The sequence below is a fragment of the Brevibacillus sedimenti genome, from assembly GCF_020923495.1.
GTDB classification, from domain to species: Bacteria; Bacillota; Bacilli; order Brevibacillales; family Brevibacillaceae; genus Brevibacillus; species Brevibacillus aydinogluensis.
In genome coordinates this window covers 87,501-144,359 of sequence record NZ_CP064048.1, presented here as the reverse complement: position 1 = coordinate 144,359, position 56,859 = coordinate 87,501, and the positions used below count along the sequence as shown (strand labels likewise).

Here is a 56,859-nt window from a genome sequence, read left to right as displayed (position 1 = left end):
CGTAGACTTCCGTGCAGCTTTTGAAGCGGACGCCGTACCGTTCAAACTGGCTCAGCAGCCGGTACAGATCCAGGACGGAGCGGGTCAGACGGTCCAGCCGGTACACCAGCACCACGTCGATCCGCCCCAGCCGCACGTCTGCCAGCATCCGCTGCAGCGCAGGCCGGCGCGTATCCTTGGCACTCTCGCCTTCGTCGGCGTAGATGTCCGCCAAGGTCCAGCCCTGGGAGCGAATGTAGGCGAGCAGCCGCTCCCGCTGGGCGGCCACGGAAAATCCCTCCTTGGCCTGTTCCTCCGTACTGACGCGAATGTAGACAGCCGTTCGCATCGAACCACCTTCCCTCATCGCGGATGGTAGAGTCTACAGCAGGGAAGCGGTGCATATGCCTGGACAGCCAAAAAAGCCCCGCCGACGTTCCTGGCGGGACTTTAGCGGGGCGCGGACAGCCGGTGCAGCCGACTATATCCACTTCTGGCCCCAAGCGTGAATCGATTCGATCACGGGGCGCAGATCTTTTCCTTTTTCCGTCAGATGGTATTCAATGCGGACGGGAGTTTCCGGAAACACCTTGCGTTCCAGAATGCCCAGTTCCTCCAGTTCTTTCAATCGTTCCGACAGCATTTTATCGCTCATGTGCGGCACCATTTCGCGGATGTCCTTGAAACGGACAGCCCCGAGCAGCAGCACATGGATGATCAGTCCGGTCCATCTCTTGCCGAGAATGTTCATGGCCCCTTCGTACTTCGGGCACATTTGCTCGCCAGCAAATTCTTGACCCACGTCGGTGTCACCTCTGCGAAACAGCTTATTGTGTTGTCCTTAATTGTAACATACATACTTGAGAAAGGTAAGTTGCATTCACTCCCAAGCGGCACTCGCCATTTAGTCCTCGGTTTGCCGCTATGGCGGCAGGCGGGGAACCAATGCTGATGACCCATTCGCCCACCTTCGTGTCGGCTGAACTGCCCAGCCGCAGCGGGGTCAGCTTGCAATCCGCGTCGATCTTGATAACAGCGTAGTCGCGAACGCGGTCGGTCAGCACCCGTTGTGCTTCAAACACCTTCCCGTTGTACAGTTTGACGTAGATGGTCCGCGATTTTCCTATCACGTGCTCACTGGTGAGAATGTATCCTTTGGGATGAAATATAAAACCGGAGCCGTAACTCCGCTCGGAGGGAAGTGGCGACTCGTCGGTGATCAGACTGCGGATCAGCGATTCCATTTTGTGCCCGTGGGGCGTATCCTCGGTCACAATGGAGACGACGCCTGCCTTGACGCGCTCCACAATCGGCACGAAAAAGTTGAGAGGATGTAAACTGCTGCTCACAGGGTACTTGACTTTGGTGTAATGGGACCATTTTTTACTTTTCACGGTATCTCCCCCCACAGCAGATAGGTATGTATCATCTTATGGCACAGCAGGGAGGAAGGGACGCCCAAATATTTACGAGATGGATATATCAATAATTTTAATTGATATAATAAAGAAATAGGATTGGTATAATCATAATAAAGGTCTTATAATACTTATATAGAATATTTCGAACATATAGCGCATTCGACAGTGCAGACAGCGTGTTGGAGGGATGTAGAGAGATGGATGTCAAAACAATTATTCTCGGGTTTTTGAGTTACACAGAGATGAGTGGGTACGATATCAAACAGGCGTTTTCCAACAGCATCGGCTTTTTCTATGACGCCAGCTTCGGTGCCATTTACCCGGCGCTCCGCAAGCTGGAGGACGAAGGATACGTAACCAAACGGGAAGTCATCCAGTCGGGCAAGCCGAACAAGATCCTCTACAGCATCACGGAGGCCGGTCGGGAGGCGTTTCGCAAGGAGATGCTGACTCCGATACTGCCGCCGGTGCTGCGGTCCGACATGCTGGTCAAAATCTTTTTCGGCAAGAGCCGCACGCCAGAGGAGCAAAGGGAACTGATGCAGGACTGTCTGGAGATGCAGCGGGACTTGCTCAAGCACACAAGACACTCGTACCAGGATCTGCAGCAGCACCTTGACGAGTACCAGCGATTCTGCTGGGAGTACACGATCCACCACCTGGAGACGACGATTGCGTTTTTGGAACAACACATGCCGGCTCTGCTGAAACAACAGACCGCCTGTCCCCTGTAGGGAACGGACGAGACTGTCCGGGCCGCAGCGAATTAAGAGAGCAGATAAAAAAGCGAAGGGATTTTGCGTCCCTTCGCTTTTTTGTGCGGCGATTGCATCGTTACTTCAGATTTTCCGGATTGAGGCATTCCAACTCCGGAACGACAAAGCGGCCGTCTTTGCGAATCAAGCGGTCGTCAAACCAGATTTCGCCGCCGCCCCACTCCGGACGCTGGATGCAGACCAGGTCCCAGTGGATGGACGACCTGTTGCCGTTGAACGCTTCATCGTAGGCTTGACCGGGTGTGAAGTGGAAGCTGCCGTCGATTTTTTCGTCAAACAGGATGTCTTTCATCGGGTTCTGGATGTACGGGTTGACCCCGATGGCAAATTCCCCGATGTAGCGCGCACCTTCGTCCGTATCGAACACTTCGTTGATCCGTTTGGTATCGTTGGCGGTCGCGTCGATGATTTTGCCGTCCTTGAAGGTCAGCTTGATGTTGTCAAACGTGAAGCCCTGGTACGGCGACGGCGTGTTGTAGCTGATGACGCCGTTGACGGAGTCGCGGACGGGAGCGGTGAACACTTCGCCATCCGGGATGTTGGACTGTCCGGAGCACTTGATCGCCGGAATGCCTTTGATGGAAAAGGTCAGATCGGTGCCCGGGCCGGTGATGCGCACTTTGTCCGTCTTTTCCATCAGCTCGACGAGGCTGTCCATTGCCTTGTCCATTTTGCCGTAATCCAGAGTGCAGACCTTGAAATAGAAGTCTTCGAAAGCATCGGTGCTCATGTTGGCCAACTGGGCCATGGACGCATTGGGGTAGCGCAGCACGACCCACTTGGTCTCCGGCACGCGCACGTCCAGTACGGGACGCAGCAGGAGCTTGTTGTAGAGCTGCATCTTGTCCCCCGGTACGTCGGACAGCTCGCTGATGTTGTCGCTGCCGCGAATGCCGATGTAGCAGTCCATTTGCTTCATGAAGGAAACTTCTGCATCGCGCATCACGCCCAACTGCGTCTCATTTGCGCCAAGCAGCAGTTCCCGTTGGATCGCTTGGTCGATCAACTGCACGTACGGGTTGCCGCCCGCCTCGTACACCTTGCGGATGACGGCGCGAACCAGTTCGCTTACCTCGCCGATCGCATAGATGAGAACGTTTTCATCGCGCTGGACGCGCGTCGAGTAGTTCACCAGCACATCGGCCAGTTTTTCGATACGGGGATCTTTCATTGCACAGACGTACCTCACTTTCCATTGCACTAGTATGTATTGTAAATATTGTACACAAATCGACGAGAAAAAAGCTACCCGTGGTCAGGGTAGCGTGCGTATGAAACGCGCTGTGCAGGATTCGGTGCTAATGTATATGCTATGATTGGCGCAGATGTGCGCTACCGTTTTAATTGTCGCAGGAACAACCAACGATCACCAGCAGGATGAACAGGATCAACACCAGAGTGAAATCGTCCAGGTCGCCGTTAAAGATGCTGCTCATCAAACATCCTCCTTTTGTTTGTTAAGCCTCTTGTGCTTACACCCATAACATATGGGTTTTCACACAGAGCCGTAACGGGCAAATGCCCATTTTTGGGAAGTATATTATTCTGAAAACATGGAAAAGCTAGAGGATACGTAAAGACTACGCGATATGAAAGGATGGCAGTTGTCATGCGCAGAGCTTTGCTTCACGAGGCTCCGACGATTTTGATCAGCGTCGGCGAGGATTTTAAATCGATCGTATGGAAGGCACAGTACGATATGGACTTTAACACGGAATGCCTGTTTTGCTTCTCCGAGCGAATCACCGGCTATCGCGTCGAGGACGAGCTGGGCCGTTCCGGAAAAGTGGCTGTCTGCCCGCATTGCGAGAAAGTGAACGCCATATACGCTTGATCGTCGGCAGTGTTGCCGAAGCGATGCCGCTTGGTGGCTGCGCCCGGCGGTTGATCCCTGTCCGGTCTTGTTCTTTCGTCCGGCGGGAGGTCAGCCGCCGGGCGTTTTTTTCTGCTTGGGAATGTCAATCCATCCACCAAGTACCACCTCGTTTTGGGCAGGATTGCAGAAAGAAGGCTCGAATACGTAGGGGGAGTACACAGATGCGGATAGAGGTGAACCCATGTACAAGAAATGCAGCCGCTGCGGAAGTGGCATGGAGCTCGTGCTGCGCAACGTCGTGTACCGCGGCCGCGTGAAAATCATGAACGTGCCGGTACACGTCTGCGAAAACGATGCTTGCAGCCATTCCCAGGTGGTGGACGTCATCAAAGCTGATCTGAAGAAACTGATGGAGGAATGGGGCCAACATCCGCAGCGCCAATCGATTAATTTTGAAGACGTGTCAGAACTTTCCCATTTGATGGTGCTCATCGCCAAAGAGAAAGAGGATGCGACTGTGCGAGAGGCGTTGCAGGAGCGGGTGAACGAATTGTTGGACCTGTTTTTGCTGGCCCGATCGCTGGGGACCAGAAATGGATGCACGAATTGCGACAGCGTTTGACGAAAATCATGGTCTAGGCGAACCGGGTTGTCCTCACGAAAGGACGGCTCTTTTTTCGCTGTGCCGTAAGAATTCTGCTGCATTTACGAGATATCGCCGCGCGCTGGCCTGCGGGCTGTATCGCACGGGAAACGTAGACTTCGCCGATGCGATTCCGTATACTGGTAGACGCATGCACCAGATGTGAGAGGAGCGATTCTTCGTGACGGAAGTACAACTGCACACGCTGGAGGAACTGGATCAATTCGTGTCGGGCGCGGGCAAACGGCTGCTGTTCAAGCACAGCACGATCTGCCCGATCAGCACGACCGCTTATGAAGAGTTTCAGGCGTTCCTCAGCGAACAGCAACTTCCCGCGGCGGTCATTCTCGTGCGCGAGGACCGTCCTGTCTCCAACGCGGTGGAGGAGCGCTTTGCCATCAAACACGAGTCCCCGCAGATTTTTCTGCTGGAGGACGGCCAGGTAAAATGGCACACCTCCCACTGGAAAATTACCAAGGACGCCATCCGCGAGGCTGTGCAAGGCTAGAGCGGATGCAGCGAACGGCGGGGGAGGGGCGAACGCAAGCGTCCGCCTGTCTTCGCTGTCGGCCTCGTCCCAGGGTGGCGCCGCGAATGTGAAACTGCACAAAAAAACGGGTGGGCTTGTAAGGGCCGCACCCGTTTTTTTGTGAGAGCAGACGGTTACTCCCAATACAGTTCCAGTTTGTCGCCGTTCTTTAACACCGTGTGGTACGAAGCCGGCTCCCCGTTGACGAGCGTCACCAGGCGAAAGTTGCCTTCGCCCGTCGGCTTTTCCAGCGGGACGTCGACATAGCGGAAAACGTCACTGAACAGGGGCGCGACGGGCTCGGCTGCCTTTACGGTAATCACCGCGCCGTCCCGGACGGGATCGTCCGCCTGTGCCGGTCGGCCGTCCACCGTGACGGATACGCCGCCCACAGGCAGCACGACAGGCTGACCGTTGAAGTGGACGGTGATCGTCTCCTGCCCCCACTCCTCGAGAGGAATGACGTCGCGGATGGCGGGAATCGTCAGTTCTTCCACCCGGAATGCCAGCTCATCGCCCTGCCGCACGCGATCGTCCAGTGCGGCCGGTTTGCCGTTTACCTCCACCCGGAGGTTGCGGGTTGGCAGGGTGTATGAGCGGCCGTTGACGCTGAACCGGAGGGGAGGCGGCGCTGCTTCGTCTCCGTCCGGGAGCAGCCCCGCTTCCCGCAGCACCTCTTCCACCGTGCCGGGCAGACGAATCTCCAGCTCACTGCGGTCGGCGAGAGGGGCGTCCAGCGGTTGCCGCACGCCGTTGACCAGGGCGATGGGGCCGAGTGACAGCGGCTGGCCGTTGCAGGTGAGCTCCAGCGTGTCCAGGCGGTCCAGCAGATCCAGCACCCGCGCCTCCGCTTCGCGGCCGTCCTGACCGGGCACGACGACGATCACATCGCCGTCCGCCACGGGGGCGTCCAGCCCCGACGCTTCCCCGTTTTTCTCGATGACGGGCGGGGTGCCGTGGCCGCCCGGAATGATTTTGATTCGGCCGTTTACGGTCAGCGACATCGCCATGCCGGGGCGGCCGTAGAGACGGCGGATGTCCATGCCGGCCGCAATCAGCGCGTCGCCGACCGTCATGTTGCGCAGGTCGAAGATGCGGATCGGCGCGTCGTTGACGGTGACGGTCACGTATTTGACCGGATGGCGGCGCGCCGCGACGGCGATGCCGACCGGTGTGACGAATTCCGGTCCGGTGATGTTTGGATGTTCGTCCACAAACTGCCGGATGGCATCTGCGCCCCGGACCGCGACGCGAGACGGCGGCAGCTTCAGCGCTTCCGCGACGCGTTCTGTCAGTCTAGGCGTCAGGCTGCCCCCGCCGATCAGCATCACGGCTTGCGGCGGCTTGCCGTTCAGTTCCAGGATTTTGTTTGCGATGTTGACAGCCAGGTGGCGGATGTCACTGTCGATGGCAGCTGCCACCTCGGCAGACGACAGGTTGTGCTCCATCCCGAGTATGTCGGTGAACGATACCGTTTCGCTGGAAGAGAGCGCCCGCTTCACTTCCTCTGCCATTGGGAAGTCGAGCAAAAAGGCGTTCATCAGGGCATCGGTAATCTCGTCCCCGGCTACCGGCACCATGCCGTAGGCGGTGATCGTCCCTTCCTCGGTCAGGGCCACGTCGGAAGTGCCGGCGCCAATGTCCACCAGCGCGATGTTCAACCTGCGCATGGTGACAGGGATCAGCACGTTGATCGCCGCGATCGGCTCCAGGGTCAGCGCCTGCATTTCCAGGTCACAGTGCTTCAGCGCAGCCAGCAGCGAGTCCACGACCACGCGGGGCAAAAACGTGGCGATCACCTCGACGCTGGCAGTGTCCCCGCGTTGGTGGAGCAGGTTGCCGATCAGTTCGCCGTCCAGGTAGTAGTTGACGACGCTGTATCCAACGCAGTAGTAGCGGGTGACGTCCCGTTCGTTCAGTTCATGGGCCAGTTGGGCCTGGGCTTCCTGAACGGCGGAAAACTCCAGGGCCAGCACGTCGTCGCGGGAGATGGTTGCGTGCGGGGCAATCGGCATCTCCATCCGCACCCGCCGCGTCCGCAGCGAACGGCCGGCCGCCGCCACAGCCACCCGTTTCAGTGAGCCGTGCGTTTCTTCCAACTGCTCCTTGACCTGCCGAATGACTTTGGCGACGGCGTCGACGTCGTGAATCTGTCCGTCCAGCATGGAGCGTTCGTCATGTTCACGGATGGCGCAGTCGATGATGCGGAACCGATCGCCCGAAGGCTCGACGATCAGCCCGATTACGCTGCGTGTCCCAATATCCAAAGCAAAGATCAGCTCATCCGAAGCTGTTTGCACAATGTCCGACAAAATCAGGTCACTCCTCATTCCATAGGAAAATCCGGGAAATCACTTCGGGAATGTTTTCGACTCGAAGTGCGGAGAATCCTGTCGAAACAGGCAATCTTCTCGACAAGAGGAAAAATTGCAAACGTTTTAAAACAAATTTGCAATTTACTTTCATGCTTTTTGGCGCTAAACTGCTGACAAGGGCAATTTGATTGATTATAATAACCCTAATTTATTGTGGTGAGAACAAAGAAGACGAGGAGAGTGGAGCGAAGATGGCACACGACCAAATCGAAACCATGCGCAAACAGATTGACGAGATCAACCTGCAGATTCTCGCATTGATCAACAAGCGGGCCGAACTCGTTCAGGAGCTGGGCAAAGAGAAAGTAAAGCAGGGCGTCAACCCCTTTGATCCGGAACGGGAGCGCCAAATGCTCACCCAGCTGGTGGAGAACAACAACGGTCCGTTCAGCGACAATACGATCCGCCATCTGTTCAAGCAAATTTTCCAGGCGTCGCTCGATCTGATGAAAGACGACAATAAAAAGGTTCTTTTGGTCAGCCGCAAAAAACAGCCGGAAGACACTGTGATCACGATCAAGGGCGTGGAGTTTGGCGGAGGCCGTCCGATCATGATCGCCGGCCCGTGCTCCGTGGAGAGCTACGAGCAGGTGCGCGCCGTGGCGGAGAATCACGTCAAGCGCGGTCTTCGCGTGCTGCGCGGAGGAGCGTACAAGCCGCGTACCTCGCCGTACGACTTCCAGGGCCTGGGCGTGGAAGGCCTGGAGATTCTCAAGCGGATCGGGGACGAATTCAACCTGGTGACGATCAGCGAAATCGTCAATCCCGCTGACCTGGAACTGGCCACCCGCTACATCGACGTCATTCAAATCGGGGCCCGCAACATGCAAAACTTTGAGCTGCTGAAAGCGGCCGGCCGGATCAACCACCCGATCCTGCTGAAGCGCGGGTTGTCGGCGACGATCGAAGAGTTCATCTACGCTGCGGAGTACATCCTGTCCGAGGGCAACAAGCAGGTGATGCTCTGCGAGCGCGGCATCCGCACCTACGAAAAAGCGACCCGCAACACGCTGGACATCTCTGCCGTGCCGCTGTTGAAACAGGAGACCCACCTGCCGGTATTCGTCGACGTCACTCACTCCACCGGTCGCCGCGATCTGCTCCTGCCTACGGCCAAGGCCGGTCTTGCTGTCGGCGCGGACGGCATCATGATCGAGGTGCACCCGGATCCGGACGTCGCTCTGTCCGACGCCAAGCAGCAGGTCAACATCCCGCAGTTCAACCACATCCTCGACGAACTGCTCGCATCCGGTCTGTACAAGGAAGCAACGCCAACGGTGCAGCGCTGATTCGTCCGTCTTGCATAAAATAAGTGTCCAGGGCTCTTCCGATCGGCGGGAGGGCCCTCTTCATTTGACGAAACACGTCCCAACCAGTAAGCTAAGCACAAGAGGACATGGCTGAAGGGAGCGAAAGCGGATGAGTGAACAGGAGCACTGCTGTGCGCCGGAGCGGTCCACGCCGCGGCCGGACAAGATCAAGAGCAATCTCATCTCCCGGCTGAACCGGGTGGAAGGACAAATTCGCGGCATCCGCGGCATGGTGGAAAAGGACGTGTACTGCGACGACATCCTGAATCAGATCGCGGCGGCTCAGTCGGCGCTGAATGCGGTGGGCAGAATGCTGCTGGAAGGGCACATGAAAAGCTGTGTCATCGACCGCATTCAACAGGGAGACAGCGAGGTTATTGACGAACTTTTGAAAACGATGAACAAACTGATGAGATGAGGGGCCGCTCGCCTGATAAACGATTGCAACCGGGCACGGCTTGTCGTATCATAAGTGCATACATTTATGAAAATGATCATGAAAACCATATTATGGGGAAAGTGAGGGTATGTGATGCCGGTTACTATCTATGATGTGGCACGAGAAGCGGGAGTTTCGATGGCGACGGTTTCCCGGGTTGTCAACGGAAACCCGAATGTCAAACCATTGACGCGAAAAAAAGTATTGGCTGCGATCGAACGTCTCGGATATCGGCCCAACGCAGTCGCGCGCGGATTAGCCAGCAAGAAAACAACGACGGTCGGTGTCATCATCCCGGACATCTCCAGTCTGTTTTTTTCCGAATTGGCACGCGGCATTGAAGATATCGCCACCATGTACAAGTACAACATCATCCTGTGCAACTCGGACCAGCGCATGGAAAAGGAATTGCAGTTGATCAACACACTGTTGGAAAAACAAGTGGACGGCCTTTTGTTCATGGGAGCGGAAATCAAGGAAGACCACTTGCAGGCGTTCACCAGCGCACAGGTGCCGATCGTTCTGGCGGCCACGCGTGATGCGGACAACACATTGCCGTCCGTCACCATCGACCATTTCCAGGCGGCTTACGACGCCACCAAGGCGCTGATCGAACACGGGCACAAGCGGATCGCGATGATCACCGGTCCGATCAATGACCCGCTGGGCGGTCTGATGCGCTACGAGGGCTACAAAAAGGCGCTGGCCGACGCCGGGATTTCGCATGACGAAAAATTGGTGGCCCACGGCAACTACTTCTACGAATCAGGGCTGCGTACGGCTGGGGAGTTTCTCAAGCTGTCCGACCCGCCGACCGCCATTTTTGCTGCCAGTGACGAAATGGCGATCGGGGCGATTCACGCCGTCCAGGATGCCGGCTTGAACGTACCGGGCGACATCGAAGTGATCGGGCACGACAACATCCGCCTGGTGGAAATGGTGCGGCCGCGGCTCACGTCGGTCGTCCAGCCGATGTACGACATCGGAGCAGTGGCGATGCGCCTGTTGACCAAGTACATGAACAACGAGCACGTGGAGGAGCACGTTGTGCTGCTGCCCCACCGTATTGAATACCGCGAAAGCACCCGGCCGCGAGAAATCTAAAGCGCCGAGAGGAACAAGTGTTTGACAGCAAGAGGAGCAGGAGGGAACGAAGCGATGCGCATTGGAATTATCGGCGCGATGGACGAGGAAATTGCGCTGTATCTGGAAGCGATGACCGGCACGGTCAGCACGGAGAAGGCGGGCATTGTCTACCACGAGGGAGAGATGGAGGGAACATCCGTCGTTCTCTGTAAATCGGGGGTGGGCAAGGTAAACGCCGCTGTCACCACGCAAATGCTGATCGATCAGTTCAAGGTGGACCGGATCATTTTCACCGGGGTGGCGGGAGCGGTGCACCCCGATCTGAACATCGGCGATCTTGTCGTCTCCACGGACTGCGTGCAGCACGACATTGACGTGACGGCACTGGGATTTGCCCCCGGCCAGATTCCGTATACCGAGCAATGGGTGTGGCAGGCCGACCCGGCGCTGCGGGAGCTGGCGATTGCGGCGGGCAAGGATCTGGAAGACGACGTGCAGGTCGCGAGCGGGCGAATTCTCTCCGGCGACCAGTTCGTCGCCAGCAGGGAAAAGGTCAAATGGCTCCGTGAGCAGTTTGACGCTCACTGCACAGAGATGGAAGGGGCAGCCGTCGGGCAGGTATGCGCCATGAACGGCGTGCCGTTTGTGATTGTTCGCTCCATGTCGGACAAGGCCGACGGTTCTGCACACGTCAACTTCGCGGAGTTTACCCGGTTGGCGTCGCAGCGTTCGTACGCGATCGTCAGCCGGATGCTGCGCGCGATGACGCCTGGCGTGATCGTGTACTCCACCAAAAACTGCATCGACTGCGACATGGTGAAACAGTGGCTGACCGCCAAAGGCGTCGCATTTGAAGTGCGGGACGTGATGACCAGCCGCGCCTACCAGGAAGAAGTGGAGCGCTTCGGATTCATGGGCGTGCCGGTGACGGTGGTCGGCGACAAAGCAGTCAAAGGCTTTCAGCCAGACGAGCTGGAAAAGCTGCTGAGCCGTTCATAGTGAAACACGCATGAAAAAACCGGTTTCTCGCGGGAGAGACCGGTTTTTCATATGGTGCGCCCTGCATGCCCTTCATACCGGCACGCCGGTTGTCCGCTCAGCTATCCGTTTCGATCGGCGCGTACATCAGCGCCCGTTCCAGCGTGATGCGGTTTTTCTCCGTGATCTCCGCCCGGCGGGGGATGGGCGGAAACGGATCGTCAAACAACCGGGTCGGCAGCTCCAGTTCGCTCAGCGGCTGCCAGCGGGAGCGCCACGCTTCCGGCAGCGGGCCGTCCGCGAGCGGCTGATCGGTCATCTCGCTCCAGAGCAATGTCCAGGCGCGGGGCACCACCCGCCAAATGTCATAGCCTCCGCCGCCCACGGCAATCCAGCGGCCTTGGCACCACTCGTGCGCCAGCCGATGAGCCAGCCGGGGAATTTCCTGATAGATGCGCATCGAACAGGAGAGGTGGGTAAGCGGATCGTAGGTGTGGGCGTCGCAGCCGTTTTGCGTCACGATCACATCCGGCTTGAAGCCGCGCGCCAATTTGGGAATCAACTCGTGGTAAATGTCCAAAAACGACTGATCTTCTGTAAACGCTTCCAGCGGGATGTTGACCGAATAGCCGTAGCCGCTGCCTTCTCCCCGTTCCGTCAGGCTGCCGGTGCCGGGAAAGAGGTATTTGCCGGTCTCGTGCAGGGAGACGGTGAGGACGTTGGGATCGTCATAAAAGGCCCACTGCACACCGTCCCCGTGATGGGCGTCGGTGTCGATATAGAGAATCCTGGCGTCCCAGTGCTGGCGCAAATAGGCGATGGCGACGGAGCAGTCGTTGTAGATGCAAAAACCGGATGCCCTCCCGCGAAAGGCGTGGTGCAGTCCGCCCGCTGGGTTGAAGGCATGCTCCGCCTGTCCGTTCATCACCGCGTCCACCGCCTGCAAGGTGCCGCCGACGATCAGCGCGGCGGCCTCGTGCATCTGCGGGAAGAAGGGGACGTCTTCGGTGCCAATCCCGTACCCGGCCGCCAGCGGCAGCTCGGTGTCACTTTCCCCCTGCTGCCGGACAAACTGGATGTAGCGCGGATCGTGGATCAGCGCCAGTTCCTCGTCGGTCGCCAGCCGCGGCGGCAGGATGTCGGCGTCGTTTATCAAACCGTAGGCGCTCATCAGATCGTAGGTCAGCAGCAACCGGCGCTGGTTGAACGGATGTTCGTCGTGAAAGTAGTAGCGGGTGTAATCGGCAGAGTAGATCAGACGAGCGTTCCGGCTCAACGCCCCTCCCCCCCTTCCCCGGGAGCGACGACCGCAAAGCCCTTGCTGCGCAGCAGTTCCATGACGGGGCGCGGGTCGATCGTCTGGACGCGGAAGACCAGATTCTTCCTGCCCGGCTGGTCCCCGGGGAAGACGACCACGCTGCAGACATTCACCTGGGCTTCGCGCATCACCTGGCTGACTTCCGCCAGCATGCCCACGCGGTCGTCTACCTCCACCTCAATGTGGGAGCTGGGTTTGTTCACGCCAAACAGTTCGATCAGGCTGTTGAACAGGTCTGATTCGGTGATGATGCCGACCAGCCGGTTTCCTTCCACGACCGGGAGCGATCCTACCTTGTGTTCGTAAATTTGCACTGCTGCGTCTTCGATAAAATCGAGCGGATGGGCGGTGATCACCTGGCGCTGCATGATGTCCGCCACCGGTTTTTGCAGGACAGTGTGATCGTCGTCGTGCGCAAGCAGCGTGGACGGGAGGGCATCGCGCAGGTCGCGGTCGGAGATGATTCCCACGAGACGCTCCTGGTCCACGACGGGCAGATGTCGAATGCGGTTGCCCCGCAGCAGTTTCAGTGCATCGCCGATACTGGTGGTGGGATGGACAGTGACGACCCGTCGGCGCATGATCTTCTCGATTCGCATGGGCAAAACTCCCCCTTTTTCCTGGCGCTCCAAATACTCCTAATAGAAATAGCGGTGTTGAAAGCGCATGGCGTCAAAAGCAGCAATGCTCTCCGGCGGGACCCGACTGCCGATTCGGGCCATCAGGCAGTTGGCCGGATGGGAGCAGATTTCCGGATCGTCCGTCGCCATCCAGACCATGCCGACGCTGCCCATTACCTTTTCCATCACTTTTCGGTACTGCCACACATCCAGCCCTGTTCCTTTCAGGTCCCAATGCCAGTAATATTCCGTCGTGATGACAATATAGTCTTCCATCGCGTCGTCCATAAAGGCCACCTGCAGCATCGTCTTGGCGACACTGCCGCCCCGGACGGCCTGGCTTACTTCGATTGCCCCCAGCTCGAGCAGGTCGGGGAGTTGGGCCTGCGACCAGCGCTCAAGCGGGTCGGGATAGAGAAACGTGACGTAGCCCAGCACCAGGTCCGCTTCCCGGGCTACGATGATCCGTCCCTCCGGCAGGGCGGCAATTTCCACAAGGGCCTTGTGCTGCTCTTCGGGGATGCGAAACGCCTTGAGCCCTTCGTCCAAGCGGAAGGAGGCGAGACGTTCCGGTTCGACGGGCCCCTCCACCAGCAGCCGCTTTCCGCCGGCGACGAGCTGCTGTGAATGATAGCGCTTGACGTGCTTCATTGACGCACCTCCTGGTTTAGAAAACAAGAGATGGCAGCAAAACCATCTCTTGTTCACCTCTCTATCCCTATCATACGTCGTTTAGTGGGCGGCAACGCTGTTCGATTGCGGCGATTCTCCGAAACTGTTGACGGCAGTGATGTAATACGTGCCGCTGTTGTCTTCGCTCATGTGCACATAGCTGGTGCCGGTCACCGACTCCAGGAGCAGGTATCCGGTTGCCGGGTCCGGGCTGAAGTAGACGTTGTACGCGATGACCTGTTCGTTTGTGCTGTTGCGCTTCCACTGCAGTTTCCAGCCGCCCTGAACTTTTGTCAGCGTCAAAGACTTGGGCGCGCTGGGCGGCATGGCGATTGGGTCTCCGCCGTTTCCGATGCCGGGGTCGTTTGGCTCCGGGAGCGGCGATTCCGTTTGGCCGGGGGCGGTTGGGACCTCCCACGTGCCTGTGGAATTTCCGGCAGAGACTGCCGCTGACGGCGCCGACTCCTGGCCTGTGATGTCCACGGCAGTGACGTAGTATCGTCCGCCGTTTGCCGACGCATCCGTATAGCTGAGCACGGCCGGGTCTTTCACCGTGGCGACGCGGACGAAGCCGTTTGACCCGTTGGCGCGGTAAATCCGGTAGCCGATCAGGTCCGCTTCGCCGCCCGACTTCCACGAAAGTGTCACTTGCTTGCCGGACTGGACGGCGGTGACGTTGGTCGGAGCGGCGGGAGCGCCGGCCACCTCGGTCCTGGGATCTTCCTTTTCGGGGAGGCGCTGCTCCCAATCAAGCGGCTTGACGTTGGCCTTTTTGTCTTTGGCGAGCTGCTCGCTGTCGGGCAGCGGGTCCGGTGAGCGGAAGAAGATGCCCTCTGACACAAAGTCGTCCGGCGTTCCTTCCTTGGCCAGGTAGCGCTCGCCGTTGTAGAGGATGACGCGTGCTTTCTGATGCGAGTCATCCGTTTTCGTCGGCAGGTACTTCTGGTTGAACAGATCCGTGATCAAATGGCCCGCTTGTTTGGACAGTTCGCTCGGCAAAAGTCCGGACTTGCTGTCTACGGTGGCGGTGACGATGCCGGCCGGTTTGGCAAAGGTCTTGTCGGGCGGCGACAAGTCGGGGTGTTTGTCGATAATCTGCTTCATGATCTTGCCCCACACGGCCATCGGCACGTTCTTGTCCCGGTCAGGAATGGGATGTGGCTCATCGAACCCAATCCAGACGCCCATGGAAAGTTCGGGAGTGTAACCGACGAACCACAAGTCGTTGTTGTTGTTGGTCGTCCCCGTCTTGCCGGCGATGTCCACCTTGCGCGGAACGTACTGACGGATGTGGGTCCCGGTGCCGGCGTTGACCACCGATCGGAGCACGTCGGTGATCAGGTAGGCGGTCTGCTCGCTGTACACCTGTACCGGCTTTGCTTCGTGCCGATAGATGACCCTGCCCTGGCTGTCCTCGATCCGCTCGATCAGGTAGGCGTCCACAAATGACCCGCGATTGGCAAAGGTGGCGTAGGCGTTGGTGATTTCCTCCACCGTCAATCCGTACGCCAGCCCGCCGATCACCCCTGTGGCGGCGTAATTGTCGCTGTCGACCAAGGTGGTGACGCCCATTTTTTTCACGTAATCCAGCGCTTTCGGGATGCCCACCTTCAGGTACGTCTTGATCGCCGGGATGTTCCAGGACATCCGCAGCGCTTCGCGGGCGCTCATGATACCGTGAAACTTGTTGTTCCAGTTCATCGGCAGGTGGGAGCCGGTTTTCCCGTCTGCCAGCAGCACGGGCGAATCGTCGATCGGCGAACCGGGCTGCAGCAGTCCCAGTTCAAACGCGGGCGCATAGGCAGCCAGCGGCTTCATGGCCGAACCCGGCTGACGGGGAACGGTGGCGTGGTTGGTCTGTTCCACGTTGAAATCCCGTCCGCCGATCATGCCGAGGATGGCGCCGGTTTTGTTGTGAATCAGCATGGCCCCGACTTCTTCCAGGGCGTTCTCGATTTTTTCCGTCTTGCCGTTGGCGCGGCGAATCGTGTACGTCGCGGTTTTTCCGAAGTTTTTCGGGTCCTGGGCCACGGCCTGCATGATCGTGTTGACGTCCTTGTTGATCGTGGTGTACACCTTGTAGCCGTTGCGCAGGATGTCGCGGCGCTTCTCTTCGATCAGTTGGCGGTACTCGTTGCGCTCGACGCTGGACTTGTCCCGCCCTTTTTCCTTTAATTCGGCGTCGACGAGCGCGCGGGCGGCCCGCTCCTCGATTTCCATCATCAGGAACGGCACTTCCCGGTACGCCTGCTTCGCCGGTTTGGCCAGCCGCGACTTCAGATCGGACGCCAGTGCTTCATCGTACTGAGCCTGGGTGATGTACCCGTTTTCCATCATCCGGTCCAGCACCATCTTCTGGCGATCCTTTCCGCGTTTGTATCCTTCGTTGTTAAACGGCGAGTACGCCCCAGGGTTTTGAATCATCCCCGCCAGATAGGAGGCCTCCGCCAGGTCGAGGTCTTTCACGTCCTTGTTGAAAATGCCCTTGGCCGCTGCTTGGACGCCGTAGACATTGGAGCCGTTGGCATTTTTCCCGAGGTAGATCTCGTTCATGTAGGCTTCGAGAATCTGGTCCTTGGAAAACATCCGCTCGATACGCATCGCGTTGAAGATTTCCCGCGCCTTGCGCATGTGGCTCACTTCATGCGAGAGGATGGTATTTTTCACCAGTTGCTGGGTCAGCGTGCTGCCGCCGGTGACGACAGGCTGGTTGGTCAAGTCCTGCAAGGCGCCGCGCAGCGTCGACTGGATCACGATACCCTTGTGCTGAAAGAAGTATTTGTCTTCGGTGGCGATGATGGCGTTGATCAGATACGGAGAGACTTCCGATTTTCTCACCAGGCGCCGGTCCCCTTCAGACGCGCGGAGCTGTCCGATTAGCGAACCGTCGTTGTAATAGGCGAAGCCGGTGAGGTAATTGGTGAAGATTTTCTGCTGCAGTTCTTCCCGGCTGCGCACAGGCTCGTCCTTGACGAGCGCAGCAACGTAGCCTAACACAACACCTCCGGCCAGAATGACGCCCAACAGCCCCATCAATAGCAGACCCTTGACCAGCAGCAGGATCGTCCGCCTGCGGCCGCGGCGGCGCTTGCGCTTGGCTGGTTCAGAGGAAGAAGAGTGCTTGTTCGACATAGTTCTACGACCCCCTAGTGTTATCCTGATTATACCATAGGCGGGATCGGGAGGATAGAAGCGCGCCGTTGACATGAAATAGCCGCTGTGCAACAATAGCAGTATACGTGTTTACAGAAGACCGTGGCGTCGAACGGTGACAGTAGCGAGTGACAAGCGGAGTTGTCAGAGAGCTGGTGGTCGGTGCAAACCAGCCCCTTCCACATCGCGAAGTACACACCGGGAGCCTTCCGGACAATCCGGACGGAGCAGACCGTTATCCTGTGCGATGAGCGGAAAGGATGCCGTGCGCATCTTTTCAACTAGGGTGGTACCGCGGGTGCAGACTCGTCCCTAAATTGGGGCGGGTTTTTTTATTTTATGCAAGTATGGATCAAAGAAAAGGAGCTGTACTGGGATGAGTGTCGAACAGACAAATGAGACATACGCGCTGACAGAAGCGCAGAAGCAGGAAGTGGAACGCCAGCTGTCGGTGATTCGCCGAGGTGCTGTGGAGATTATTCCAGAGGAGGAGCTGCGCCGCAAGCTGGAGCGTTTCGTCGCGACCGGCCGTCCGCTGAAAGTGAAGCTGGGACTGGACCCGTCCGCTCCCGACATTCACGTCGGCCATACGGTCGTGCTGCAAAAGCTGCGTCAGTTCCAGGAACTGGGCCACACCGTGCAGTTGGTCATCGGCGACTTCACCGGCCGCATCGGCGACCCGACGGGCAAGTCGGAGACGCGCAAGCAGTTGACCGAGGAACAGGTGAAGGAGAATGCGAAAAGCTACGTGGAGCAGTTTGGCAAGGTGCTGGACGCCAGCCGCGTGGAAGTGCACTACAACTCCAGTTGGCTGGCGCCGCTGACGTTTGCCGACGTGGTGCAGCTGGCGGCCCGGACCACGGTGGCCCGGATGATGGAACGGGACGATTTCGAGAAGCGCTTCAACAGCGGCCAGGCCATCTCGCTGCATGAATTCTTCTACCCGTTGATGCAGGGCTACGATTCGGTGGCGCTGCAAAGCGACGTGGAACTGGGCGGCACCGATCAGAAGTTCAATCTGCTGATGGGGCGCCACCTGCAGAGAGAGTACGGCCAGGAGCAGCAGGTGATCCTCACCATGCCGCTCTTGGAAGGGCTGGACGGCGTGCAGAAGATGTCCAAGAGTCTGGGCAACTACATCGGGGTCAACGAAGCGCCGAACGAAATATACGGCAAGGCGATGTCCGTGCCGGACGAGCTGATGCTCCGCTACTACGAACTGGCGACCGACATTTCCAGCGAGGAACTGGAAGCGTTGAAGAACGGCCTTGCCGACGGCAGCGTGCACCCGCGTGATGCCAAGATGCGGCTGGCGAAAACCTTTGTGCGCATGTTCCACGGCGAGGAGGCGGCTGAAGAGGCGGAGACCTACTTCAAAACCGTCTTCCAGCAGCGCGCCCTGCCGACCGATCTGCCGGAAGTGGAGCTGAATCTGGCAGCGTACGAAAACGGCGAGGCCAACATTGTCAACCTCGTGTTTGACCTGAAGCTGGTCGACTCCAAGGGGGAGGGCCGCCGCATGGTGCAGCAGGGAGCGGTCAAGGTAAACGAGGAGAAAGTGGCCGACATTAATCAAAGCGTGCCGCTTGCGGACGGCATGGTCGTCCAGGTGGGCAAGCGGAAGTTTGCAAAGGTGAAACTGGTGTAGACAAGGCAAAAAGCGGTCCGTGCGGAATTTTTCCGAGCGGACTGCTTTTTATTATGGGAGGCAAGGCATCTTGTCCTGTTGACGGGGATCGTGCTGTTGGCGTCTGCGTCGGCTGCAGGCAAGAGATCGGGTTTGTTTTGTAAATATTTCGTCCTTTCTTTACAATGAGTGTAACGCTTGTTCATGGAGGGAGTGGAAGGATGAAAGAACTGATACACGAATACGCACAGGGATACGAACTGCTGCGGGCGTCCATCGACGGCTTGAGCGAGGAGCAGATGCGCTTTCGGCCGGCACCTGGCAAATGGAGCATCCACGAAATCATCGTGCATGTGACTGACTCAGAGATTGTCGGGCTTCATCGGTTTAAAACGGTTCTGGCTGAGGATCGGCCGCTGCTGACCGCCTTTGACCAGGACAAATGGGCTGCCCAATTACGCTACCATGAACTGGACGCCGGGCAATACCTGCTGCTGTTCAAGTTTCTGCGGGAAAGCTTTTTGCCTGTCCTGTCCAGACTGACGGAAGACGACTGGCAGCGGGTGGGCATTCACTCGGAAGCCGGCCCCATGACATTTGCCCAGCTGCTGCAAAAGTACGTCGACCACATCCGCGATCACCTCAGGCAGATCGAGCGGGTCAAAGCGGCGATGAGCTGACGGACCCGATGAGCAAGCCGGATGGGAGCAGGTACTTGCTTTTGGCAAAAAAAAGAAGTCGGGATAACCCGACTTCTTTTTCTCTATCAAAGATTAACGGCTGTAGAACTCGACGATCAGTTTTTCGTTGATTTCCGCCGGCATTTCTTCGCGGTCCGGCAGACGGTTGAACGTACCTTCCATTGCGTTGTCGTTGAACGTGATGTAGTTCGGCAGGAAGTTGCGCGCTTCCAGCGAATCTTTAATGATTTGCAGGTTGCGGGACTTCTCGCGAACGCTGATCACGTCGCCCGGTTGTACGCGGTAGGAAGGAATGTTCACTTTTTTGCCGTTTACCAGGAAGTGACCGTGGTTAACCAGTTGGCGCGCAGCCGGACGAGTCGGCGCGAAGCCCATGCGGTATACCACGTTGTCCAGACGGGACTCCAGCAGTTTCATGAAGTTTTCGCCAACAACGCCGTGCATTTTGGTAGCTTGCTCGAACGTGCGGCGGAATTGCTTTTCGCTCACGCCGAACATGTGGCGCAGTTTTTGTTTTTCTTGCAGCTGGATGCCGTACTCGCTCAGTTTGCGGCGGCTGTGGCCGTGTTGGCCAGGCGGGTAATTCCGTTTGATGTCTTTGCCAGTGCCATCCAGGGAGATGCCCAGACGACGAGCCAGTTTGTGACGTGGACCAGTGTAACGTGCCATGTTTTCATTCTCCTTTAAAATGGGATTCACAGGTGTTTACTTCCGGAAGGCTAGTTCCATCTTTACCTACACGAACTTCGGACGGTAGCGTTTCCGCATCGTGCTCCTCACAGGTAGTTCAGCCGCAGCCTGTAAAGGGATGAAACTAAGAGAGGGTGACACTTCCGTTTTTACCTGCAATCAATGCTACCCTGTACACATACATCCAATATTATAGTCTTGGAGCGCGCAAAGTCAAGGAAAATGTAACGGGGCGGCCTCATGGGGTCCGCCCCGGCTGCGTTTTTGGCTGCTGGTGCAGCTGCCAGTTAAGCCGGTTAAAACGTGCGGTTCTCTTCCAGCTCGCTGCGTTTTTCCAGGAAACGGGCAAACGCGACGGCAGCATCAGCCCGGGAGACGCTGCCCTTCGGCTGGAACTCCCCTTTGGCGGGCGTCATAATGCCCAGCGTCGACACGATCACGATGGCGCCGCGGTGGGTGGATTGGTCGATGTCGGTCAGCTTCGTCGCGAACATCTCAGCGTGTTCCGACAGTTTGCGGTATCCCAGGGCGCGGACGATCATGTCCGCCAGTTCTTCCCGTGTGATCGTCTCATCCGGCTTCAGCGACGGGGAGTTTTTGTCCAGCAGGCCGCGATCGACTGCGGCTTCGACAGCGGCGAAGTATTTGGACGTGCTGGCGACGTCGCTGAAACTCGCTTTTCGTCCGGCGGCCACGGGCAGTACCCGTCCTTGATTGAGGCTGAGCATCAGCATCTGGATCATTTCCCCGCGGGTAATGCTGCGCTCCGGCATGATGTTGCCGTCGATCAGGGAGAGCGCCTCGTACTCGTACATCAGCATCAGCGCTTTCTCGGCTGGGTGCCCCTTCAGGTCGGCAGGGGCGGGACGATGCAGCTGGATCGGCTTGCCCGTCGACAGGCTGCGCCAGTCGCCGCTGACAGCGTCATAGACGTACGGCTGATCCAGCGGCGTCACTGCGGCCCGATACACCAGCTTTGCCTTGCGTTCCGGCAGCGTAACGGCTTTTTCAGCGCGGAAAGCGACCGCGTCATCCGGCAAGGGCTCGAGCATGTAGACCGCTTCCACTTCCGTTTCCTTCTCCCAGGCTGCCAATGCTTCCGCGGCGGAGCGGTGCTTCGGTACCTGGGACGGATAGGTCTCGGACCCAAAATGCGTGTTGTAGGTGAGCACTTCGCCGGTGGCAGCATCAAATGAGACGCTGGCTGAGCCGGTGGCAGCGGGAATGCCGTTGACCAGCCGCTGGAACCGCACCTCGTACCGCTCGGCGTCCGGTTTCAGTTCTGTTGTTTCCGTCACATAGAGCCGGTCGGCCCAGGTCGGCGTCCAGGAGCGGATCACTTCCGCTGCTTTTTTCTTCAAGCTGTTTGCGTCTGCTTTTTTGGCCGCGTCCTTTTTAGGCTCCGGCAGCTGGTTGTTCTTGCTGAAGTGGTACACGTCTCCGTTGAGCGCGTCCATGGCGATATAGACATAGCTTTGGCCGTTGGCGTTCTTTGTTTGGTATTCCAGGTTCCAGACCGGCCGGCTGCCGTTGGAGTCCTTTTCGTTGTAGGAGGCAGCACGCAGTTTGTATCCGGAGAGATCAAACGTCCGTTCTGCCAACTGCACGGCAGCTTCCTGGGTGAGCGCACTGCCCGTATGGCGCGGGGACAGGCGCTTGCTGCTTGCGGGTGATGTCTCCGCCTCAGGTTTGAGCGGCTCGAGCGAGTCCGTCAAAGGCGTACCGTTTTTTGCGTCCAGGTAAAAGGTGAACGGGTTCTCATATGCCAGAATCGGCTTGTTTCGCTCCTCCCCCGCGCATCCCAGGGAAGCACGTAGGAGAGCTTTGCCTTGGCATGCTGCTTGAACAGCGCGGCAGCTTCTTCGGGCGACAGCATCCGTTGCGGTTTTTCAAAGCGGACGCCGTCACTCCAACTCAGCGTGTAACCGGTGACTGTACCGGCAGCGTTGACGGTGATCTCCACGCTGTTGTCGGGGAACGGCACGTCATCCACCAGGCGGACAAACCGGAATGTGTAGGAGGTATTGGAATCAAGCGGCGTTTTGGGCACTGGCAGATCCCGCGTATACAGACGGGTCGCTTTCGCTTTAGCCGGGTTGTGACGGGCGAGGAACTGCTCCGCCGCCTCCTGTGCCTCGGCATACGACACGCGGTCTGCATAGGCGGGTTTGGACGGATGTTGCTGGTAGTGGGAATAGCCGGTCAGCTCCCCGCTGTCGGCGTGAATGCTGACAGTATAGGAGTACGCAATCTCGTTCTGGTCTTTTTTCACCCAGATAAACGTCCATTCCGGAAACGTACGCCAGATGTCGGCAGAACGGAACGACACGTTTTCCAGCTCCAGTCCCTGCGGAACCAGTTTTTTGGCGATATTCAGCGCTGCCTCCTTGGAGAGTTTGGCTTTGCTGGCGGCATCGGTCAGCTGATTGCCTGCCGGGGCGCTGATCGGTGTGGCCTGGACGGGAGCTTCGGCCGGCAGCAGCTGCGCGGCGTAAGCCTGGGCGGCAGGCGCCAACAGGACAGCGCTCAGCACGACGGATCCCGATCGGATGATCCATGGTTTCATGTACAATTCCTCCTCGGTGTCAAAATCACGCGTACACCTTCTCTGACGAGAGAATTGGCGCGCTCGTTTCACGCGGGGGGAGAAAATGGAGGCGGGAGGAAAAATGGGAATTTTGTCCCAAATGTGTCGTAATCTATATGGAATTGCAAACATTCATCTTATATAATGAAAAAAGACCAGCACCAGAATCACGGGAGGAGTAATCAACTTGGATACAATCGTCTACTTGATTCGCCACGGTGAAACGGATTGGAACCTTGCGCGCCGCATTCAGGGCCACAGTGACGTGGCGCTGAACGAAGCAGGATTGCGCCAGGCTCGGCAGGTGGCTGCCCGGTTTCGCGGCAAGACCATCCGTGCCGTCTACTCCAGCGATCTCAGCCGGGCGATGCAGACAGCCCGCCAGATTGCGGAGAACGCCGGTGTTTCCGTTTCCGCCTTGGATGCGCTCAGGGAGCGGTGCTACGGTCAGTGGGAAGGATTGACGTACGAAGAAATCAGGGAACGATTTGCCCACCAAGATGAAGCGGCATGCGGAATTGAGACCTTCGAGGGAATGCAACAGCGAGCTGTGACGACGTTGACCGGATTGGCGGCAGACCATCCGGGCGAAGAGATTGTTGTCGTATCCCACGGAGGCTTTATTAATTGCTTTTTGCACTACGTGACCAATGGCGAGCAGGGGACGGGTGTAACGCGGATCGACAATACGGCAGTCAACGTGTTCCGCTACACCGGACAGAGTTGGGAAGTGCTGCAGGTCAATGATACTGACCATTTGGAAAAATGAGAATACGCTGAGAGAGGGAATATCTCGTGTCAAGCAAAAAGTTGGGGAAGTTGGAGACGGTCTTTTCCTACATGGCCCACTTTATTCTGCAATCCTGGCCGGAAAAGCGTCCAGGCATTCTTTACTTGACAGATTCCGTCGGCTGTTTGCTCAAAGTTATCAGGATGCAAGGCGGCCAAACCTGGAATCCCAACGGACTTGACCTGCGAAAGGGCAGCTCGCTTTGCGGTGATGCCCGTTCTCCCGTATCCCGCGCCCTGCGTACGGGAGAGATCACGGTATGTGTGGCGGACAGCGGTCCCCTGGTCTGGGGCGCGTTTCCGCTGTGCGAACGCGACGGGCGTGCCCGTGCCGTTATCGGCATGCTGGCCCCCCACAACGAGGTAGACTTCGATTTTTGTTCCTTCATGCGTGGGCTGGAACCGTTGCTCCGGATGGGATACGATGCCTACATTCAGCACGCCACCAGCGAAATCGTGATGAACCTGGCCAGACATGACAATACACAGGACCTGCTGGCCAGCTTGGTGCGGCAGATCGCGGACATCGTGGAGAAAGGGTACTGCTCTGCCGTCAAGCTGACGGAAGCCGGAACGCTGAACAGCCGGGAGCTGGCCACCAGCGAGCCGGCGGGCGAGGGGGACTGCCACATCAGACAGGTGGCGGCCCGACTGGGCGATCGGGTTATCACGCCGTCCGTGTGGGACGAGCAGCGCACCGTCGTCTTTCCCATCTCCTGCGAAAACAGGCCGCTGTACGCGCTGTTTCTGCACCTTGCGCCTGATGAGCCGGATTGCGTGTACGATGAGCGGGATGTCGCCTTCCTGCAGGAAGTGGGGGAAAAGGCGAGCTACGCCTTGTGGCGGACCATGGTCGCCGATGCGCTGCGCCGTGAGGCCACGCAAAAGGATCTCTTGTATCAGTTGATGACCAGGATTCAGGCCTCGATCGACGTGGAAGACGTGCTGAACGAGATCGTGACCAGCATCCGAAAGCTCTTTCCGACGGCCTTTGTCGAACTGTTCTTGACCGTGGAAACCAACGCCACCACACCCGTCAAACCCCTCTCCTTTCAGGACGATGACGCGTCCACCAGCACGCAGGCGTACCTGGAGGGAAGGCTGGTCGTCGATTACGAAGAGCACGACGGCATCCCGATGGCCGTGATCGCCGCCCCGCTGTTGGGCAAACAGGGCATTTACGGGGTGCTGCAGCTGACGGCAGAACGGCAGGCAGCGCCGGGACGGCAGGAGACGGAGTACATCTCCATCCTGGCGGAGACAGCGGGGAAAGCCTTTGAAAACGCCCAGCTCTACCAGCAGTCGCGCAACTTGATCCGCGAGCTGCGTCTGATCAACGAAATGGCCCGGCAGCTGAACCGCAGCCTGAATCTGAAGGAAATCCTCGACTTTGTGACAAAGAAGCTCCTGGAGACCTTCTCGGCTGAATTTGTCGCCATCCTGCGCAAACGGCCGGACGACGACCGCTTTGAAGTCATCTCGTCATCGCTGCCCGCGTGTCACGGACAGCTGGTGTCGGCCTCGGAAAAACCGTTGGCGGATGCCGTGGCCGGCAAACAGGTGCTCATGCTCGCACAGCCCGGTGCCAAACCGCTGCCCTTTTCCCTGATGCCCTGCGCATCGCTGATGGGAGTGCCGCTGGTGGTGGAAGGAGAGCTGGGAGGCGTGCTGCTCGTTGCGGATTCCCGCCATCATTTTTTTGGTTTTGACGATTATAAACTGCTGGAGATCTTCGGGCAGCACGTGAGCCTGGCCATGACCAACGCCATGCTGCACAACGAAGTGGAGCGGATGGTGATCACCGACAACTTGACCGGACTTTACACCCGGCGCCACCTGAACGACTGCGTGCGGACTTCATTGGAGAAAGACAGCCACGGTTCGCTCCTCTTGATAGATATCGATTATTTTAAAACGGTAAACGACACGTACGGGCATCAGGTGGGCGATGAAGTCCTGCTGCAGGTGTCCGACCTGATTCGACGAAACATTCGTGAATCGGATATCGCGGCCCGCTGGGGCGGCGAGGAACTGGCGATCTACCTGCCGCGTGTGGACAAGGCGACCGCCCATGGCATCGCCGAGCGCATCCGCTCCCTTGTGCAGGCGGAAACGATTCCGCAGGTCACCATCTCCTGCGGCCTGGCCGCATGGTGCCGGGATCAGCAGCCGCAGTACAGCGTGGAAGAGCTGTTCCACCAGGCAGACGTCGCCTTGTACGAGGCGAAACACAAAGGCAGAAACCAGGTGATTCTCGCGTAGGAGCCAAACGAGGCTCTTTGCTTTTTCTGCCGATAAAATTGGCTTCGCCGACAGGAACGCACCAGCTTTTCCAGGATTCACAAACACAGACAGGACGGGGGAATGGCGAATGAGCACTGACAAGCACAAGCGAATGGCTGAACAAGTGGCGAATGGGGTGTACCGGATTATGATTCCCACTCCCTTTTCCGTCGGCGCGGTCAACGTCTATCTGGTGGAGGGCGAACGGCTGACGCTGGTGGATGCCGGACCGCTGACCGAAGAGGCCTGGCAGGCGCTGACGGACGGACTGGATGAGCTCGGTTACCCGGTGGATGCGATCGAACAGGTGATTTTGACCCACCATCACGTCGACCACTGCGGGTTGTTGGAACGTGTCCGTGAGTCGTCGGGAGCGCGCATCTACGCCCATCCGCTCGCCGTCCCGTACGTGGAGTGGCACGAACCGTTTCTCGATTTTCACGATCGGTTTTTCCACGAGCTCTATCGGGAGAGCGGCGTGCCCGAGGAGAAACTCTCCCTCATCCGCAAGTTTCACCAGCTGATGATGACATTTTCCCAAAAAAGCCGCATCGACGGCTTGCTAAAGCACGAACAGACGGCGCCCCATCTGTCCGGGTGGCAGGTTCTCTACACCCCGGGCCACTCGCAGAGCCATCTTTCCCTGTACCGGGCGGCTGATCGCGTCATGATCGCCGGGGATCACATCATCAAACACATCTCTTCCAATGCCTTTGTCGAGCCGCCCCGCGATCAGTCGCGGGCCAGACCGCTGACTCTGGTGCAGTACCGGACGGCGCTTCAGATGTGCGCCGACATGGAGATCGACCTGGTGCTGCCCGGGCACGGTGAGCCGGTCACCAATCACCGCGAGCTGATTCTGGCGCGATTGCAGAAAAACTGGGAGCGGACGGACATGCTCCGCCGGTTCCTGGCTGACGGCGAAAAGACGGCCTACGAGCTGAATGCGCTCTTGTTTCCAACGCTGTATGAAAAAGAACTGCCGCTCACTCTCTCGGAGACACTGGGCCACATCGACCTGTTGGCGATTCTGCACCAGGTGGAGATCAGGGAGAAAGACGGCGTGCTCTACTATTCCCTTTGACCCGCCAGCAGAATAAGCCTTTTCTTCCTCGGATACCCTAATGGCGACGAGGAGGAGGGACGAACATGCGCAAAGCGTTGCACTTCGTTTTCTTGCCCCTGCTGTGCGCTGTGCTGGCAGGCTGCAATACGATGGGAGACAGGCCAAACGCGCAAGCCGCCTATGACCAGGTTCGCGACCGTTTTGCCGAGCAGGAGTCATTTGCGTTTTACGGACAGACCAAGCTGTTGACCGGGGACACCGCCAACGCAAACGTCGTCAGTTTCTCCGGACGGAAGCATAAGGAAGGCATCTTGATGAACGTAAAGCTGTCACAGCCCGAACAAAAGCGGGTCCAAACCCTGTCGCTTTTGTCCAGGCAAGAGCGGCTGTTCGTCAAGCAGGAGAGCGACCGGGAATGGAAGAGCGCGGGACTCGACGGGTCGTTTCGCCAGGAGCTGAACAACTGGGACCCGGTCTTTGCCTTTCGCCAGATGGACGAGATGAAAAAGAGCGTGCTGCCGTTGACCGACCGCAATACGGCAGATGACATCGAAGCGGTGCGGGTGCTGCTGGACTCGACGAAGCTGAAAAATTGGCTGGCAGAACAAATGAAGCAGCAGGCCGGCCTGCATGTCCAGTCTGCCCATCAGCCGCGGCTCAAGCTGGCGATGACGCTGTCCGACGGTGCGTGGCGAGCACTCCGGCAGGGAGTGTCCATCCAGGCGGCGGAGACAAACGTCGACGAGATGATTGACCAGATGGAGCTGGAGGCGGAGTACACCGTGTATTACAACAAGACCACCATGCTGCCCACCAGCCTGGTGATGTCCATTCGCTCCGAGTACGACGCCAACAACCAACGGGTACTGGAACACACCCGGGTGGAGACATTTCTGCAGAACTACGGACAAGTGCAGCCGCTGCCGAACCCGACGAGCGCGGAGAAAACATCAAAGTAAAAATGAAAGCAGGCGTTCGCGTGCCGCAGGTGCGGTGTGTGAGCGCCTTTTTGCGCGGGGCGTCACAGCAGCCGCCGACCTTGCGCTGTCGAGACGTTTTCGCGTAATTGCCCAGAATTGGCAGGAGGAACTCTGGAAAACTTTGTCGAACTATCTACAGGACTGTCTATTTGTTGGCGAATGGTCTGCACAAAAGGCATGTGCCTGAGCAGCCTTGCTGCCCGGTTCGGATTTTCAATGGCCGGAACTGGAGAGGGGAATGGCGAATGGATCAGACCAAGCTGCGCATTCTGTCGGCAGCGGCCAAGCTGTTTGACATACACGGCTACCACGGCACGTCCGTGCGTCAGATCGCGGAAGAAGCGCGGGTGAACGTCGCGCTCATTTCCTACCACTTCCGGGGAAAGCAGGGCGTGCTGGAGACGCTGATCGCCTCGTATTTTGAAACGCTGTTTCGCCAGCTGGATATACGGGAAAAAGAAGACAGCGGACTTCCTGCCATGGAACGGCTGGAGCGGGTGATTCGCCTCTACCTGTCGTTTCAGCGGGAGCACGCGCCGATCACTCGGCTGATTCAGCGTGAATTGAGCGTGGAGTCGATGCTGGCGCGGGAAGTGATGACGCTGTACCTGAGCCGCTGGAAGCACGGCATCGCCAACGTGATCGAAGAAGGAATTGCTGCGGGAGAGTTTCGCGTCGTGCCGGTGGATCGCATCGCACTGGCCACGGCCAGCCAGCTCATTTACCCGTTTTTGCAGCCGCAATCGGTGCGGGAAGTCTACTATCTGGAGCCGGCTTCGGAGGAGTTTGCGGATTGGCTGCTCGTCTCCGTCATGCGCTATCTGGAAGCGTGGCTGCTACCGGCCCGCGGATAAGCCGGCTCGTGATTCTTGAGAATTTTTACATTAAGGGGTTGTCATGACCGTGAAAAGAAATTGGGTCCTGCTCTGTCTGGCAGGCATGCTCTTATATGCGAATCCGGCAATGGCTGTGCCGTTTCCGGACAAAACGGACGAAGTGATTCAAGACGCCGACGGTTATCTGAAAAAGAACGAACGGGAGAGCGCTGCCGAAGCAATCAAGCAGCTCGGCGGCAATTACAAGGTGGTGGTGGTCGAAAGCACCCAACCGGAAGCGCAAACGCCCGACGAATACGCGAAAAAGCTGTACGACAACTACAACCTGCCCGAGGACACCCTGATGGTCGTGCTTGACATCAACACCCAGGAGCTTGGGGTACATGCAGGACCGGCCCTGGCGGCAAAAGGGGCCACTCCTGAGCTGCTGCACGAAAAAGCGGAGGCCTACTATGAACCGTTCCGCGTGGACAAACAATACCTGCAGGGAATCCAGGCGTTTTTGTCGGAAGTCAAGGGAGAATTGGAAGGATTGAAGAACAAGCCGGGCGCGGCCGCAGGTTCTCCAGACGCTGCCCAGCAGCAGAAACAATCGGACTCGGGTCTGCCTTGGTGGCTGTACGGGATTGGCGCAGTCTTTGCCGCTCTCTCCGCTGCGCTGGTGTACGCGATGATCCGCCGCCGCGCCATTTTTGCCCAGGTGGATGCGGTGGAGGAGTGGAAGGACCAACTGGTGGAAAAAATCAACGTCATTGAGGTGGACAAGCAGATGCGCCGTTCCCGCGGCAAGACGGAGGAGCGGTTCATGCACCTGGCCGACCGGAAGGAAAACCTGCTGCGCATCCGCATCCCCGATGTGGAGATGATGATTCTGGACGCGGAGGAGGCGTGCGACCGCTTCCGCTTCCAAATGGCGCTCGGCCTGCTGGAGGAAGCGCGGGAGATGCTCGGTTCCATCGAGCAGGAATTGGACGCATTGAAGACGGACACCACCCAGGTGATCGCCACGAAAAAGGAAAGCAAGCTGGCCATTCCGGAAATCGGCAAGCAGATGGAGCAGGTGGAACGGCGACTGTCCGACCTGCGTCTGGAGTACGGGCTGTCCTTTCACGAATTGAAGACGGCGCTGGATGACGTGGAAATGATGCGCGCCAAGATCAAGGAAGCGCGCACGGACGGCGACGACGTGCTGGCCTATGACATCACGCTGAAGGCGCAACAGCTGCTGGGCAAGCTGACCAGCGACCTGGAGCGGATACCGGCGTTGGTCGGACGCGTGTTGAAGGAGATGCCGGAAGAGTTCAGGCAGTTGGAGGAAGGCATCATCCAGGCGACGGGTGACGGGTACGATCTGAACCGCGACCCGCTGGAAGGCTCCCTGATGCAGGCCAAGCAGCTGATCAACGCGGCGAAGTCGGCATTGGAAGAGGGAAGCCTGGACATGGTGGAGACCCATGTAAAAGCGTTTGACGTGCTGATTGACACCACGTACCAGAACATCGAGAACATGGTCCTGAGCCAACGGGAGGCAGCAGCATCCCTCTCCGCAGCAGAACCCAGGGCAGGGGAGCAGGCTGGCGGAGAGTCAAATGGAATCATCGGAGAAAACGCTGCTGACGAGATGCCGATCAAGCCGGCGGCGGCAGATCGAGCGGCTGCACCTGCAGCTGCGCTTGCCGATGCGGCAGCGGGAGCTGTTGCTGCGGCGGCTGTTTCCGCATCAGGGGCCGCTGAAACTGCATCAGAAACCGGTAAAACCGCACCAGCAGCCGCTGCAACCCCACCAGCAGCAGCGGCCTTGTCGGGAGCAGCCACAGCGGAAGCCGCCGCACAGGGGGCTGCCGGCCATGTCTTGACAGGAGAAAATGAGGAACGGACTGCTGCAGCGTCGGAGCGTTTGGAAACCGGACCGGAAGACGGCGCTGTCGCCCCCGCGGCGGCGTCACAAGAGGCGCTGACCCAGGCGGAGCGGGAATGGCTGTTTGACGCGCCGGCTGCCCGTCCCGGTAAAAAACCGCCGGTCCACGCCGAAGAACGCATGGCTGTCAGCCACGTGGAAGAGGTGTCGGACCAGGAGGACGCAGAATATGAACTGGTGATCCCCAAAGGCCACGAAGCGCAGGCAGAGGCGAAACAGGAGCAACATCCGGAACCGGAGCGGCTGGTCATCGAGACGGAGGACGACGCCCTCGACGAGTTGGAGCGAATCTCCAGCACGCTGGTGCGGCTTCGTCAGGAGATCAAGCGGAGCTACCTGCCGGGCATTCCGTCCCGGTTGAAATTCCTGTTTGAAGACGTGGTGCAGATCCTCACGCGGATCAAGGCAATGATGGAGCAGTACCGCTACGACCTGGACGAAGTGTCCATTTTGATCAATGAAGCCAACGAACTGCTGCTGGAGACGGAGCATCTGGCGGAGCTGACGATCGCCACCTGCCAAAAGGCAGAAGGAGCGATCCAGTACGCCAACCGCTACCGCCGTCAAAACCGGCAGGTGGATGACATGCTGACCAAAGCGGAACAAGCGTTTCGCCATCTGGCGTTTGACGAGGCGTACCAACTTGCAGAGGCGGCCCGCCTGATCGTGGAAGGGGCATCCGAGGAGCCGGAAAAAGGCTGGCTCTTGCGGCGCAAGAAAAAGGGGTGAAGCGCAGATGATGCTGCCCCTGTTTCTCTTCGCTGTCGGCCTGCTGCTGATGTGGCAGCCCCGCACCAAACGCTGGCGTGCCCGCCTGCTCGCCCACTTCAACGGCGACGAGCAGCGTGTCAGGCAGCGGGCCAATACCTTTTTTCTCCTGGGATTCGCCTTCATCTTGACAGCGCTGGCCTACCTGTACCGGCTGACCATGTAGGGAGTGCCGTTGGCAGACAATGGCGGACGCGGGGATATAAGACTGGAAGGCAAAAAAAGGGAGCGCCGCCTGTTTCATCGACGCCCCGTGTAGGAAGATAAAGGGAGTAGAGGTGTGAGAACCCCGAAACTAGGGGGAGTAGGGGTTCAGCTGACTCTTTTCCAACGAAAAGAGTACCTGTTTCATAGTGTTCCCATTTTTTCTCAAACCAAACCTCTTCGTACAAATACGAAGAGGTTTTTTTCGGTGCGCCCGGCATGGGCGGTAGCTATAGGGTGAAAGTCCCGAACGGGGGTTGGCTGTACCAACCGTTAGCTTAAGGCAAGGGTGTCCGCCGTGAGGCGGAATCTGAAGGAAGCCGGCGGCAAAGTCCTGACCTGAGGTACACGAACCCAATTTGAGGCTGTTGTACTCGGGCGAGCCTGCCGAACAAGGTGAAGCCCCATACAGCCAAGGAGTGCAGCAGTAAATTGGGCAGGTACATGGGACGAAAGTTACCGCCCTTACCCGGGGAGGTCTGCATGATACGCCTACTACCGTTGGCAACCGTCTGCGCGAGGGGGCGCTGAACATGCAGAAGTCAGCAGAGGCCATAGTACTCCGATAGAGGACGCTCGAAGGAGGAAGGGCCGAACATCAAGTCAACACATGTTCTAATCCCTTTCGATACGGTGCGTCGAAGCAGAATTCCGAAATGGAACTTCCTCTGAATAGTAGGGGTGAAGCCCGAGGGTACAGAGAAGGGCTGAGCATCGTACGGCAAGCTTAGCAACATGTGTGCGAAGAGAGGAGTATCGTCAGGGGCATGCTGGAGAAAGTGCTGTCACGGGACAACCTCATGGCCGCTCTCAAACGAGTGGAGGCCAACAGAGGTGCTGCGGGAATCGACGGTGTTTCAACCGAACAACTGCGCGACTACCTTCGTCAGCACTGGGCGACCATCCGGTCGCAAATCGAGAAGGGAACCTACAAGCCGTCTCCTGTCCGCAGGGTCGAAATCCCGAAACCTGACGGGGGAATACGATTGCTAGGCATCCCTACCGTGGTAGATCGCTTCATCCAGCAGGCCATCCTGCAGGTATTGACTCCCATATTCGACCCAGAGTTCTCCGACTCCAGCTTCGGGTTCCGTCCAGGCCGCCGTGCTCACAGTGCTGTGCGGAAAGCACAACAGTACATCAACGAAGGATTCCGGTATGTGGTCGACATCGACTTGGAGAAGTTCTTCGACCGGGTCAACCATGATATCCTAATGAGCCGGGTTGCCCGCAAGGTGAAGGACAAGCGCCTTCTTAAACTAATTCGCGCTTATCTGCAATCCGGAGTCATGGTCAACGGAGTGTGTGTCACGACGGAAGAGGGCACGCCGCAAGGTGGCCCCTTAAGTCCGCTGTTGGCCAACATTCTGCTAGACGACCTGGACAAGGAGTTGGAGAAAAGGGGACACCGTTTCTGCCGCTATGCGGACGACTGCAACATCTACGTCCGCTCCAAACGTGCGGGTGAACGTGTAAAGGCAAGTGTGGAGCGATACTTGACCAGGGTTCTCAAACTCAAGGTAAATCAACAGAAAAGTGCGGTGGACCGCCCGTGCAACCGGAAGTTCCTCGGCTTTAGCTTTATTCCGGGAAAGGAAGCGCGGATACGTCTGCATCCCAAATCGATCACCCGGTTAAAAGGACGAATTCGCCAATTAACCAACCCACATCGAAGCATGGCCATGCAGGAGAGGATTCAAAAACTCAACCAATACCTCATGGGATGGATCGGGTATTTTGCGCTGGCCGAGGCGAAAACCCATCTTCTGCGAATAGAGGAATGGATTCGCCGAAGGCTCCGGCTCTGTCTATGGACGCAGTGGAAACGAGTTCGTACGAGGTACCGCGAACTTCGTTCGCTTGGATTTTCTCACAACAGAGCACTGGAAATCGCAAACACCCGAAAGGGGGCGTGGCGGACAACAAAATCCCCGCACATGCACAAAGCCCTTGGTATTGCCTACTGGCAACAACAAGGGCTGATGAGTTTGATACAGCGATATTTCACACTTCGTCAAGCTTGGTGAACCGCCGTATACCGGTCGGTACGTACGGTGGTGTGAGAGGACGGGGGTTAACCACCCCCTCCTACTCGATTTATGTCAGTCCCAACGCCATCCGTGCGCTGTGGGTGCCGGCCACGAAGCCGGAGGAGAAGGCGATGGTGATGTTGTATCCGCCGGTGTGGGCGTGCACGTCCATCACTTCGCCGGCAAAAAACAGTCCGGCCATTCGCTTTGACTGCATGGTGCGGGGATCAATCTCCTTGACGCTGACCCCGCCTCCCGTAATGAACGCCTCTTCGAGCGACAGGGTGCCGGTCACGGTCAGAGGCACCCCCTTGATCAGCCGGGCCAAGTCCAGCGACTGCTGTTTGCTCACATGGTGTCCGGTGCGATCCTCCGGGATGGAGGCCATTGCCAGCAGCAGGGGAATCATCCGTTCAGGCAAATAGCCCTTCAGCACGTTTTTTACCGCTTTTTTCGGCTGGTTCTCCAGGAAACGCCAGATGTCCGCAGCTACCTCGTCAAGGTGCTTCGCCGGCATCAGGTCGATGGTGAGCAGCAGCGGCGTGTCGCCCTGCTTCCGTTTCGTCACCGAGACGTAGTGGCCCATGCGCAGGGCAGCCGGCCCCGATATGCCAAAGTGGGTGAAAATCATGTCGCCCACCTGGGTCGTTACCTTTTTGCCTTTGGCGTCGTAAAGGGTCAATGCCACATCGCGCAGCGACAGCCCCTGAAGCGATTTGTCCCGGATGTACGGATCACTGGCCACCAGCGGCACTTCCGTTGGGTACAGTTCGGTGACCGTATGCCCCGCTTCCCGCGCCCAGGCATATCCGTCTCCAGTGGAACCGGTTTGCGGAACAGAGCATCCCCCGACGGCGATCACCACACAAGGGGCGTGCAGCCGCTCACCGCTTCGGAGCTGTACCCCTATCGTGCGACCGTCCGCGTACAGGACCCGCTCCACCGGACTGTTCAGGCGAATCTCCACCCCCTGCCGCTTCATTCGCTCGATCAGCGCATGCGCCACGGTAATCGCCTTGTCCGTGACGGGAAACATCCGGCCATGGTCTTCTTCCTTCAGGGCGACGCCCATCTCTTCAAAGAAGCGGATGATCTCCCGATTGCCAAACTGGGCAAACGCGCTGTACATGAATCGGCCATTGCCCGGCATCTGCTTGATCAGCTCGTCCATGTCCTTGGCGTTGGTCACGTTGCAGCGTCCGCCGCCGGAGATGATCAGCTTGCGTCCCAGCTTTTCGCCTTTTTCCACCAGGCAGACCCGCGCTCCTTCGCCGGAAGCGGCGATCGCAGCCATCAGCCCGGCCGGTCCGCCGCCGATGACGATCACATCGTATTCGCTTGCCTTCATGTCTTCTCGTCCTTTTTCGTTGTAATACATGCATCCCCCATTGTACCACAGCAAGAGGACGAGCGCTTTCGTCCGTTCAGCTCCGCAGAATGTCCTCCACCGGCCGCTTCTCCAGGACGTAGCGGACGATCGACTGATCCCGCAGAAGATCGGTCACCACATAGCCCTGCTCAAAGTAATGGGTAAACAGTGCGCGGGTCGCTTCCCGCCAGGCTGCAGCCGCGCCCATGTCTGCCTGTTTGACCGCCTGAAAATGAGCGGGGACTGACAGCAGCAGCCGCTCGTCGGAACGGTTCAGCCGGATGTCCCGCGGGCGGGGCAGCTCGCTGCTCAGGTCGCAGCACAGCACCTCCGGAACGGCGGCCGTGTCGGAGCGTTCAGGCTTACCTGTGCGGTGACGCTCCACCCGATCGCTGGCGATAAACCACTCAACCAAAAAGCGGTCAGTCGGCAGTCCCCGGTTCAGGTCGTCGTTCAGTTCGCCGTAACAGTTGGGGAGATAACGGCGGACGATGCCGCCCAGCTTGGCGATGTTCAGATAGCCGTTCACCGTCTCCAGCGGGTCGTACGTCCAGGTGATCTTGGGGTATCCGGCCTGAAGGGCTTCTTCCCGCTGCATCCATTTCATCCGGACGCCCAACCCCTGCTGGCGGTACTCGGGCAAAAATCCCAGCATGTGCGAGCACAGGTGCAGTTCACCGTCCGTATAACCGGGAAAGCTGTACAAAAAGCCGATCATCCGGTCACCGTCGTAGGCGCCGAGAAAGAGGCCGCCAAACTTGGCGACGGTCAGCGTCATGTGCAGCGGAATCACGGATGAACCGCTCCAGATGGTGCCTTCCAACGCTTCCAGTGCATGCAGCTCCTCTTTATCCGTCAATTTGCGAATCGTTATTGTCATGGCGTATGTCCTCCATCCGTGTGTTTGTAAATCCATTCGGGGCGGATGCTCGTATTCCTGCCCGGAGCGGCGGTTGCATCCCGCTCCCCCCTTGGCTGATAATAATAGGGACGCGGTTTTGCCGCGTACAGGAGGAGGTTTTGGCCGGAATGAATCAGTTTCAGCTTGAGCTGTGGAAGAGATTGACCGAAGCGCCGGGAGTTTCCGGTTTTGAAGCGCCCGTGCGAACCGTTATGCGGGAGTACATATCGAGGTATACGCAGGAAATCGTCTGCGATAATCTGGGGAGCTTGTTCGGCGTGATGCGCGGGGATGAAAACGGGCCCCGCATCATGGCGGCGGGTCACTTGGACGAAGTGGGCTTCATGGTGACGCGGATATCGGACAAGGGATTCCTCTCGTTTCAAACCGTTGGCGGCTGGTGGGGACAGGTCCTGCTGGCGCAGCGGGTGCAGGTCCTGACTCCTGCCGGTGCGATCGACGGGGTGATCAGCTCCATCCCGCCGCACGTGCTGAGCGATGATCAGCGCAATCGGCCGATGGACGTTCGCAACATGTACATCGACATCGGCGTGGATTCACGCCAGGAGGCGGAGCAGCTGGGCGTCCGGCCGGGGCAGCCGGTGGTGCCGGTCTGTCCGTTTACCGTAATGGCAAATCCGAAGCGGCTGATGGCCAAAGCGTGGGACAACCGCTACGGCTGCAGCCTTGCGGTAGAGCTGGCCAAGGAGCTGCACGACTGCCCCAGCCACCCCAACGTGGTCTACGTGGGGGCCACGGTACAGGAAGAATTGGCGGGCGCCCGCGGAGCCAAGACGGCGGCGGCCGTAATCGAACCGGATCTGTTCCTGGCATTGGATGCGAGTCCGGCCGGCGACATCCCCGGCGTCAGGGAAGAGGGCGGAAAATTGGGCGGCGGCGTGCTGATGCGGCTGTACGACCCGGTCTTTATCCTGCAGCCGGGGCTGCGCGACTTTTTGATTGCGATTTGCGAAGAGGAGAACATCCCCTACCAGTTCTATGTCGCCAAAGGGGGCACGGACGCCGGACCGGTTCAGTACCACGGCCAGGGAGTGCCTTCCGCTGTGATCGGCATCCCGGCCCGCTATATTCACAGCCATGCGGCCATCATCGACCGGGACGACTACGAAGCGGCCAAGCGCCTGCTGTTTGCTGCCGTGCGCAAGCTGGACCGGGCGGCGCTGGACGCAATCAAGCCGCGCTAGGGGGAATGTGGCGTGAACGCTGTGACGTTTTACACCCGGCGTCAGGGCGAAGAGACGTCGTTTGAGTACAACTTCTACGACAACGGCTTTTCGCCGAGCAATCTGGCCGTCCGCAAAGTGCTGATGGCGATGCTGGAGAGCGTCCACCATCGCTTGACCCACCTGGAAGTGGAGTACAACGACGGCATGCTGGCCGACAAGGTGGGAGCGCGCCGGGCGGGTGAACTGCTCCGGTTTTTGGGGGCGTCCAAAACGAACATGAAAGAAACCTACAGCGGGAATGTGGTGGTCAGCCGCGTGTTTCGCGCCCCGCTGACGCCTGAGCGCTATGACTACTTTCACACCCTCCAGGATGTATCCCAGTTGTCCCACTACCGGCTGCAGGAGCAGGAGAAGGATCGGATTGTCTTTTACTTCACCCGTTATCTGCAGTTGATCGCGCCGCAACAGGAAGCGGAACGCTTTGCCGAGCGTCTGGATGCGTACGGCCTGCCGTACAGATGGGTGCCCATCGACAGGGGAGAGTGAAAAACAAACAGCCATGTTGCTCCAAGTGGAAAAGCAGCATGGCTGTTTTATAGCGGAATGCCCGATTTCCGATGGTAAGACGGCTGGGCCAGGGCGATTTCACGGTCGTCAAATCGGTCGAGCAAAAGCTGGTTGGCCCGTGAGATGTGATGGGCGTGATAGAACGTCTCTTCCGTCACGCTTTGAAAAAAGGCGTCCACCACTTGGGGACAAAACTGCGTGCCCGTGTTGCGGATGATTTCGTCGCACGCTTTGGAAAAGGAGAGCCCTTTCCGATAGGCGCGAGACGAGGTCATCGCGTCGAACGCGTCGGCGACAGCGGAGATCCGGGCGACGAGCGGAATGTCATGTCCCTTCAATCCATCGGGGTACCCTTTCCCGTCAAAGCGCTCGTGATGGTGACGGGTGATGACGAGAATCGTCTCGATCTGCTCTGAATCCTGCGTCCCGGCCTGGACAAACAGTTTGCGCAGCAGCGCTTCCCCGCGCACCGGATGGGCTTTGATGATCTCGTATTCTTCGTCCGTGAGCCGCCCCGGTTTCAGCAGTATGCTGTCCTCGATACCGATTTTGCCGATGTCGTGCAGCAGTCCGCCGGTGTACACCGTATCCAGCATCGCTTCGTCCATGCCCATCTGCTTGCCGATGACGCGCATGTAATAGGCGACCCGCTGGGAGTGGCCCGAGGTGTAGGCATCCCGCTCCTCCAGGGCGACTGCCAGCGACTTCAGGATGCTCTGGTTGGCTTCGGCCAGCTGTTCGCCGCGCCGCTTGGAGTTCAGCAGCAGCTTTTCCTGCCGCTGGGTCAGGTAGATCAGGATTGCCGTGATCAGGTAGTTGCCGGCCACCAGCATAATCAGCATCGCTTTGAAGATGGAAAATTGCTGATAAAATCGCTCTTCCGACGTCACAATGCCGACGTACCAGTCCCACTGCGGAAAGTAGCGGACGACGGAAATTCTGCTCTCGGGAGAAGCGCCGTCCGGGGGCTGCCACTGAAACGAGAGGTGGTGCTTACCTTCGTTCAGCACTTCCCGGATGAGATGATGCCCTTCCGGAGTGGGAAGCGTGTTCAGGTTTTGCCCTTCCCAATCGGCATGAATCGTCAGAATTCCTTGGGAGTTGAATGCAAACAGGCTTACTCCCTCACCCATCGTCAAGCGGGCAGCGCTGCTGTCGCGCGTGCCGTCAGGACGTTTGGGGCCGGCGAAGAATTCCTTCATTCGCTCTTCAGCTTCCGTGATGGTAAGGGAGCCTTCCTCGACCCGAGCGTTCACCAAGGAAAGGATCTGGAAAACAGTATCCAACTGCCTGTCCATCGCTTGCACTCCGTTTGTGTAGTACTGCAGTCGTGCTTGTGAGTACCCGAGGTACACGACGCAGGTAAACAGAATGGGCAGGAGCATGAGGAACCAGGGGTAAAGGCGCGTTTGGGTTGCAAATTTTAGAGGCAAGGCGCGACGTCCTTTCCGCATTTTGGTATTCTTCTCCCTCATAATAGGGCAAATCGACATAACCTTCAATAAATTCCCCGAATGTTGTCGAAAAATAGTGAAGGAGTGGTCGAACCACTCCTTCCGCTATGTCGAGGGGCGATTAGGCCCTTCCAGCTTCTTGTCCCCGTAGCCGGGGTTGTCGTTTTGCGTGGATGCAGGTTGGACGTTGCGCTCGGACCGTACGTCCTGATTGTTGGAAACGCGTTTTTCCGGCAGCTTCACGTCTTGCTTCCCTCCTTTCTGCCCGTTATGTGCAGCTCTCCCTGTGCGTCTGGCACTCTGCCCCGCTTGTGGCGCGGCATGGCGTACAGGGCAAACAGGCCGAGAATGGCCGCCAGCAGCACCGTTGTCAGCGCGTAGGCGATCCAGGGGTACGGACTGGCTACTCCGCCCAGCCGTTCCACCAGGGTGCCGCCGATGCTGGTGCCGAGTGCCGTCCCGATCCCGGAGACGAAGTTGGCCACACCGAAATAGGCGTTCAGCCAGTTCTCCTTGGCAAAATAACCGACCAGGCTGTCCAGGACGGGCAAAAACATCATTTCCCCAAGAATAAACAGCACGGCAGACGCGCTGAGTGTGGCGAATTGCCGGGCAAAGCCGATCCCGAACAACCCGGCGCCCAACAGCGCAATCCCCGCCACGAGCGCCAGATATGGATTGATCCGCGCCAGCACGAAGCGGGAGATAACACCTTGCAGCAGCACGACGCTGACGGAGTTGATGGTCCAGATCAGGCCAATCAGGGTCGAAGTGGAAAGCACGTGTTCGCCGCGCAGAGGGAGCACCAGGGCAAACTGGGCATAAAACGCCCAGATGAGCAGCGAGATGCCGGAGAACATCAGGAAACTGCGATGGCGCAGGATCTGCAGATATTCCGGCAGCGGCGTCCGGCGGCAGTCCGGACCGACGCATCGGTCGTTGGGCAGCGTCAGCCGCGTGATGACGGCCAGTGTGGCAAACACCAGCGAGGAGAGCAAAAAGGGCGTTCGTCCAAGGGCGGTCAACCAGGTGATGGTCAGCCCGGCGACAATAATCCCCAGATGGGCAAAAATGCCCCGCCAGGAAAAGGCGACAGTCCGCTCCTCCTCTGACACGGCGTCAGCAATCGTGGCCTTGATCGCCGGAGCGAGCAGCCCGACGCCCAGACCGTTTACGCCCGAAAACACGAGAAACTGCCAAAACGCCTGGCCAACGTGATAGCCGAGCATCGCCAGCCCCTGCAGCAGCGCGCCCGCTATCATGATGGAACGTCTGCCAAAGCGATCGGACAGAGGTCCCCCGAGAAGACTGGCCGCCTGATAGGCAATGCTTCCCGCCCCGAGAACCAGTCCGACCTGTGTAAGGGACAAGGTTCGCACGTTTTGCAGGAAGACGGGAAACACGGGGATGATCAGATAGGCGGCCACGTGCATGAAAAAAACCAGCGCCAAGAGCAGCGTGTAGGTTTTGTTTCGCCGGAGCGATTCCGTTCCCAAAATCATGGCGCCGCCTCCTTGTGACACAGTCTCTCCGATAGTATGGATGAACGCTGGCAAGAACTATGCACCTCTTTCAGCCGTTGGGCGAAAGCGGAAAATCGCAGTCAACAGGCGGCCGTCCAATCCATCCGGCTTTTTGCGACATATACCTAATACTGTATACGGCCATGGGCCGAACGTACGGCACACGGGTACAGGCTGGAGCAACGAGGAGGGACAGAATGAGAACATTATTCAAACACGAAGGATTTGAAGTCATCATCTGGATCCTGGTGATTATCTTTCTTCTCTCCATTTTCTTTGACGAAGGGATAGAGTAGGATGAGCGCATATCGCCCAATCAGCCGATTAAACCGTTACTACAAAACCAACAAGGGCTTCAGGGCTTGGGTACAGGCCAATGAACGGTGGTTCAAGGAAAATCCGGAAGTGTTCCAGCAGCTTCTGCACAATCCGAACATGGTTCACCTGTTCATGAACCTGATGGTCATGCAGGCGCCGCGCATCCAACGCAGGCTGGGCCGGATGAGACGAAAAAAAAGATGAAACGCACGGCATGTCAGCGACGGCATGCCGTGTGTTTTTGGGCAGGGACGAGCCGTGCCTGTGCGTTTGTCCCGGGAAATGGCGAGCCCTCCGGCAGTTTGGCATGTCCCCGTACTAGCCCCGGTGTTTTCTTCATATTTGCCTGACAAGCGGCGTAGGGATAAGCATACGCTGCCTTGTCGGGAGGAATGAAGGCATGTCTCAGGTGATACTTACCTTTTTTATCGCGTACGGGATCGTCGTTGGCGGGTCCCTTTCCGGCGGATTGGGCTATTTTCTGGCGGCAGAAAAACCGCCGCTCTGGTCGATGAAGGAACTGGCGGACCAGTTGAAGATCTGGGGGCTGGTGGGCGCTCTGGGCGGCACGTTTGACTCCTTTTTACAGATTGAAAAAATCCTCGTGGGCCACTTTCACCCCGTGGTAAAACAGTTGGTGATGATCGTGGTGGCGTTTCTCGGCGCCCATATGGGCACGATCACCGTCCAATGGCTGTGGCAGGTGCGTTCATGAGTGCAAGTCTGTGGAAGCGGTACGTCGCCCTGCTGGTGTTGGGCGCCATGTTGGGGGGGACGGGGGTGCTGCTGGTATACGGTCGGGAAATGGAACAGATGCTGGTCCTGAACCAGAGTTTGCAAATGTTGACGGAAAAATTGCGGGAAGAGAACGAGGCGCTGAGGCAGACCCAGCGGGTGTCCCGCAAAAAGCAGGACGTGGTGATCGAGGAGATCCGCGTGGTCGTGCTGGAGCCGAAGCCGCACCCGACGATCGAGGTACAGGTGGCGCGCCATTTGGAAAAAGACCTCGCCTCCCTGAAGGGCAAAAAAGTAGAGCAGGTGGCCGGCGTGCACGAGGTGCTGCATGAAATGCTCAGGAGAAGGGAGTACGTGGTGGACGACGAGGGCACGATAGCCGAGGTGCGGGTGAAAACGGTGGCAATCAGCCGCGATCTGTTTCTGTTTGTTACAGTGGAAACGAAGCGGGAGGGGACCTGACGGCAAACAGACGAAATTGTCAAAAAAATACAGTCTCCGCATGAAACTTTCTGCTGCACGACCCGTATAACCAAACTGAAACTCCGGCGGACGCGAACCGCAGCGGAGCAAACGGAACCAAAGGAGAGAATGAAGCGATGTCGATGTTCAAAAAGCTGCTGGCCAGCGTTGGGATCGGCTCCGCGCAGGTTGACGCCCGGCTGGAGCAGGATTCCCTCATGCCTGGCGACATGGTGAGAGGGGAAATCCACATAGCGGGCGGTGACGTGGCCCAGGAGATCGACGACATCTACATGTACGTCGTCACCCACTACGAACGGGAAGTAAACGACAGCAAGGTAAAAGAGGAGTGCATCCTGGTCAAGCACAGACTGTCCGAGCGCTTTACACTGCTGCCCAAAGAGCGAAGAGTGCTGCCGTTTGCCTTCCAACTGCCGTATGAGACGCCGCTGACGATTGGACGGCAGCCGGTCTATCTGCGGACCGGGCTGGACATCAAGAACGCCATTGACCCGGCTGATTCCGACTTCATCGAGGTTCGTCCGCATCCCTTGATGGCAAAGGTGTTGGACGCCATTCAACGGATCGGGTTCCAACTGTACAAAGTGGACTGCGAGTACAATCGCTACCTGGGTCGCCGCTATCCGTTCGTGCAGGAATTTGAATTCCGTCCGATCGGCCCGTACCGCAGCCGTCTGGAAGAATTGGAAGCCGTCTTTCACCTTCGCGATGGAGAGCTGGAAGTGCTGCTGGAACTGGATAAACGGGCGCGCGGTCTGCTGGGCGCTCTTGAGGAAGCGTTCAACCTGGATGAGCGCTATGCCCGCTTCCGCCTGACTGAGGCCGATCTGAACCGGCCGACTGATATGATCGCCGATCAGATAGAGGAAATCATTCGCCGCAACATACGCTAAGCACGGAAAAAACTGTCTGGCAAATTCTGCTCAGGCAGTATTTTTTTGCCCTGCGCCTGTTCTTTTATTGTCTATTTTTTGATTTGCACGTATGAGCCGGGATTTTTCAGACAATACTGAGACCACAGAGAACCGCAAGGAGGAAAAAAAGGAATGAATTTACTGGAGAAAACGAGAAAGATTAATGTGATGCTGCAAAAAACGATGGGAGGCAGCGGAGTCGGCTACCACGACCTGGCCCGACTTTTGTCCGACGTCATCGACGCCAACGTCTACATCATCACTGCCGACGGCTCCATCATCGGCAGCGGACTGCAGCAGGATTTTGCCGTCGGTGAGCAGACGAAAGACTTGCTTCCTGCCGGCTATCATCAGCGGCTGCTGGAGGTAAGCCAATCACTGGCCAACGAACCGGTGCAAAGCCCCTACAGCATGGTGACACCCGACTTGGTGTCGCTTTTCCCGCAGATGATGACCACCATCGTGCCGATCAACGCCGGAGGCAGCCGCCTCGGCACACTCGTCCTGCTGCGGGCGTACGGCCAATTTGAGACGGAGGATCTGATCCTGGCGGAAATCGGCGCCACCGTCATCGGCATGAAAATTGTCCGCCAGCGCACGGAGCAGATCGAAAGCGAGGTGCGCGACAAAACCTTTGCCAAAATTGCGCTCTCGTCCCTGTCGTACAGCGAGCAGATCGCTATCGAGAAAATCATGGAACAGCTCGATGCCAAGGAAGGGCTGCTCGTCGCCAGCCAACTGGCTGATCAGGCCGGCCTGACCCGCTCCGTCATCGTCAACGCGCTCAGAAAACTGGCCAGCGCGGGCGTGCTGGAGTCCCGCTCGCTCGGCATGAAAGGCACCTATATTAAAGTGTTGAACGACAAGTTTCCGGACGAACTGGCGAAATGGAAGACGTCGTAACACGCGGCGGCGCCTGCTTTCCGCAGGGAAGGGCGCGCATGACTGACTGCTTCGCCTTCAAAAAGGAAAACACACCCGCAGGCGTTACAGCGCTGCGGGTGTTTGTTCGTTGCGGCTGCCGTCGCCAGGTTGGTGCGGCTGCGGCGAGTCGGTCGTTTCCGCCGCCGTCCGGCCGGACCAGAGCGGATGCTCCTCCATTTGGCGAAACGACCGGAACAAAAGCAGGCTGAGGCCGACCGTCCCGAGTGACAGACCGCCGATCAAAAGCAGTGTGTCCGGAGCGGCCCACCTGCGCTCCAGGAGAACAGAGCAAAGCGCGTAGCTGACCGGGCCCAGACCGACCGACATCAGTGTAAGCAGCGACATCACCCTGCCCAACTTGGCGTCGGGAACGATCGTCTGTATGTAGGTGATCAGCGGAATGTTGGTCATGCTCATCGCCATGCCGACGGCGAACAGCATCGCCAGCCCAAACGCCAATTGATGCATGAACGAGACGGCGGCGATGCCTGCCCCCATCAGACCGACTATCAGGGGCAGGAACTTGTAGCGCCCGCGGAATCCGCCGCACAAGGCAGTGATGACGCCGCCGGCGATGGTGCCCACGCCGAGAGCCGAACTGAGCGAGCTGTAGGCGCTGCCGTCCCAGCCGAGATGCTTGACCAAAAGGGGCAGCCCCATGTTGACCGGACCGGAAAACATCATGTTGAGCACCAGGGACGTCCCGAAGATGATCGTCAGGATCGGGATGGAAAAGGTGAAGCGGATGCCTTCCCAGACGTCGCGGAAGTAGGAAGGCCGAGATGCACGCTGGTGATCCGGTTCTGCCGAAGGCGCCGTTTGGACGGGCTGGAGCCGGAGCGTGAAGAGAATCAGCGTACCGGCGAAAAAGGCGGCAGCCATGATCAAAAACATCGGCGGGTACGGTACGGTGTATAGCAGCATGGCGGCGACCAGCGGACCGCATACCATGCTGAGCTGCTGCGAGATTTCCATCAGGCTGTTTGCTCCGGCCAACTGGTCGCGGCCGACCACAAACGGCAGAATGGAATTGCGCGCGGGCCAGAAAAAAGCGTCCACCGTGCCGAACAGGGCGGCCATCGCGTAGGCGGAGTAGGGAAGCAGTTGGTCATCGTCGTACATGAGCAGCAGGCCGAAGCCGGAGAGCACCATCCCCCGAGCCAGTATGGAACCGACCATGATCCGCTTGCGGCTGATCCTGTCGGCAGCCACTCCGCCCGCCAGCATAAACACAAGACGGGGAATGGACATGCAGATCAAGGTGGTGCCGAGCACCGTCTCCGAGCCGGTCACGTCCACGATAAACCAGGAAAGGGAGACGAAGAACGCACTGTCGGCCAGCGCCGAAATCAGGTTGCCGAACCAGAGTCGGACAAACTGGCTGTTTTTCCACAGTGCGCGTTTAGTTGTCTGGGTCATATTCCGTTTTCCTCCTGCCCATTTTCCTTACCGTTACATCGTCTGCATGCACGAATCCCTCGGGCAGCGATTCATCGTCAGCCACATAGATCTGCTCGTTGGTCATGAAGCCGACGCCGACGAAGTAAAACACTTCTCCCGTATCTTCCGCCTCCCCGGCCCTGATCCGCTGCAGGTGGCGTTCCTCCATCTCGTTCAATTCCTCCAGCAAGGCGTGATACTTTTTGATCCATGCCTTGATCTCGTCCCGCGGCGCCTTAACTTCCCCGTTGAAGGCGTAGAGCGGCGGCCGTTTTTCCTCTTCGGCAAAGAGCAGAAACGATTCGTCCGGCGCGTTGTACAGCCGCGTGATGCTGGTACGCAGGTGGTTGAGCATTACTTCTTGCTGTAAAAGGGTGTCCTCGCGCAGGGACGGCAGCAGGTCTTCGCTCACCTTGAAATCGAAGGCGACGGAACGGTAGAACTTCTGCACAATTCCGTTTTTCTCCTCGGTGCGGACCACGCGGACAAAGCCGTGTTGCTCCAACTCCTTTAGATGGTAATGAACCTTGGAAGGAGAGAGAGAAAGCATCCCGGCCAACTGTTTTCCCGTGTACGCATCTTTGGTCAGCAGCGTGATCATTTCCAGGCGCAGCGCGTCACTAATGGCGCGGAGTTGTTCCAGACTTTCGATGACCATATAACGTTTCAAGAAATAATCACCCTCTTAAAATCATTTGAACATTACGGTATTATCGAAACGTTCAAATTTGTTTGAACGAATTTTATCAAATAAACCTGCAAGTTTTCAAGCATGTATTTCGAATAGTGATGGAGTTCCTATTAATAAATATAATAATTGAAAAAGTTTAGAAAAATGGCTACAATAATGCTCAAATCGGAAAGAAAAGGAAGATTGGCGTGAAGGAACTGTGGAGGCAATCGTCGTTTCGCTGGTACTGGGTGGGACTGTTTTTGTCCGGCCTGGGCAATCAGTTTGGATGGATGGCCTTGACCTGGTTTGTGATGAACAAGACCGGTTCGTCTGCCGCCATGGGGGGTGTCGTCCTGGCATACAACATCCCCGCAGTGCTTGCCGGGCTGGTCGCCGGGGTTCTGCTGGATCGCTTTGACCGGCGGCAGCTGATCATGCTGGACAACGTGCTGCGCGGCCTGATCTTTTTCACGCTGGTGCTGCTGCTGCAGATGGAGGGGACGCCGCTGTGGCTGGTATACGTACTGATCGTCATCGCCGGGATGCTCTCACCCCTCAGCAGCGCGGGTGCCCAGACCCTGCTGCCCCGGCTGGTGACGGACAAATCCCTGCTGGTCAAGGCGAACGGTCTGATGGAAAGCCAGTGGCAGATTAACTATCTGTTCGGGCCCGCTGCGGCCGGGGTATTGATCGCCTGGATCGGGGCGGCCAACGTGCTGATTGTGGACGCCATCGGCTTTTTCCTCTGTGCCTTTTGTTTTTCCCGCCTGAAGCCGGCCGCGGGAGTGGACAGTTTCTCTGTCGAGCGGATGGACGAAAAAGAGGCAGAGGAGATCCAAGGGAAGGCGGCGGAAAGCAGCGGGAGTGTGGTCGCATTCGGTCCGTTCCCGCGTTCGCTGATCGCCGACATCCGCACCGGTTACTGTTACCTGCTGGGGCGCCGCCGCCTGTTGTGGCTTGTGCTGTTCACCTTTTTCTTCAACATGGCGTACGGCCCGGTGGAGGTGGGGCTGCCGCTGTACGCCAATAACGATCTGGAAGGCGGAGCAGTCTCGCTCGGACTGCTTTGGTCCGCCTTGGCGGCGGGGGCGCTGCTCGGGTCGATCCTGTTTTCCGCTGTTACCTGGAAACTCCCGACCGGCGTGACGCTGGCGGCCATCATCGGCGTGTGGGGGATCACGACGCTGCCGCTTGCCCTGTTTACCCGCGTCGAGGTGGCGATGCTGGCGATGGCGCTGGCCGGACTCAGTTTTTCACCCTACAACATCTTGTACCGCAGTCATCTGCAAAAACACGTGCCCGAAGAACTGCTGGGGCGGGTGCTGACCAGCGTCCGCACGATTACGGGGACGGGCATGCCTGCCGGGGCGGCTGCTGCCGGCTGGCTCATCCCCGTATGCGGAGTGCAGGGAATGTTCGGCGCTGCCTCCGTCGTCTGCGTGGTGACCGGTCTGCTCGCGTATGTGGCGCTGCGGCGGCTGGATGAGCCGGAGCTACTTCCGGTTCAGCAGGGGGGCGAGGAGGCGCTTCACGCCATGGGGCAGCATCGTGTAGAGCAGTGACAGGAGATGCAGCCGGAGGGGCATGGCCACTTCCGGCTGCTTTGCTTCCACAGCCCGGATGATTCGAGCCGCTGTCTGCTCCGGCGTCAGGAGATAGCGGCGGACTTTTTCCCGGTACGCGCCTGTCTGGTCCGCCCGCTGCAAAAACGGCGTGTCGATCGGTCCGGGCATGGCGCAGGTGACGTGGATGCCGCTGTCTGCCAACTCATGGCGCAGTCCCTCACTCAGCCGGATCACAGCTGCTTTGCTGGCAGCGTACACGGCCGCTTTTGCCGTCGCCACCTGGCCGGCGAGCGATGCGATGTTTACGATGTGGCCGGAGCGGGCCGCAAGCATCATCGGCAAAAACGCGCGGATCACATACAGCGGACCGGCGATGTTGGTAGCCAGAATGGTTTCCAGCTGGTCTTGGCGCATCTCGGCCAGCGGAACGAATACGGCAGTGCCCGCGTTGTTGTAGAGAAGGTCGCAGCGGCCAAAGCGAAGCTGTACCCAGTCGGCAAAATGCTGCACGGCTTCGTTGGCGGTGACGTCGAGCTGATGGAGAAACAGGCGGTCGGACGCACCCAGACGTTCGTGCATCGCTGCCAGACTGTCCATGGATCGGCCGGTCGCGACCACGGTATCTCCTTTTGTCAGGTGAAGTCTCGTCAGTTCCTGCCCGAGACCGCCTGCTGCGCCGGTAATGACGACGATGCGCGGGTTGCTCATGAAACAGGTCTCCTTTCGCGAAACATGCCAGGAAGGCGGCAGTCATGGTTTTGCCGAACGGCGTGATGTCAAGGAAGCCTTAATTTGCGGGGGTATAAGCTGTATGTGCGTGGTAAAGGATAGCCTCTAGGAGGTGAGACACATGCCCATCGTAAAATGCAGCGTTTCCAACTGCGAATACTGGAGCGAAGGCAACAACTGTTCCGCCGAGATGATCATGGTGGAAATTGACAGTCACGCCCACGCAAATTTTAAGGAAGAGTTTGCCGGTGAGTACGGACACGACAGCCAGCACAAGGATCAGGTGAACGACTCCTCCCAAACCTGTTGTCACACGTTCAAACCGAAGAAAGACGAGAAAAAGTAAGGAAAAAAGACGTATCCCGTGCCGGGGATGCGTCTTTTTTCCATGTGCTGCAGGCCGCACTCTGTCCCATCGCCGCGGTCTCAGCGGGAACGGCACTCTCACCGTAGAGCGGGTGGCCGCTTTACGCGTTGGCCTTTTCCAGCGCCAGCTGCTCCACCAGGGTGTCCACCTGCTCCCAGGAGGTGACCCGTTGCACCAGACGGGGGAGCGTGCCCTGGTTGTACGGAGTGTCGAACAAAAAGACCGGGATGGAGAGGGCCTCAGCCAGCTGCAGCGCGTTTTCCAACCGGTCTTCCAAAAACAGGTCCACCTGCCACTTTCGGGCGGCGGCCAGCTTGTCGTGCGAACCGATCAAATCCATATGGTGGTACGGAATCTGATAGCGGGAGAACCACTTTGTGGTGACCTCCAGATGACGGGCTTCCCGGGCGCTGATGTACACCAGTTTGTGCCGCTTGTACCACTGGCGCAGCACCCGGTCGGCCGCGCCGTGGACAGGGGCGACGTCGTACAGGCGCTCGCCGTGCTTGTCCAGCCAGTCTGCAAAGACTTCGTCGCTGATCCCGTAGACCGTGGCCAGATTGTAATCAATACAGTCTTCGTATCGCAATTGTTTGCCAAAGCTTTCATTCATCAGAGGGACAATGCTGCTCGGCTCCGTGACAGTGCCGTCAATGTCGATGCCAATCGTTAGGGGGTTCTCTGGTTTCATCCTCTCGCCTCCAGTTTAAATTGTACACCCTCGGCAGAGAATAAGGCTACTTCCTTCATCACAATCCTTTTGAAAAAAGGGGCTGAGCATGGCATGGCGTACGATCGAGACGAGCGTGTGAATGCCGAGCAGAAGGAAGGAGAAAACGGCCTGACGGAGATGTTCGATCAGCGGGATACCGAGTTCGCCGACTCCTGGATGGGGGCTGTGTTGGATGAAAATGCCGCCCGTTCCCGAGGGAACATCCAGTATGATCCCTACTCCCAGACGGAACGTTACCTGGGAGAACAAAACGTGGACACGGCAGGAGCCGATCTGACACAGCAGGCAGACCGGGAAGGGGAGAAACGGGGGGACAACCGCCAGGATGACTCCACCCTGAACGGGAACGACGTGGAAACGGCCGCGGAAATTGCCGAACCCGTCCGGAACACGCCCACCACTGACACGCGTACCACTGACGACGTCGACACGCAGGCAGACGGCGGAGCCAGCGGGATTGGTTGGACAGGATTGGGCTTGTCCATTCTGTCGCTGTTTCTGCTCCCGTATATCGTCGCTCCGATTGGCGTGGTGCTGGGATACCTGGCGTACCGGCGAAACGCTCGTACACTCGGGGTCTGGGCGATGATCGTAGGGGCGATTGCCATTATTGGCGCGCTGATCATCTATCCGTATTACATCGCCCGATGACGGTGGCGCCTCGTCGAAAAAACCTCTCCGGTGACGGAGAGGTTTTTTCCTGTCTGATCGGTTCGGTCGTCCGGGGACTTATCGGTACAAAGCGGAGACGAACGGGGTGACGGCGGCGGTGACGGCGTCGCGAAACACCTCGGAGCGCCGGATTCGTCCCTTCCGTCAACAATCCGTAAGCGCCGCCGCGCTGATTGGTTCCCGTGGTGCCGCTCCACTCGTCGATGATCGTCCGAAGCTCGATGCCTTCCTGTTTGATCCGTTCCACCGCCAAGTTTGGGATGGGAAAAAACAGTCCCTTGCCCAGGCAAAGCCGCCTGCCGTCCCAAGCGGCGCAGACGGAGAGCAGATACCATTGATTCGTGTACCGATCGTCAAACGTCAAGCCCCCTTCCAGCCCCAAGCCGATGTCGGCGTTCGGGACCCGGTTCAACACCGCTTTGGCCCGGTTGATCGCCCCTGTGATCGTCTCTTCCTCGGAAAGCGGCTGGGCGGAGACGCCGGACGGCACCGCCAGACAGATCGGTTCCGTTCCTGTCGCCAACACGACTGCTGTCCGTTTCGCCTGATTGACTGTGCCCAGTGCGAAGCGCAGCGCGGACATATCCATGCCGCACACCTCCTGCTGCAGATTGGCTAGGGGTAGTATACCACTTCCCCACGTCCAGGGCTTCTGTGGTAAGATAAAGCGAGAAATACAATTTCGGAGCAAAAATGAGGGGCGAACCATGAAATTTACCAAAATGCACGGACTGGGCAACGACTACGTATACGTGGACTGTTTTTCCGAACCGCTGACGGGCGTGGATCTGCCGGAACTGGCACGGCGGGTCAGCGACCGCAACTTTGGCATCGGCAGTGACGGTTTGATTCTGATCATGCCCTCGGAGCAGGCTGACTTTCGCATGCGGGTCTTCAACAACGACGGCAGCGAAGCGAAAAACTGCGGCAACGGCCTGCGCTGCGTGAGCAAATACGTGTACGACCACGGATTGACGGACAAGACGTCGTTTTCCGTAGAAACGCTGGGCGGCATCGTCACTCCGTCCGTAACGGTGGGCGTCGACGGCAAGGTGGAGCTGGTGACCATTGACATGGGGGAACCGCAATTTGTCCGGTCGGCCATTCCCATGACCGGAGAGCCGGGGGAACGAGTGATCGGCCAGCCGCTCACCATCGACGGCCGCACGTTTACGATGACTGCCGTCTCGATGGGCAATCCTCACGCCGTGCTGATTGTCGATGAGCTGAACGAAGCGGACGTGGTGAAGTACGGACCGGTCATCGAGCGGCACGAGTGGTTCCCCGAGCGCACCAATGTGGAGTTCATTCAGGTGCTGAACCGGCAGGAAGTGCTGTTCCGCGTCTGGGAACGCGGTTCGGGAGTGACGCTCGCCTGCGGCACGGGAGCGTGTGCAGCGGCGGTGGCTGCCAGCCTCAGCGGCTTGACCGACCGGACTGTAACTGTACATCTGGCGGGCGGGGATTTGGTGGTCGAATGGCGGGAGAGCGACAACCGCGTGTACATGACCGGCCCTGCAACAGAGGTATATTCCGGCGTTTATCACGGTTCGCTTCCGTATACAGGCTGACTTAAAAAGCATAAATCGTTGGCCGAGGCCGTCCCTTTATTACATAGGGGACGGCTTTTTTGGCAAAGGAACAGCCGCACATGCGCATACTACGGAATAAAAGCTAAAGCGAGGTACTCTGATGGCGGCAAAGTTTGCATATGTAATCGCGACGATCGTCGGGTTGCTGATACTGATCGGGTACGCATACTGGCGGAGCGTGAGGCGGTAAGGGGAAATCATTGACCGGGGCGAAGGCGTAAAAAAGCGTGGAAGTCGGCACAAACAGTCGTGCTTCTTCCACGCTGGCAGGTAAGGCTAAGGCAAAGGCAAAGGTTCACCCGTTGTACACCTCGTTCAGGTAGACCGTCACCGTTTCATCAGACTGCTTGCTGCCCAGCTTCGCCAATTCGGCACGCAGCCTTCTCAGTTCTGCCTCCATTTTGCGGATTTTCTCTTCCATCTCCATTGTCCGTGTTGTCATGGTGCTTCTCTCCTTCGCTTCTCGTTCTCTAAATTTATTGACTATTCTAACGAATGGACATTGCTGTGTAAAGAGCCCGCCTGCCAATGTAAGCGCTTGTGTTTGTGAACAATTTGTGAAGGTTTTTGCCGCTTTTTTCTCCCCGGCGTTGTTCCCCGCCGAAAAGTGGGAGAAAATAAGGGGAAGTATGCTCCCGGCTATATGTTGATCGGAACTGTCGTGTTATGATGAAAAGTAGACTTTGGGCGAACAGCCCTCAGGAAGGTGTGGACTGGTGATTTATTTGGACAACAGCGCCACGACTCGTCCTCATCCGCAGGTGGTTGAGGTGGTCAAACGGGCGATGGAGACCTACTATGGGAATCCGTCCTCGCTGCATCAAAAAGGGCTCGAAGCAGAGAACATCCTGAAGCAGGCACGCGCGGTAGCCGCCCGTTTCCTCGGGTGCAAACCGTCGGAAATCATCTTTACGTCCGGCGGCACCGAGAGCAACAACGCTGCGATCAAAGGTGTGGCCATGCAGTTTCAGAGCCGGGGAAGACATATCATTACGACGAGCGTGGAGCACCCTGCCGTCTATGATGTATGCAAGCAGTTGGAAGAGTTCGGTTTTTCCGTTACGTATTTGCCGGTTGACAGCGCGGGTCGTGTCTCTGTGGAAGACCTGAAACGGGCGATCCGGTCGGATACCATTCTCGTTTCCGTCATGCACGTAAACAACGAGTTGGGGACGGTGCAGCCCATCGCCGAGATCGGCGCCCTGCTGAAGCAGCACCCGAAAATTCTGTTCCACGTCGACGCCGTGCAAAGCGTCGGCAAACTGCCGATTCGCCTGAAGGAGTGGGGCATCGACCTGCTCAGCGTATCGGCCCATAAATTTTACGGACCGCGTGGCGTCGGCATCCTGTACAAACGGGAGGGATTGATTCTCCAGCCGCTGTTGATGGGCGGGGGGCAGGAGGGTGGTTTCCGCTCCGGAACGGAGAATCTGCCAGCCATCGCCGGCATGGCCAAAGCAATCCGATTGCTGGAAGAGATGGGGCCGGAAGAACCCGCCCGGCTGGCGTCCATCACCCAGGTGCTGCGGCAGGGATTGGCCGAGATTCCCGGATGCGTCGTCAACACGCCAAGCGAGGGAGCGGCCCCTCACATCGTCAACGTCTCGTTTCCCGGGATGAAGGCGGAAGTGCTGCTGCACGCGCTGGAGGAACGAGGCTACCTCGTTTCCACCAAATCAGCCTGCTCCTCCAAGGCAAACGAGCCCAGCCGGGTATTGATGGCCGCTCTGCAGGACAGGGAGCGGGCACTGTCGGCCATTCGCATCAGCGTGGGACGGGAGAACACCATTGAGGAGGCGCGGGCATTTGTTGCTGCCGCTTCTGAGTGTGTCGCCAGCATCCGTCCCCATATGAAAGCAAAAGCGTAACATGTAAAGGAGCAAACCATGAAGTACGATGTCATTTTGATTCGTTACGGCGAACTGGCGTTGAAAGGCCGGAATCGCGATTTGTTTGAAGCAGCCTTGGTACAGAGCGTCAAAAGCGTGCTGCGCCCGTTTGCCAACATCAAGGTGCGCCGAAACTACGGCCGCATGTACGTGGAACTGCACGGAGAGGACGCCCATGCGGTGGTGGAGCGGCTGCGCCGTGTATTCGGCATCTCCTCCATCAGCCCCACCGTTCAGGTGGAGCCGGATGAACAGGCGATCAAGGCGAAGGCGTTGGAGCTGATCCGCCATCTGCAGCCGCAGCCGAAAACGTTTCGGGTGGAGACCCGCCGCGCGGACAAGCGTTTCCCGAAACAGTCGATGGAAGTAAGCCGCATGGTGGGAACGCATATTTTGCGCAACATCCCGGAAATCAAGGTGGATGTTCACCAACCGGAAGCAGTCGTGAACATTGAGATTCGCGCCGAGGGCACGTATATCAGTTGTGAGACGATTCCCGGTCCCGGCGGTCTGCCGGTCGGCTCCGGCGGCAAGGTGCTGCTCTTGCTCTCCGGCGGGATTGACAGCCCGGTTGCCGGCTGGAAGATGATGAAGCGGGGTGTCACCCTGGAAGCGATTCACTTCCACAGCTATCCGTTTACCAGCGAACGGGCCCTGCAAAAAGTCCGCGATCTGGCCCAAAAGCTGGCCCTCTGGGGCGGGACCGTGCGGCTGCACGTCGTTCCGTTTACGGAGATTCAGACGGCCATTCGCGAGAAGTGTCCGGAAGACTACCTGATCACCATCATGCGCCGATTCATGATGCGGATTGCCGAGCAGGTTGCCGCCAGAACCGGTGCCTTGGCGCTGGCGACCGGTGAAAGCCTGGGCCAGGTAGCGTCCCAGACGCTGGAGAGCATGAACACGATCAACAAGGTCGTCTCGATTCCGATTTTGCGTCCGCTGATCGGGATGGACAAGACAGAGATCACCGACATTGCCCGGCGGATTGATACGTACGAGCTGTCCATTTTGCCGTACGAAGACTGCTGCACCATTTTTACGCCGAAAAATCCGGTGACCCGGCCCAAACCGCATGTAGCAGAGCGGTTCGAGGAAAAACTGGACGTGGCGGCGTTGGTGGAGGACGCCGTAAACCGCACCGTAATCGAGGAAATTACGGCGGAGCCGCGGGAAGCGGCAACCGACCTGTTCTAAAGCTAAAGCGGCAAAAGACAGATATGAGCGACGGAATCAATCCAGGGAGGGGAAGCCCATGATCATCCGCTATGAACGAAACGGCAAGGTCAAGCATGGCTGGATGGTGGAATCGGAAAACAAGGTGCGGGTGATTGAAGGAGACATCTACAAAGTGAAAGCGGCCAAGCCCATCATGACGGGTCTGGAACTGCCGCTTGACGAGATCGTGCTGAAAACGCCCTGCACCCCGAGCAAAGTGGTCAGCATCGGTCTCAACTACCGGGACCGCGCGGAAGAGATGGGGATTCAACCTGCGGCGGAACCGGCGATTGCTGTGAAGCCTTCCGTTCAGCTGGCTGGACCGGACGAGTCGCTTGTGTTCCCAGGACGGCCTTACTCCCTTCAATTTGGAGGGGGACTGGCTGTCGTTATCAAAAAAGAGGCGCGTCACATCACTGCGGAAGAAGCCGACGAGTACATTCTCGGGTTTACCTGTGCGATTGACGTTGCCGGTGTGCAGCAGCACGGCGGGCAGCAGACGAAAACAGGGGAAACGGACTCGATTTGTGCATTGGGACCGGCGATCGCCGCCAAGCTGGATTACGCCGATTTGCGCATCGTGACCCGCGTCAATGGGGAGGTGCGGCAGGATTCCAGCACCAAGCAGATGATCTTCTCCATCCCTCGGTTGCTGGAGGCGGTATCCTCCGTCGTGACGCTGCTTCCGGGTGATGTAATGTTGACTGGTACGCCTGCGGGAGCGGGTGAACTGCACCCGGGAGACGAGATTTCCGTGACAGTGGAAGGTATCGGCACGCTGACGACACGCGTGTCAGTCGGCATGGATTAGGATTTGTATCAACACACCAAACAAGACCCCTTCACAGATGGTCAAGACCCCATTTTGTAGACACTTAAAAAACCCCCGGCCGTTAGGCCGCATGCTGACGCCTGTACTCGACTGGCGTCAGCTTATTTAATTTGATTTGCAAACGCTCCTCATTGTAAAAACGAATGTACTCCTCAATTCGTCTTTGCGCCTCATCCAAACTTCGAATATCATAAGGATAGAGAGCTTCTGCCTTTAAGTGCGAGAAGAAACTCTCCATAGGGGAATTGTCTAAACAATTGCCCCTTCGGGACATGCTGATTCGGGCGCCAACCTTTTGCAGCATGTCGTGGTATGCATGGGACGTGTACTGGAAGCCTTGATCGCTGTGTACGATCAGTCCAGTCACGTCCTTATGCTTTTCAAATGCTTTCCGAAACGTCTCTAGGACAAGGACATTGTCATTGTGTAAGCTCACATGGTGCGCCACGATTTCGTTGTGAAACAAGTCTTTAATCGTAGATAAGAAGATACGTTGATCTCCTACACGAAACTGGGTAACATCGGTGACCCACTTCTGGTTCGGTTTCTCGGCTGTGAAGTCACGCTTCAACAAATTTTCGGCAACACGACCATCTGATTCAGCCGCTCGATACGTGCTCCGATACGCTCGTTTGCCACGAATAATGGCTTTCAGCCCAAGAATTTGCATGAGCCGTAACACCTTCTTATGATTCACAACCTTGCCGTATTGACGAAGGAGTTCCGCTTGAATTCTTCGATACCCATATATTCCTTTTCGTTCATCATAGATGGTTTGAATCTGCTGTTTCAGTTCTCCGTCTCTATCCCACTCCTTCTGTGCAAGATATCGATAATACCCACTCCTCGATACACCAAGAAGTTTGGAGAGTTCGGTAATCGGGTACAATGCTGCCACATTCTCCATCACACGATACTTTTTTCTTACACCTCCCGCATCCAGATTTCCAAACACTTTTTTAGAATTTCGTTCTCCCGTTTCAATTTTTTCACATGTCGATCTTGATCGATGTACTCTGGACGTCGTCCACGCTGATCCAAAAGACCGAACTCCCCAAGTTGTTTGTATTTCCGCATCCATTTTTTTACTCGATCCTTATCCTGGATTCCTAAATGCTCAGTGATACGTCTGTATGTCCACTTCTCCTCTACATGCAATCGTATTGCCTCCATTTTCAAC

Annotated in this window: 57 protein-coding genes, 1 pseudogene and 1 other annotated feature (2 of these 59 running past the window's edge); of the genes and pseudogenes, 32 read left to right on the top strand and 26 right to left on the bottom strand. The window is 57.9% G+C overall.

All coding sequences use genetic code 11. The features are described 5' to 3' along the window. From IRT44_RS00820 to IRT44_RS00810, 3 genes are all read right to left on the bottom strand, one after another. Window positions 1-328: the beginning of a recombinase family protein gene (locus IRT44_RS00820; protein WP_171567338.1), read on the bottom strand. 1,127 nt of this gene lie to the left of the window's left edge; 328 of the gene's 1,455 nt are visible here — the first part of the coding sequence; it begins with the start codon at window positions 326-328; the stop codon falls past the left edge of the window. A gap of 132 nt (window positions 329-460) precedes the next feature. Next, window positions 461-781, bottom strand: coding sequence for a winged helix-turn-helix transcriptional regulator (locus IRT44_RS00815; RefSeq protein ID WP_304415198.1), 321 nt, complete (start codon window positions 779-781; stop codon window positions 461-463). Window positions 782-806: 25 nt separating this feature from the next. Then, complete coding sequence (locus tag IRT44_RS00810) at window positions 807-1,373, bottom strand: S1C family serine protease (protein ID WP_212133101.1); 567 nt, start codon at window positions 1,371-1,373, stop codon at window positions 807-809. A 224-nt stretch (window positions 1,374-1,597) separates the two neighbouring features. Between IRT44_RS00810 and IRT44_RS00805 the strand changes: the two genes are divergently transcribed. Continuing rightward, window positions 1,598-2,134: a PadR family transcriptional regulator gene (locus tag IRT44_RS00805; protein WP_171567336.1), complete on the top strand. Its 537-nt coding sequence runs from the start codon at window positions 1,598-1,600 to the stop codon at window positions 2,132-2,134. Between the two features lie 100 nt (window positions 2,135-2,234). Here IRT44_RS00805 and IRT44_RS00800 read toward each other — a convergent pair whose 3' ends face one another. Both IRT44_RS00800 and IRT44_RS00795 read right to left on the bottom strand, forming a co-directional pair. Then, entirely contained in the window at window positions 2,235-3,347 is a 1,113-nt protein-coding gene (locus IRT44_RS00800) for an aminopeptidase (RefSeq protein ID WP_171567335.1), read from the bottom strand. A 169-nt stretch (window positions 3,348-3,516) separates the two neighbouring features. After that, window positions 3,517-3,612: a YjcZ family sporulation protein gene (locus IRT44_RS00795; protein WP_029098693.1), complete on the bottom strand. Its 96-nt coding sequence runs from the start codon at window positions 3,610-3,612 to the stop codon at window positions 3,517-3,519. A gap of 173 nt (window positions 3,613-3,785) precedes the next feature. Between IRT44_RS00795 and IRT44_RS00790 the strand changes: the two genes are divergently transcribed. The 3 genes from IRT44_RS00790 (at window position 3,786) to ytxJ (ending at window position 5,143) form a co-directional block, all read left to right on the top strand. After that, on the top strand, window positions 3,786-4,010 hold the full coding sequence (locus IRT44_RS00790; protein WP_171567334.1) for a hypothetical protein: 225 nt from the start codon (window positions 3,786-3,788) through the stop codon (window positions 4,008-4,010). Window positions 4,011-4,233: 223 nt separating this feature from the next. Next, window positions 4,234-4,614, top strand: a complete 381-nt coding sequence (locus IRT44_RS00785) for a hypothetical protein (protein ID WP_230077272.1) — start codon at window positions 4,234-4,236, stop codon at window positions 4,612-4,614. Window positions 4,615-4,816: 202 nt separating this feature from the next. Continuing rightward, window positions 4,817-5,143, top strand: a complete 327-nt coding sequence (ytxJ, locus tag IRT44_RS00780) for a bacillithiol system redox-active protein YtxJ (RefSeq protein ID WP_212133100.1) — start codon at window positions 4,817-4,819, stop codon at window positions 5,141-5,143. Between the two features lie 155 nt (window positions 5,144-5,298). Here the strand turns inward: ytxJ and IRT44_RS00775 are convergent, their stop codons facing one another. Continuing rightward, window positions 5,299-7,476, bottom strand: coding sequence for a cell division protein FtsA (locus tag IRT44_RS00775; RefSeq protein ID WP_230077271.1), 2,178 nt, complete (start codon window positions 7,474-7,476; stop codon window positions 5,299-5,301). Between the two features lie 254 nt (window positions 7,477-7,730). On the opposite strand from IRT44_RS00775, the gene IRT44_RS00770 reads away from it, so the two are divergent. The 4 genes from IRT44_RS00770 (at window position 7,731) to IRT44_RS00755 (ending at window position 11,373) form a co-directional block, all read left to right on the top strand. Continuing rightward, window positions 7,731-8,828: a bifunctional 3-deoxy-7-phosphoheptulonate synthase/chorismate mutase gene (locus tag IRT44_RS00770; RefSeq protein ID WP_171567330.1), complete on the top strand. Its 1,098-nt coding sequence runs from the start codon at window positions 7,731-7,733 to the stop codon at window positions 8,826-8,828. A 130-nt stretch (window positions 8,829-8,958) separates the two neighbouring features. Next, entirely contained in the window at window positions 8,959-9,267 is a 309-nt protein-coding gene (locus IRT44_RS00765) for a metal-sensitive transcriptional regulator (protein ID WP_171567329.1), read from the top strand. A 114-nt stretch (window positions 9,268-9,381) separates the two neighbouring features. Next, window positions 9,382-10,392, top strand: coding sequence for a catabolite control protein A (gene ccpA, locus IRT44_RS00760; RefSeq protein WP_171567328.1), 1,011 nt, complete (start codon window positions 9,382-9,384; stop codon window positions 10,390-10,392). A gap of 54 nt (window positions 10,393-10,446) precedes the next feature. Next, window positions 10,447-11,373 carry a 5'-methylthioadenosine/adenosylhomocysteine nucleosidase gene (locus tag IRT44_RS00755; protein ID WP_230077270.1) on the top strand — a complete coding sequence of 309 codons (927 nt, stop codon included), beginning with the start codon at window positions 10,447-10,449 and terminating at the stop codon, window positions 11,371-11,373. 97 nt (window positions 11,374-11,470) lie between these two features. Here the strand turns inward: IRT44_RS00755 and IRT44_RS00750 are convergent, their stop codons facing one another. From IRT44_RS00750 to IRT44_RS00735, 4 genes are all read right to left on the bottom strand, one after another. Beyond that, on the bottom strand, window positions 11,471-12,628 hold the full coding sequence (locus IRT44_RS00750; RefSeq protein ID WP_212133097.1) for an acetoin utilization protein AcuC: 1,158 nt from the start codon (window positions 12,626-12,628) through the stop codon (window positions 11,471-11,473). Continuing rightward, the gene (locus tag IRT44_RS00745) at window positions 12,625-13,269 is read right to left on the bottom strand and encodes a CBS and ACT domain-containing protein (RefSeq protein ID WP_171567325.1); all 645 of its coding nucleotides are present in this window, start codon (window positions 13,267-13,269) and stop codon (window positions 12,625-12,627) included. Before IRT44_RS00745 ends, IRT44_RS00750 begins: the two co-directional genes overlap by 4 nt. Window positions 13,270-13,308: 39 nt before the next feature. Continuing rightward, entirely contained in the window at window positions 13,309-13,941 is a 633-nt protein-coding gene (locus IRT44_RS00740; protein WP_230077269.1) for an N-acetyltransferase, read from the bottom strand. Window positions 13,942-14,022: 81 nt separating this feature from the next. Continuing rightward, the gene (locus IRT44_RS00735; RefSeq protein ID WP_230077268.1) at window positions 14,023-17,094 is read right to left on the bottom strand and encodes a transglycosylase domain-containing protein; all 3,072 of its coding nucleotides are present in this window, start codon (window positions 17,092-17,094) and stop codon (window positions 14,023-14,025) included. 120 nt (window positions 17,095-17,214) lie between these two features. Further along, window positions 17,215-17,432 (top strand) — a binding site (T-box leader). A gap of 59 nt (window positions 17,433-17,491) precedes the next feature. On the opposite strand from IRT44_RS00735, the gene tyrS reads away from it, so the two are divergent. Next, a complete protein-coding gene (gene tyrS, locus IRT44_RS00730) occupies window positions 17,492-18,763 on the top strand; it encodes a tyrosine--tRNA ligase (protein WP_171567322.1) in 1,272 nt (423 codons plus the stop codon). Between the two features lie 200 nt (window positions 18,764-18,963). Further along, a complete protein-coding gene (locus IRT44_RS00725; protein WP_171567321.1) occupies window positions 18,964-19,422 on the top strand; it encodes a DinB family protein in 459 nt (152 codons plus the stop codon). Between the two features lie 93 nt (window positions 19,423-19,515). Here the strand turns inward: IRT44_RS00725 and rpsD are convergent, their stop codons facing one another. The 3 genes from rpsD to IRT44_RS00710 all read right to left on the bottom strand — a co-directional run bounded on the left by rpsD (window position 19,516) and on the right by IRT44_RS00710 (window position 22,699). Continuing rightward, window positions 19,516-20,112, bottom strand: a complete 597-nt coding sequence (rpsD, locus tag IRT44_RS00720) for a 30S ribosomal protein S4 (protein WP_171567320.1) — start codon at window positions 20,110-20,112, stop codon at window positions 19,516-19,518. A gap of 317 nt (window positions 20,113-20,429) precedes the next feature. Then, a complete protein-coding gene (locus IRT44_RS00715; RefSeq protein WP_230077267.1) occupies window positions 20,430-21,848 on the bottom strand; it encodes an S-layer homology domain-containing protein in 1,419 nt (472 codons plus the stop codon). Further along, entirely contained in the window at window positions 21,845-22,699 is an 855-nt protein-coding gene (locus IRT44_RS00710; RefSeq protein WP_230077266.1) for a YcdB/YcdC domain-containing protein, read from the bottom strand. The genes IRT44_RS00715 and IRT44_RS00710 overlap by 4 nt, the downstream gene beginning before the upstream one ends. Before the next feature lie 208 nt (window positions 22,700-22,907). Here IRT44_RS00710 and IRT44_RS00705 point away from each other — a divergent pair, with 208 nt between their 5' ends. The 8 genes from IRT44_RS00705 (at window position 22,908) to ltrA (ending at window position 33,591) form a co-directional block, all read left to right on the top strand. Then, on the top strand, window positions 22,908-23,489 hold the full coding sequence (locus IRT44_RS00705) for a histidine phosphatase family protein (protein WP_171567318.1): 582 nt from the start codon (window positions 22,908-22,910) through the stop codon (window positions 23,487-23,489). A gap of 26 nt (window positions 23,490-23,515) precedes the next feature. Continuing rightward, window positions 23,516-25,771 (top strand): GGDEF domain-containing protein, encoded by a 2,256-nt coding sequence (locus IRT44_RS00700; RefSeq protein ID WP_230077265.1) that lies wholly within the window; start codon window positions 23,516-23,518, stop codon window positions 25,769-25,771. 109 nt (window positions 25,772-25,880) lie between these two features. Then, complete coding sequence (locus IRT44_RS00695; RefSeq protein WP_212133092.1) at window positions 25,881-26,876, top strand: MBL fold metallo-hydrolase; 996 nt, start codon at window positions 25,881-25,883, stop codon at window positions 26,874-26,876. A gap of 65 nt (window positions 26,877-26,941) precedes the next feature. After that, window positions 26,942-27,817, top strand: coding sequence for a hypothetical protein (locus tag IRT44_RS00690; RefSeq protein WP_171567316.1), 876 nt, complete (start codon window positions 26,942-26,944; stop codon window positions 27,815-27,817). A gap of 266 nt (window positions 27,818-28,083) precedes the next feature. After that, a complete protein-coding gene (refZ, locus tag IRT44_RS00685) occupies window positions 28,084-28,692 on the top strand; it encodes a forespore capture DNA-binding protein RefZ (RefSeq protein ID WP_171567315.1) in 609 nt (202 codons plus the stop codon). Between the two features lie 49 nt (window positions 28,693-28,741). Then, window positions 28,742-31,321, top strand: a complete 2,580-nt coding sequence (locus tag IRT44_RS00680) for a septation ring formation regulator EzrA (protein ID WP_230077264.1) — start codon at window positions 28,742-28,744, stop codon at window positions 31,319-31,321. A gap of 7 nt (window positions 31,322-31,328) precedes the next feature. Beyond that, window positions 31,329-31,526, top strand: a complete 198-nt coding sequence (locus IRT44_RS00675; protein ID WP_171567313.1) for a hypothetical protein — start codon at window positions 31,329-31,331, stop codon at window positions 31,524-31,526. An 805-nt stretch (window positions 31,527-32,331) separates the two neighbouring features. Continuing rightward, a complete protein-coding gene (gene ltrA, locus IRT44_RS00670; protein ID WP_230077222.1) occupies window positions 32,332-33,591 on the top strand; it encodes a group II intron reverse transcriptase/maturase in 1,260 nt (419 codons plus the stop codon). Between the two features lie 70 nt (window positions 33,592-33,661). Here ltrA and IRT44_RS00665 read toward each other — a convergent pair whose 3' ends face one another. Beyond that, window positions 33,662-34,942, bottom strand: a complete 1,281-nt coding sequence (locus IRT44_RS00665; protein WP_171567519.1) for a BaiN/RdsA family NAD(P)/FAD-dependent oxidoreductase — start codon at window positions 34,940-34,942, stop codon at window positions 33,662-33,664. Between the two features lie 76 nt (window positions 34,943-35,018). After that, window positions 35,019-35,843 carry a GNAT family N-acetyltransferase gene (locus tag IRT44_RS00660; protein WP_171567520.1) on the bottom strand — a complete coding sequence of 275 codons (825 nt, stop codon included), beginning with the start codon at window positions 35,841-35,843 and terminating at the stop codon, window positions 35,019-35,021. A gap of 149 nt (window positions 35,844-35,992) precedes the next feature. On the opposite strand from IRT44_RS00660, the gene IRT44_RS00655 reads away from it, so the two are divergent. After that, window positions 35,993-37,069: a M42 family metallopeptidase gene (locus tag IRT44_RS00655; protein WP_171567521.1), complete on the top strand. Its 1,077-nt coding sequence runs from the start codon at window positions 35,993-35,995 to the stop codon at window positions 37,067-37,069. Window positions 37,070-37,081: 12 nt separating this feature from the next. Beyond that, entirely contained in the window at window positions 37,082-37,597 is a 516-nt protein-coding gene (locus tag IRT44_RS00650; protein WP_171567522.1) for a hypothetical protein, read from the top strand. Between the two features lie 47 nt (window positions 37,598-37,644). Here IRT44_RS00650 and IRT44_RS00645 read toward each other — a convergent pair whose 3' ends face one another. From IRT44_RS00645 to IRT44_RS00635, 3 genes are all read right to left on the bottom strand, one after another. Continuing rightward, the gene (locus IRT44_RS00645; protein ID WP_171567523.1) at window positions 37,645-38,916 is read right to left on the bottom strand and encodes an HD domain-containing phosphohydrolase; all 1,272 of its coding nucleotides are present in this window, start codon (window positions 38,914-38,916) and stop codon (window positions 37,645-37,647) included. A gap of 261 nt (window positions 38,917-39,177) precedes the next feature. Continuing rightward, window positions 39,178-39,315 carry a hypothetical protein gene (locus IRT44_RS00640; protein ID WP_171567524.1) on the bottom strand — a complete coding sequence of 46 codons (138 nt, stop codon included), beginning with the start codon at window positions 39,313-39,315 and terminating at the stop codon, window positions 39,178-39,180. Then, entirely contained in the window at window positions 39,312-40,574 is a 1,263-nt protein-coding gene (locus tag IRT44_RS00635; protein WP_171567525.1) for an MFS transporter, read from the bottom strand. Before IRT44_RS00635 ends, IRT44_RS00640 begins: the two co-directional genes overlap by 4 nt. 318 nt (window positions 40,575-40,892) lie before the next feature. Between IRT44_RS00635 and IRT44_RS00630 the strand changes: the two genes are divergently transcribed. The 5 genes from IRT44_RS00630 (at window position 40,893) to codY (ending at window position 43,948) form a co-directional block, all read left to right on the top strand. After that, entirely contained in the window at window positions 40,893-41,117 is a 225-nt protein-coding gene (locus tag IRT44_RS00630; protein ID WP_171567526.1) for a hypothetical protein, read from the top strand. Between the two features lie 196 nt (window positions 41,118-41,313). Beyond that, complete coding sequence (locus IRT44_RS00625; protein WP_029098722.1) at window positions 41,314-41,628, top strand: YtrH family sporulation protein; 315 nt, start codon at window positions 41,314-41,316, stop codon at window positions 41,626-41,628. Beyond that, window positions 41,625-42,110, top strand: coding sequence for a sporulation membrane protein YtrI (locus IRT44_RS00620; RefSeq protein ID WP_171567527.1), 486 nt, complete (start codon window positions 41,625-41,627; stop codon window positions 42,108-42,110). The genes IRT44_RS00625 and IRT44_RS00620 overlap by 4 nt, the downstream gene beginning before the upstream one ends. 137 nt (window positions 42,111-42,247) lie before the next feature. Then, a complete protein-coding gene (locus tag IRT44_RS00615) occupies window positions 42,248-43,024 on the top strand; it encodes a sporulation protein (protein WP_171567528.1) in 777 nt (258 codons plus the stop codon). A 153-nt stretch (window positions 43,025-43,177) separates the two neighbouring features. Next, complete coding sequence (codY, locus tag IRT44_RS00610; RefSeq protein ID WP_171567529.1) at window positions 43,178-43,948, top strand: GTP-sensing pleiotropic transcriptional regulator CodY; 771 nt, start codon at window positions 43,178-43,180, stop codon at window positions 43,946-43,948. 84 nt (window positions 43,949-44,032) lie between these two features. Here the strand turns inward: codY and IRT44_RS00605 are convergent, their stop codons facing one another. Both IRT44_RS00605 and IRT44_RS00600 read right to left on the bottom strand, forming a co-directional pair. Next, entirely contained in the window at window positions 44,033-45,388 is a 1,356-nt protein-coding gene (locus tag IRT44_RS00605; RefSeq protein ID WP_230077263.1) for an MFS transporter, read from the bottom strand. Beyond that, window positions 45,372-46,079 carry an ArsR/SmtB family transcription factor gene (locus tag IRT44_RS00600; RefSeq protein WP_230077262.1) on the bottom strand — a complete coding sequence of 236 codons (708 nt, stop codon included), beginning with the start codon at window positions 46,077-46,079 and terminating at the stop codon, window positions 45,372-45,374. Before IRT44_RS00600 ends, IRT44_RS00605 begins: the two co-directional genes overlap by 17 nt. A 209-nt stretch (window positions 46,080-46,288) precedes the next feature. On the opposite strand from IRT44_RS00600, the gene IRT44_RS00595 reads away from it, so the two are divergent. Then, on the top strand, window positions 46,289-47,644 hold the full coding sequence (locus IRT44_RS00595; RefSeq protein WP_171567532.1) for an MFS transporter: 1,356 nt from the start codon (window positions 46,289-46,291) through the stop codon (window positions 47,642-47,644). Here the strand turns inward: IRT44_RS00595 and IRT44_RS00590 are convergent. Then, window positions 47,576-48,355, bottom strand: coding sequence for an SDR family NAD(P)-dependent oxidoreductase (locus IRT44_RS00590; protein ID WP_230077261.1), 780 nt, complete (start codon window positions 48,353-48,355; stop codon window positions 47,576-47,578). The two genes, IRT44_RS00595 and IRT44_RS00590, sit on opposite strands and share 69 nt — an antisense overlap. A 142-nt stretch (window positions 48,356-48,497) precedes the next feature. Here IRT44_RS00590 and IRT44_RS00585 point away from each other — a divergent pair, with 142 nt between their 5' ends. Then, a complete protein-coding gene (locus tag IRT44_RS00585; RefSeq protein ID WP_171567534.1) occupies window positions 48,498-48,722 on the top strand; it encodes a DUF1540 domain-containing protein in 225 nt (74 codons plus the stop codon). A 121-nt stretch (window positions 48,723-48,843) separates the two neighbouring features. Here the strand turns inward: IRT44_RS00585 and IRT44_RS00580 are convergent, their stop codons facing one another. Next, window positions 48,844-49,434, bottom strand: coding sequence for a 5' nucleotidase, NT5C type (locus IRT44_RS00580; protein WP_230077260.1), 591 nt, complete (start codon window positions 49,432-49,434; stop codon window positions 48,844-48,846). Window positions 49,435-49,527: 93 nt separating this feature from the next. Here IRT44_RS00580 and IRT44_RS00575 point away from each other — a divergent pair, with 93 nt between their 5' ends. Beyond that, window positions 49,528-50,127: a DUF456 domain-containing protein gene (locus IRT44_RS00575; RefSeq protein WP_230077259.1), complete on the top strand. Its 600-nt coding sequence runs from the start codon at window positions 49,528-49,530 to the stop codon at window positions 50,125-50,127. A gap of 78 nt (window positions 50,128-50,205) precedes the next feature. Here the strand turns inward: IRT44_RS00575 and IRT44_RS00570 are convergent. Further along, a pseudogene (locus tag IRT44_RS00570) lies at window positions 50,206-50,737 on the bottom strand (DUF84 family protein). Between the two features lie 118 nt (window positions 50,738-50,855). Between IRT44_RS00570 and dapF the strand changes: the two are divergent. Continuing rightward, entirely contained in the window at window positions 50,856-51,719 is an 864-nt protein-coding gene (gene dapF, locus IRT44_RS00565) for a diaminopimelate epimerase (protein ID WP_212133082.1), read from the top strand. 316 nt (window positions 51,720-52,035) lie between these two features. On the opposite strand, the gene IRT44_RS00560 is transcribed toward dapF, so the two are convergent. Then, the gene (locus IRT44_RS00560; RefSeq protein WP_171567539.1) at window positions 52,036-52,182 is read right to left on the bottom strand and encodes a hypothetical protein; all 147 of its coding nucleotides are present in this window, start codon (window positions 52,180-52,182) and stop codon (window positions 52,036-52,038) included. 274 nt (window positions 52,183-52,456) lie between these two features. Here IRT44_RS00560 and IRT44_RS00555 point away from each other — a divergent pair, with 274 nt between their 5' ends. The 3 genes from IRT44_RS00555 to IRT44_RS00545 are packed head-to-tail and all read left to right on the top strand — an operon-like array spanning window position 52,457 to window position 55,658. Beyond that, window positions 52,457-53,608 (top strand): cysteine desulfurase family protein, encoded by a 1,152-nt coding sequence (locus IRT44_RS00555; protein ID WP_212133081.1) that lies wholly within the window; start codon window positions 52,457-52,459, stop codon window positions 53,606-53,608. Between the two features lie 18 nt (window positions 53,609-53,626). After that, on the top strand, window positions 53,627-54,826 hold the full coding sequence (gene thiI / locus IRT44_RS00550; protein WP_171567541.1) for a tRNA uracil 4-sulfurtransferase ThiI: 1,200 nt from the start codon (window positions 53,627-53,629) through the stop codon (window positions 54,824-54,826). A 58-nt stretch (window positions 54,827-54,884) separates the two neighbouring features. After that, window positions 54,885-55,658, top strand: a complete 774-nt coding sequence (locus IRT44_RS00545) for a fumarylacetoacetate hydrolase family protein (RefSeq protein ID WP_171567542.1) — start codon at window positions 54,885-54,887, stop codon at window positions 55,656-55,658. 82 nt (window positions 55,659-55,740) lie between these two features. Here IRT44_RS00545 and IRT44_RS00540 read toward each other — a convergent pair whose 3' ends face one another. Both IRT44_RS00540 and IRT44_RS00535 read right to left on the bottom strand, forming a co-directional pair. Next, window positions 55,741-56,586 carry an IS3 family transposase gene (locus IRT44_RS00540; protein WP_230077258.1) on the bottom strand — a complete coding sequence of 282 codons (846 nt, stop codon included), beginning with the start codon at window positions 56,584-56,586 and terminating at the stop codon, window positions 55,741-55,743. A gap of 17 nt (window positions 56,587-56,603) precedes the next feature. After that, window positions 56,604-56,859 carry the 3' portion of a helix-turn-helix domain-containing protein gene (locus IRT44_RS00535; protein WP_171566349.1) on the bottom strand. It continues 41 nt past the right edge of the window, so only the last 256 of its 297 coding nucleotides appear in the window; the start codon falls outside the window, past its right edge; it ends in the stop codon at window positions 56,604-56,606.

Coding starts and splice junctions, on each gene's coding strand:
- IRT44_RS00710 (WP_230077266.1), bottom strand. CDS start 22,699: ATGAAACCATGGATCATCCGATCGGGATCCGTCGTGCTGAGCGCTGTC.
- IRT44_RS00615 (WP_171567528.1), top strand. CDS start 42,248: ATGTCGATGTTCAAAAAGCTGCTGGCCAGCGTTGGGATCGGCTCCGCG.
- IRT44_RS00620 (WP_171567527.1), top strand. CDS start 41,625: ATGAGTGCAAGTCTGTGGAAGCGGTACGTCGCCCTGCTGGTGTTGGGC.
- IRT44_RS00625 (WP_029098722.1), top strand. CDS start 41,314: ATGTCTCAGGTGATACTTACCTTTTTTATCGCGTACGGGATCGTCGTT.
- IRT44_RS00645 (WP_171567523.1), bottom strand. CDS start 38,916: ATGGACAGGCAGTTGGATACTGTTTTCCAGATCCTTTCCTTGGTGAAC.
- IRT44_RS00770 (WP_171567330.1), top strand. CDS start 7,731: ATGGCACACGACCAAATCGAAACCATGCGCAAACAGATTGACGAGATC.
- IRT44_RS00665 (WP_171567519.1), bottom strand. CDS start 34,942: ATGAAGGCAAGCGAATACGATGTGATCGTCATCGGCGGCGGACCGGCC.
- IRT44_RS00790 (WP_171567334.1), top strand. CDS start 3,786: ATGCGCAGAGCTTTGCTTCACGAGGCTCCGACGATTTTGATCAGCGTC.
- IRT44_RS00745 (WP_171567325.1), bottom strand. CDS start 13,269: ATGCGAATCGAGAAGATCATGCGCCGACGGGTCGTCACTGTCCATCCC.
- IRT44_RS00800 (WP_171567335.1), bottom strand. CDS start 3,347: ATGAAAGATCCCCGTATCGAAAAACTGGCCGATGTGCTGGTGAACTAC.
- IRT44_RS00655 (WP_171567521.1), top strand. CDS start 35,993: ATGAATCAGTTTCAGCTTGAGCTGTGGAAGAGATTGACCGAAGCGCCG.
- IRT44_RS00540 (WP_230077258.1), bottom strand. CDS start 56,586: ATGGAGAATGTGGCAGCATTGTACCCGATTACCGAACTCTCCAAACTT.
- IRT44_RS00755 (WP_230077270.1), top strand. CDS start 10,447: ATGCGCATTGGAATTATCGGCGCGATGGACGAGGAAATTGCGCTGTAT.
- IRT44_RS00560 (WP_171567539.1), bottom strand. CDS start 52,182: ATGACAACACGGACAATGGAGATGGAAGAGAAAATCCGCAAAATGGAG.
- IRT44_RS00545 (WP_171567542.1), top strand. CDS start 54,885: ATGATCATCCGCTATGAACGAAACGGCAAGGTCAAGCATGGCTGGATG.
- IRT44_RS00580 (WP_230077260.1), bottom strand. CDS start 49,434: ATGAAACCAGAGAACCCCCTAACGATTGGCATCGACATTGACGGCACT.
- refZ (WP_171567315.1), top strand. CDS start 28,084: ATGGATCAGACCAAGCTGCGCATTCTGTCGGCAGCGGCCAAGCTGTTT.
- IRT44_RS00575 (WP_230077259.1), top strand. CDS start 49,528: ATGGCGTACGATCGAGACGAGCGTGTGAATGCCGAGCAGAAGGAAGGA.
- IRT44_RS00805 (WP_171567336.1), top strand. CDS start 1,598: ATGGATGTCAAAACAATTATTCTCGGGTTTTTGAGTTACACAGAGATG.
- IRT44_RS00695 (WP_212133092.1), top strand. CDS start 25,881: ATGAGCACTGACAAGCACAAGCGAATGGCTGAACAAGTGGCGAATGGG.
- IRT44_RS00605 (WP_230077263.1), bottom strand. CDS start 45,388: ATGACCCAGACAACTAAACGCGCACTGTGGAAAAACAGCCAGTTTGTC.
- IRT44_RS00795 (WP_029098693.1), bottom strand. CDS start 3,612: ATGAGCAGCATCTTTAACGGCGACCTGGACGATTTCACTCTGGTGTTG.
- dapF (WP_212133082.1), top strand. CDS start 50,856: ATGAAATTTACCAAAATGCACGGACTGGGCAACGACTACGTATACGTG.
- IRT44_RS00675 (WP_171567313.1), top strand. CDS start 31,329: ATGATGCTGCCCCTGTTTCTCTTCGCTGTCGGCCTGCTGCTGATGTGG.
- ccpA (WP_171567328.1), top strand. CDS start 9,382: ATGCCGGTTACTATCTATGATGTGGCACGAGAAGCGGGAGTTTCGATG.
- tyrS (WP_171567322.1), top strand. CDS start 17,492: ATGAGTGTCGAACAGACAAATGAGACATACGCGCTGACAGAAGCGCAG.
- IRT44_RS00785 (WP_230077272.1), top strand. CDS start 4,234: ATGTACAAGAAATGCAGCCGCTGCGGAAGTGGCATGGAGCTCGTGCTG.
- IRT44_RS00585 (WP_171567534.1), top strand. CDS start 48,498: ATGCCCATCGTAAAATGCAGCGTTTCCAACTGCGAATACTGGAGCGAA.
- thiI (WP_171567541.1), top strand. CDS start 53,627: ATGAAGTACGATGTCATTTTGATTCGTTACGGCGAACTGGCGTTGAAA.
- IRT44_RS00690 (WP_171567316.1), top strand. CDS start 26,942: ATGCGCAAAGCGTTGCACTTCGTTTTCTTGCCCCTGCTGTGCGCTGTG.
- IRT44_RS00630 (WP_171567526.1), top strand. CDS start 40,893: ATGAGCGCATATCGCCCAATCAGCCGATTAAACCGTTACTACAAAACC.
- IRT44_RS00735 (WP_230077268.1), bottom strand. CDS start 17,094: ATGTCGAACAAGCACTCTTCTTCCTCTGAACCAGCCAAGCGCAAGCGC.
- ltrA (WP_230077222.1), top strand. CDS start 32,332: ATGCTGGAGAAAGTGCTGTCACGGGACAACCTCATGGCCGCTCTCAAA.
- codY (WP_171567529.1), top strand. CDS start 43,178: ATGAATTTACTGGAGAAAACGAGAAAGATTAATGTGATGCTGCAAAAA.
- IRT44_RS00590 (WP_230077261.1), bottom strand. CDS start 48,355: ATGAGCAACCCGCGCATCGTCGTCATTACCGGCGCAGCAGGCGGTCTC.
- IRT44_RS00765 (WP_171567329.1), top strand. CDS start 8,959: ATGAGTGAACAGGAGCACTGCTGTGCGCCGGAGCGGTCCACGCCGCGG.
- IRT44_RS00725 (WP_171567321.1), top strand. CDS start 18,964: ATGAAAGAACTGATACACGAATACGCACAGGGATACGAACTGCTGCGG.
- IRT44_RS00635 (WP_171567525.1), bottom strand. CDS start 40,574: ATGATTTTGGGAACGGAATCGCTCCGGCGAAACAAAACCTACACGCTG.
- rpsD (WP_171567320.1), bottom strand. CDS start 20,112: ATGGCACGTTACACTGGTCCACGTCACAAACTGGCTCGTCGTCTGGGC.
- IRT44_RS00660 (WP_171567520.1), bottom strand. CDS start 35,843: ATGACAATAACGATTCGCAAATTGACGGATAAAGAGGAGCTGCATGCA.
- IRT44_RS00740 (WP_230077269.1), bottom strand. CDS start 13,941: ATGAAGCACGTCAAGCGCTATCATTCACAGCAGCTCGTCGCCGGCGGA.